Source organism: Cryobacterium ruanii, assembly GCF_004404055.1.
Taxonomy (GTDB): domain Bacteria; phylum Actinomycetota; class Actinomycetes; order Actinomycetales; family Microbacteriaceae; genus Cryobacterium; species Cryobacterium ruanii.
In genome coordinates this window covers 224060-281730 of the sequence record NZ_SOHK01000012.1, presented here as the reverse complement: position 1 = coordinate 281730, position 57671 = coordinate 224060, and the positions used below count along the sequence as shown (strand labels likewise).

Genomic DNA, 57671 nt, shown 5'->3' with positions numbered 1-57671 from the left:
ACAACTCGTAACAGTCTCACTTTACTTTGTGTTGAAGAACGCTTTTTTATTGTATAAGGCCGACTAAGTTGGGCTGTCGGGCCGGGAGCCTGGAATGAACTGCTGCTGTGGGAGCCTGGTTCGGGTATTGGCGTTGTGCCCCGGGAATTTGAGTATGCGATTTAGAGCGTGGCAGGCTTGCCTTCAAGACAAACGCGCCCCACGTCGGCAGAGACGTGAAGCCTGTCTGATAGCTGTGTTTCGGGTGCGGCACGCCCCTACGTGTCACGGTTGGGTGAGGCCAGTACCTCAGAGCAAGTCCGCCGTTTGGCGCAGGGCGAGAATCAGGAATCCTCACCATGTCCAGTCCGTCTTTGACCGCAGTGCGGGACGATAGTCGTATGAGTAGTCCCGGACCCCGAGCTGGTGGCCCAACCTCGAGAAGGTCATTCACCCCAGCGCAGAAGCTTGCCTACCTCCCCGCGTACGACACGGCCATCAAGAACAACGAGGGCGGCGCGTATCTGCGCACCGAAGGGTCGCACTCCTCACAGATCACCGAGTGGCGAAAACTGCGTGACGCGGGTGTCCTCGCGGGGAAGAAACCCGGGAAGAAGATTGGCCGGTTGACGCCGGAGCAAGCGGAAATCGCCCGGTGGCGCCGCCAGCTGCGCAAGACCGAGCAGCGGTTGGAAACGACGGGGGTGGCGTTGGAGATCATGTCAAAAATGCACGAGCTACTCGAAAGTCTTTCGAAGAGCTCGCGGGACGAAACACCGCACACGAAGCCGTAATGACCGCCTACCGCGAACTGGCCAGCCGAGGGATCTCGACTCGCCTCGCGGCCGACCTGGTCGGGATCCCTCGGGCGACCGACACTCGGAAACGGCGCGTTCCCGTCGCCCGGCCGGCGCTGATTCCGGCAAACAAGATCGGCGGCGTGGGCCGCCGCGAGATCCTTGACGTCGTCAATTCGAAGCCGTACGTGGACTTGCCGCCGATTCAGATCTACGCCCAGCTGCTCGCTGCGGACACGTTCTTGTGCTCCATTTCAACGATGTATCGGGTGTTGAACGAGAATCAGCAGGTCAAGGACCGCCGCCTGGCACGTCATCCGGCCCGGGCGATCCCGGAGCTGACGGTGACGGGACCAGGTCAGGTGTATTCGTGGGACCTTTAATGCCGACGTCGGCATTAAATGTCACCGCAGAACCGGGTGCCGGGGGTTGTCGAGGTGAAGTCGCGCACCCCGTCTATGTCGAGCATGTGGTTCTGGATGTGCTCGGTGCGAGCGTCCGGGTCCACGGTCGTGGTCTTCTTCCACGCCCGCATCCGCACGGCCCGCAGGCCCCGGCCGGTGAGGATGGACCCGACCGTTCCCGTGGCGATACTGACGCCTTCCTGGCCGAGGATCGTGGTGATCTGGTCCCGGCCGGCCATGCCTTTCTCGCGGGTAAACACCCGCACCACGTGCGCGTCCAGCACAGTGTGGCGCACCTGCGTTGCTGTCGGAATAGCCGGCCGCAGCGAGCGGTAGAACGAGGCCCGGGCGACCTTCAACTTGCGGCACATCCAGTCGATGGGAAAGGAGGCCTTCTCCGCCAAGAGAAACACGAAATAGTCGTTTATCGATGCTTCGCGGCGAAGAAGGCGCTGACTTTTCCCAGGAATTCAATCTCCCTTTTCAACTCAGCATTCTCCGATTGCAAAGCCTTGAATCTAGCCCACTCGACCGGGCCATGCTCGGCAGCGCCAGCCTCCGGGTGTTCCTCCTTCCAGAGGCGAACCCAATTCCCCAGCGCCCCCTCGACAACACCGATCTCGGGTGCCACTTGAGCGACCGGCCGACCCGATGAAATCACCAGCTCCACGGCCTCGGCCCGGAACTCAGCACTGAACTTACGACGATTAGTCATGAAACAGATTCTCCTTACCTCTGTCTCAATTCACTATACGGACGCATCACGCTGGGACAGAGCCGATTGATGAACGGAGTTGGAGTCTCCACGGTAGCGGTCACTACGGATGACAAACTTCTGGTCGTGTTGCAGTCCCCCAACACACACACGGGTGCTGGCATGTGGGCAGCGTCCGGATCGGGCGCCCTTGAGCCGAAGGACCTCCCCCGGTACGAGGAGCCGTTCCTGCGCGACATGATCATCGCCGGAGCTGTCCGTAGAGCTTCGCGAAGAAACCAAACTACCGGCATCCGCCATTGGCAACAGCAGGGTTCTTAGATACGGTCGATGGCTCGACCGCGGAGGCAAACCTGAATTCAGTTGTGTGACGGCCCTCACGGTCTCATCAGACCAAGTAGAGCTTGGATCGCGCATGCATCGCATGGGATCAGACGAACGACTCTGGACCGCTGAAATACAGCTTCTCGGCCTAAACGTTGCCCTCTCCGTCGCAACCGAGCCCACGGTCGAGGAAGTACCGCTCTGGCTATCCAGCCACCTCGACAGTGACCCCGACGTGCTCCGTGGAAGAACCTCCGTATCGCTCGGACTTGCACTGGACGCTCTCGTGCGGGCACTCATACAGAACCCCCGCTTGCTCAATGAGCTTCGGTTGGCACAGCCCGTGCATTAAGTCGATATGGCACTCTAGTCGGCGTTGGCGGGGAGTGTCTCGGAAACACCGTTACCGAAACACTCTTAGACCTAACCGTGGGTGGGACGAAGGCGGTGACTTCGACGTTGCCGGCCATCGGGGTTCGGCGGCGGTGCGCTCGGGGTTGGCGCGCCGCCGCTGGTCGGGGCCGTGCGTTGGTCTGTCGGGGTGGCTACGGCATCCTCTTGGGTCGAAGTTTTAACCCGGTCAGGGGGCGAGCGGGGGACAACGTGCAGGTGCGGTGGGCCATCACGCTGCCGTCGTGGTTCGAGCTTCACCTCGGGCAGTGGGGGCACCAGGGTGAGTGGTGCGACCTTGGGCTGCGCGGGGCCCATGCCACGCCGCACCGGCGGGAGACCGGCCAGAACACGCGCCTTATTGGCCTTCTGGCTCTTGGTGCGAATGAGCCACACCAACTCGTTGCAGGCCGGATTGGCGCAGTCGAAGCGCAGAATGTTGCCGATGCGCGTCATGGCGCGGGGCTGCAGGCAGCGGTAGCACTGGGGCTGGCCCATGATGATGAGCAGCTCGGGGTCGATGATTTCCTCGAAGGTGGGATGAAACCGTTTGGCGCAGAAGTCGTTGGCGCAGGCCCACTCGAAGACGTAGCCGTGGGTGATCTCCTCGAGGGGCAGCTCGCACTCGTCGCAGACGGGCGGGTCGCCCTCGTGGCGGTTGGGGTGACCGCCGTGATGCGTGTTTGCCATGGAGGTGAGCGTAGCGCTGCAACGAGGTTTTGGGTATGGGTTGCGCTCGGGGTGCTGGCCGCTCCCACGATTTGAGATGTGGTGAAGCATACAAAAATCAAGCCGGGTTGAGCCTGGCGAAATTGCGACCAGCGAGGCGGGGCATCATCCGCTTGGGGGGTGGGGCTACTGGCCGGAGATGGTGAGGGTGGCGCTTGGGCGCGTGGCTTCGATGAGCTGGGCGTTTTGGCCGTCGACGGATTCGGCCCAGGCCAGGGCGGCTGCAGGGGTGCGTCCATGGCGTACGTGCCGGTCGACCAGACGGCGCAGGCGCTCCTGTTCGCTGGTTTCGCAGAACCAGCTCTCGGCGAGGAGGCTCGCGATCTGCACCCACGGTTCAAAGTCGGCGAGCAGGTAGTTTCCCTCGACGATGACCACGCGCGCGGCCGGCAGCACGGCGATCTCGGCAGCGATGCCCTCGCCGACGTTGCGATTGAAGCTCGGCGCATAGACGGTGTGGTCGTACTCGGTGCGGAGGCGGCGGAGGAGGGCAACGAATCCCCACCCGTCGAAGGTATCGATGGCCCCCTTGCGGTCGTGCCGGCCGAGGCGGTCGAGGGTGGCGTTGGCGAGGTGGTAGCCGTCCATGGGGAGGTGCACGGCTATAGCGGTGCTGCCCAGCAGTTCGTTGACCTTCGCCGCGACGTTGATGGCGAGGGTGGTCTTGCCGGCGCCGGGGCTGCCGGCTATTCCGACCAGAATGCGGCCGTGCTCTGGCAGCAGCGCGATGACCCGACGCGCGAGGCCGGTCAGGTCAGCGCATGCCGCGGGCTCGGCCGGGAGCACCGCGGCATGCGCCTGCGTGGTTGGGGCGCCAGCGAAGGGGGAATGCGGCGAAGCGCTCGAGTTGCTGTTCGGCATGAGTCGACTCTAGAGCGGACGCGAAGTAGGTGTGGGCGGCGGCTGGGCTGGAGCGGTGCCAGCACCGGTGAAGACGGTACCGAGCGGCGTTCGACTGACGAAATAGGCGAGTGCCCACGACACCACCAGAACGACGAGGAACACCAGGACCTCGGGTAGGTCGACCGGGAATTTGCTCAGCAACAAGATGAATGCACTGTGGGTCAGCACAACCGCGAGCCCGATAGTGGCCGCTCTCGTAACGACCTTGGCAACACGTGGCGTGACGGATGCAAACACCCATTGAACCAGGAGGACGAGACCGGCAGAAATGGCGCTGGCAATCACAACGCTGACCACGGGTGTGCCGAAGTCACCCTGCTTCAGGTCCAGTGGCTGCGATACGCCGGTCACGATGAGGGCTGCTGAGCCCGCCAGGAGTGCAACTGACACCCCGACCCTCGACTTGAGCCTCGGGGCGATGCGTCGAAAGAAAATGCCAGCCAGGATGAAAATCATGCCGGGGACGGCAACGCCCAGCGAAAAAGGTACAGCGGTCACCAGATGGGGGGCGAGGTAGGCGACAGCCAACCCGGCGACAGCCACGGCCCAGGGTATCCAGCCCGGAAAGCGTTGAAGCGCCCGAAGGAACACACAGGCGGCGAAGAGCGCGGTGACGAACCAGAAGGCGAAAAACGGTGCGCCCATGTAGGAACCGCCGAGCAACACGTTGACGAATTGTAGAGTCTGCCCATTCGCCCACAGGAATGCACCGTACACGGCACCGATGCAGACGAGCCACGCGGCGTACGGCACGAGCAGTGCGCGTACCCTCTTGGCAAATTCGACGCCGAGCGAGCGTTCATTGGCCCAGAAATAACCACTCAGAAAAAAGAACACGGGAACGTGCCAGGTATACAGGCCCATGCGGGCGATGTCATTGCTACGGTCCGACCAGACATGTCCAGCCACGATGGCCACAATCCCGAAAACGCGCAAGCCATCGATTTGGGCCGAGCGCAGTCTTGTGTTGTCCACGTGGCGAAGCCTACGACTCCGTGCCTTCAGCACACCTGAGAAACAAAAGCCCCCACCCCTTTTTTTTGCGGGCCGTCTGCCCCGAGAGCAGGAGGGCAGCGCAGGTTTGCGTGGCCCCTCGAGGGGCAACTCGCACTCGTCTCAGATGGGCGGGTCACCCTCGCGGCGGCTGGTGCGTTGCTCAGGCTCGTTGCAGCGTCGATCAGCGGGGCGTGCCAGCGAGCAAGCGCTGCCGCGTCAGGTCGAGCCCGAGGGCGACGACGCGCACCGAAAGACCCGAGGGCTCTTCAGCGAGCGCCCGCATCTCGAGCGCCTGCTGCAGCACCGACGCACTTCCAACGGGAAGCGCGCGCCAGATGTCAGCCACGGTCTGGCACAACGAGATCGAGCCGGTGGCACTGGTCACCGACCATCCTGCGGCGAGCGCCGAGATGCGGGGTGCACCGGGCAGGCCTGCATAGACGGCGGACACCGTTTGCGCCACCAGAATGCGATTTCTGAGGGTGTGTTCGTTGCCCATCACCGGGTCGGGGTAGACCGTCGCGCCGCATGCTCCGCACATGTTTGATTCCTGACTGACCTGACGGCCCGAGTTACTGCATGACGTCGCCGGAGTTGGGCCCGAGGGTCTGCCCCACGTAGAGATTTCCTCCCGGCTCGCTCGCAAGCAGCAGCGCCGTGGGGGCGACTTCTGCCGCCACGCCGAATCGCCCGAGCGGCAATTCGGCGCGCTTGGCAAGCTTCCATTCCTCGGAGATACCCTGCACAAGCGGGGTCTCGATCGGGCCGGGAGCGATGCTGTTGACGAGCACGTTGTCGCTGGCAACTTCAAGCGCCAGCGATTTGGTGAAGGCCACGACCCCGGCCTTCGCCGCCGAGTAGTGGCTCAGGCCGGTGCCACCCTTGATGGCGAGCTGGGAGGCGATGTTGATGATGCGGCCCCATTTCTGTTGGCGCATCTCCCCCACCACCTCCCGACAGCACAGGAACACCCCGGTGAGGTCAACCGAGACGGTCTCGTTCCACATGGCGAGTGTCATGTCTTGCACTGGTGACTCGGTGAGCAGGCCCGCACTGTTCACCAGGATGTCAATGCTGCCAAGTCGTTGGCGAGCCGTCGCGAAGGCTGCACGCACGCTCTCTTCCTGGGATACATCGACGCTGACCGCGTCGGCGCCCGCACGATCGAGTACGACCACGCGGTCACCGTTGGCGACAAATGCTTCGGCAATCGCCCGCCCGATTCCACTATTGCCGCCGGTAACGACGACTCCTCGGCCGGTGGACGTGCGATGCCGTTCGATCATTTCTGTTCCATATCTAGGCGCGCATTTTCACGGTGAGTCCGCCGTCAACGATGAGCGACTGCCCGGTGACGTACCCGGCCTGCGATGAAGTAAGAAACGCGATGACGCTGGCCACTTCGGCCGGCGTGCCCACACGTCCCCAGGGAATGTCCTTGCCTGCTCGGGCGAGGCCATCCGGTCCCAGCGAATTCACCGGGTCGAGTGACTGCGGAGTTTCGATGAGGCCGGGAATGACCGCATTGACCCGAATGCCCTGTGGCCCCAGCTCAACAGCCACACTGCGAATCAGTCCGAGCACGCCGGCTTTCGCGGCAGCATAGTGAGCATGGCCCTCCCACCCGTAAACCGCCCCGGCGATCGAGGAGACCGCAACCATGGCGCCACCCTCGGTCATGCGTTCGGCACCGGCACGCAACGTGCGCAGCACACCGGTGAGGTCGACATCGAGCATGTCGGTCCACCGGGCATCTGTCATGTCGGCGAGCGATGAATGACGCAAAATGCCCGCATTGGCGACGGCGTAGTCGAGGCCGCCGTACTCGTCGACCGCCCGTTGGGCGAAAGCGTCAACGGATGCCGTGCTGCGCACGTCGACCTCATGCACGACGGCTTCGCCCCCGGCATCTCGCACCAGCCGCAGTGTTTCTTGCGGGTCATGCGGGTCGCCCGGGAAGGTGCCGATGATACTGCGCACCCCCTCGCCGGCATAGTGCACGGCGAGGGCCCGGCCGATACCGCTAGCGGCACCGGTGATGATCGCGACGCGAGGTTCAGGCACGCTGGGCTTTCAACTCGATTTCCGGTGCGACATCGAGGGGAGCTTCTGCCATGGGCTTGGCGGCGAACATGAGCAAACCCGAGATGAGGGTGCCGAGGGCGCCAACCCAGAGCGCGGCGGTTCCCGTGTTGGCTCCGGCAGCGACGGCGGTGAACAGCGCGCCGCCGATAACGATTCCGGGCTGGCTCATCGCGCCGATGAACGCCGTGCCGGTGGCGCGGCAGCTCACCGGGTAGCACTCCGCCATGAAGTACTGAATAGCCGCGTACGGACCAACGAGAAAGAAGAGGCCGGCGCCGAAGCTTGCGACGATGGTCACGGGGCTGTTGGCGAGGGGGCTCAACATGATGGTGAAGGCGACCGATGCGAGAATCCAACCGCTGATGATGGTGCGCTTGCGGCCGATCTTGTCGCCGAGCCACCCGTGGAACACGTAGCCGAAGTAGGCCAGGGCGTTGATGACAATGAGCATCCAGAAGGCATCGGAGAGTTCGACGCCCTTGGCGTTCTTGAGCACCGAGCTTCCCAGAATGCTGAAGATCATGATGCCAAAGAAGTTGAAGATCCAGGCGAGCGAGAACACGATCGTGTTGCGGCGCAGCTTCGGCTCCCAGATGAGCTTGAGCGGTGCGGTCGAGGAGTGCTCGACGCCGTACGACCCGGCAAGCAGGTGGGCCTCTTCGGTGCGCCCGGCCTTATCGAGTCGGGTGAGTTCACTGTGCAGCTCGAACTGGGGAGTTTCTTTGAGCTTGCGTGCAATGGCCCACACGATGAGGGCGGCGGGGATGGTGGCCATCAGATACAGGGCGCGCCAGCCGAAGGTCGGGAGAAAAGCCAGGGCGAGCGCGCTGGCGAGCAGAAAGCCGAGCGGCCAACCGCCCTGAATGAAGGAGTAGCTCAGGCCCGGACGCTTGCGCTTCTTCTCGTCTTCGGTGACCTGGTAGACCTCGTTCATATACGTCGCGTTGACGGCCTGCTCGGAGAACCCGAGACCGCCAAAGGATCGCACGATCACGAGCAAGCCGCTGCTGAGGAAGGCCATTCCGGTGGGGATGATGGCGGTGAGGCCGGAGACGATGGCCGTGCCACCGACGGTGACCATCATGCCCTTGCGTCGTCCGAGGCGGTCGATGACCGGACCGACGCCGAAGCACACGATCGCGGTACCAACGGCGATCCAGGTGTTAATCGCGTACGCTTCCGGCGCGGTCCACCCGAAGGATTCCTGCATGGCGGGAAGAAGCGTGCCGAACAGTCCGTAGTCGAAGACGGCAACGGTCCAGGCCAACAGCGCCAAAATCGTGGCGGTGCGGGTCTGCTTCACGGTGAAGGCGGGAAAACGACGTTTCTCGTTGACGGTCGCCGCCGTGAGATCGAGGGTGGGGGATTTCAGTTTCATGCGGAGGGAACCTTTCGGGGAGAACGGGCGAGGAAGGAATCTGCAATCTGGTCGAAGGTGTTCCAGCTGACGCCTTCGTGGGAGTTGAAATGCTCGATGAGGCGCTCGAGCATGAGGAGAACTTGCGGTCGCCCGGAGACATCGGGGTGGATCGTCATCGTGAAGACGGCCTGATCCATTTCGCGGTAGACCCAGTCGAACTGGTCCTTCCACATCTGTTCGATATCGCGCGGGTTCACGAAACCGTGCGAGTTCGGGGCGGCCTTGATGAACATCATCGGCGGCAGGTCATCGAGGTACCAGTTGGCGGGGATCTCTACCAGGTCGGTCTCGGTGCCGCGCACGAGCGGCTCCATCCAGGTCTGGGCGTTCTGGGCGTAGTCGATCTTTTTCCAGCTGTCACCGACACGCACGTAGTACGGCTCGAAGTCATTGTGCATGAGCGAGTGGTCGTACTTGATGCCGCGCTCGAGCAGAATTTCGTTCGTCACCGATGAGAATTCCCACCATGGGGCGACATACCCGGTGGGGCGCCGACCCGAGACGTTTTCGATCAGTTCGATGGATCGGTCCAGGATCGTGGTTTCCTGCTCGCGGGTCATCGCGATCGGGTTCTCGTGGGAGTAGCCGTGCACGCCCATCTCGTGCCCGGCGGCAACGATCATGCGGGTGAGTTCGGGAAAGGTCTCGATGGAGTGCCCGGGAACGAACCAGGTGGCGGGCAAGTCGTACTTGTCGAACAGTCGAATAAGTCGCGGCCCACCGACCTCGCCGCTGAACATGCCGCGGGAGATGTCGCACGGGGAATCTTCGCCGCCGTAGGAACCGAGCATGCCGGCGACAGCGTCGACATCAACTCCAAATGCAATCTGTATATCTTTTTTCATATCTGTGCCTTTCGTTGCACTAACAAATTTGGGCGGGCTCGGCGATGGCTGCCCCGTGCAGGGCGAAGGCGTCGGCGATCTCATCGTGGTTGAAATTGAGCTGCAGCAGCAGGCTGAGCAGAATCAGCGATTGCGAGGGACGCAGCAGGCCAGTGGGGATAGCGCCGGCCGCGACGAGGTCTCGTCCTCCGCCGGCGCCGTAGATCGGGATGACCGGGCCGGCGCTCACCCGGGTGCTCGTCACCACGACGGTGCCGGCTGCGGTGGCCGCGACGACGGCGGCGCACAGGGCGGGGTTGGCGTTGCCGCTTCCCGTCGCTTGCAGAACGATTCCGCTGGCCCCGGCAGAGACGGATGCCCGCAGAAAGAGTCCGTCCGCCCCCGGGTAGGCAGACACCACGTCGACGCGCCTGGCCTGGCTGGGCGGGAGGGGTGGCAGGGGGAGCGGGGGCATCCGCTGGTCATGACGGGTGATAACGACGTCACCGGTGGCGGTTAGAAAACCGGCCGCGCCAAAGTCGGGGTTGGTGAAGGCACGGAGCGCGAAGGTCTCTGCTTTGCGCACACCGCGCGCGGAGAATATCTCGCCGGCGAAAACGATCAGCACGCCGAGGCCTGCTGCCGCGGGTGATCCAGCGACCGCGATGGCATCGGCGAGGTTGCCAGGGCCGTCAGGGTCGGCGGCGTCGGCGGATTTTTGCGCCCCGGTGAAGACCACCGGGCTCACGTGGTCGTGGGTGAGGTCGGCCAGGTAGGCGGTCTCTTCCATCGTGTCGGTGCCGTGCGTGACAACGACCCCCCGCACCGATGGATCGGCCAAGGCAATCTTGATCTGCGCGCAGATCGCGATCATGTCGACGAGAGTGAGCAGGTACGACCCCTCACAGGCCACGTCGACGACCCGAACGGGGTAGGCCGGGGCTGTGGCCAGACCACCGAGAATCTGCGCACCGGCGTCGGCGGCAACCGCGGCGCCGCCTTCCGCGGAGCGGGCGCGCGACGAGATTGTTCCACCGGTCGCCAGCAACACCACGTGGGTGCCGGCACGATCTGTCATTATTTTCTCCGAAAGTCGGTACCCAAACGATTGGGTTTCTTGATGCAAGAGTAGATACCCAATGTTTCGGCCGACTGCACGCGTCATTGCGGGTACTTAACGTTCACTACCCAATCGTTTGGGTAGTGAGGTGTTCAAACTATAGAATGAGATCAATAGGCTCGTCAAGCTTCGTATCCGGCTTTCTCGGATAACTGAAACTGGAGACAGCGACATGACAGACATCAGACCGGGATCCGTCACCCTCAAAGACCTGGCCGCCGAACTCGGCCTGCACCCGTCGACCGTGTCGCGCATCCTGCACGGAAAGACCGATACGGCACGCGGCGCCGCCGCGCCGGCTACGGCCCGACGCGTACGGGAGCTGGCCAAGAAGGTGGGTTACTCCCCCGATCCCCACGCCACGAGCCTGCGCACGCGGCGTACTCACCTTCTCGGCGTCATCGTCCCGCGGCTCTCCGACCTCGTGCTCGCCGTGATGTACGAGGGAATCGACGAGGCCGCCGACGACGCCAACTATTCCACATTCGTCATGAACTCCCGCGACGATACATTGATACAGCGGCGCAAGATGGAAATCATGCTGTCTCGGCGGGTCGACGGCCTCATCATCGGTGACGCGCACCTCGACGGCAACATTCTCGACGAACTCACCGAACGCCAGGTGCCGTTCGTGCTGATGAACCGCGCCATTGCCGGTTTCGCATCAGCCACCTGCGATGACACCCTGGGCGGAGCCCTGGTGGCGCAGCACCTGTGGGACCAGGGCCACCGGGATGTGGCCATCATCGCTGGTGAACCCTACGCCAGTACTGCAGTCGATCGCACGCACGGCTTCGTCTCCCGGTTTCGCACGCTCGGCGGAACGATCCCCGAGAGCGCTATCGTGTGGTCGCGCTTCGACACGACGGGCGGGCACACCGCAGCGGATAGCATTCTGCGCGACACAGATCGTCGCCCCAGTGCGATCTTCGCGGTCAACGACTTCGCGGCCATCGGCGCCATGGGCGCGGCAAATTCTCACGGATTGCACGTGGGCCGCGACCTGGCAATTGTCGGATTCAATGACACGTCACTGGCCGCGCAACTGCCCATCGCGCTGTCGTCGGTGCGATCGCCGATGCTCGACATTGGCCGGGTCGCCGTGAAGTTGCTCCTCGGCGTGCTGAACGGAGACGCCGTGGAGTCGGTTCGACTCGCTCCTGTGTTGTGTGTGCGCGACAGCAGCGATTTCAGGTGCGCGACGGGGTAGAAGACAAACGGTGAGGGTGGCCAGGCAGATGTAGCCGGGCGGGGCCGGGTCAGGGGGGCGGGTCAGGGGGCGTTGGGGGGCCAGGTGCCGTCGCATCCGCTTTGCTCGCAGGCGAACTGCCAGCCGTCACCGTCGTGGACCACCTGCATGGGCATGAGGCAGCGGCGGCAATTGGGCGTGCGCGCCCCGGCCGGAACGGTGGCGGCCAGCTCTGACTCGGAGTAGGGCGGGCCGAAGTAGAGCTGCGTGCACGCGAGGTTCTCGCAGCCGTAGTCGTAACCCGTGCCATGCCAGGTGACCTGCATGGGCTCGCCGCATTCGGCGCAGAGATGCGGCTCGTGCACGTCTCTGTGCTGAAAAACCCACGAGAGGTTGTCGTCCATGGGCTGAGACTAGTCCCGCGGGCGTTTTCGCGTCGGGGATTCGCGATTCTGTGGAGAAGTCGCGGGCGCGCGCTCGCCGGTGCCGCACTTGTCTGCGGACAGCCCGCCCCTCTAGAGCCAGGTCTGGCCGGCGTCGGTGGAGCGCAGGGTGAGGTCGCCGATCCAGAGCCAGACCGTGTCGTCGTCGGCGACGGAGACCGCAATGTTTCCGGCCAGGGCGGCGGGCGCCTCGTCGGTGACATAGCATCCGGTAGCGCTCGCGATCGGGGCCCCGGCCGGGTCTGCGGGGTCGACACTGACGTCGATGACGCCCAGGCCGAGGCAGGTGGCTGGTGCCGGGGTGGCGGTCGGCTGGGTGGTGACGGGCGCGGGCCCGGCAGCGAGGGCGAGGTAACCGCCGGGAGTCGCCGTGAGGGTGAGCGCCCCGGGAACGGTCAGCGGTGCTGACCAGGAGGCGGCGGCATCCGCCGTGGTGAAGATGCGGGCGTCAGCGCAGAGTACGGCGGCGGCGTCGGCTGACGCGCCGGGCGCGAGGGCGACGACCGCGTCGCACGGGGCGGTCTGCACGCCGTCGGGGCCGTGCAGTTCGGCGCGGTCGGCCGGGTCGACGTACCACGCGGTGTCGAGTTCATCGTCGGCGGAGGCGTAGTTGTCGCCGCCGACGAAGGTGCGCACGACCTGGGCTGAGCAGTCAGCCTGGGCGAATCCGAGCATCTGGGCGACCGCACCGTTGGTCGGGTCGATGCTCTGCAGGGCGGTGACCTCGGTGGGCGTGTTGGCGTCGGTCGTGGTCCAGGTGGCGCCGGCGTCGGTGCTCACCTCGGGCTCGGCGAGCGGGTCGGGGCAGGTTCCGGTGATGGCTCGCCAGGCGACGGTCGACGACACCGCCGAGAGGATGCGCGTGGCCGGCACCGGGCTGACCGCAACGGCCGCCGAGGCGGTCGGGCTCGGCGTGGAAGTCGGGGACGCCGTGGGAGTCGGCGACGTCGTGGGGGCGAGCGTCGCGCGTGGCGAGGCGACGGGGAGCACGGTCTGCGCCTGCGTAGCGGTGAGGGCGGTGGCGACCAGGTAGATGTCAACGAGCAGGAACAGGCCGACGGCGACGTAGATCCAGGCGCGGCGGCGCGAGGAGTCGCGCGGGGCTGATCGGCTAAAACGACGCATATCAGTGCCCACGCAGGGCAGGGGCCAGGGCCGCCGCAATCGTTGTGACCGAGTCGTCGATGATGGCGGCCACGCGGGTGTACACGGCCGCCGACTGCCGGTAGGGGTCATCGATATCGTCGAGGGTGGGAGGAGTCGGCGAGGGATGCAGACCGCGGGTCGCCGCGATCGAAGCGACGAAGGCCGAGAAAGCGGATGCCGACGGCTCGGTTTCTGTGGCAGAAACCAGGCGGGCAAACTGGTTGAGCGTGAAGGTGTACCGGGTGGCCTTTGGCAGCAGGGTGACCACCTCACGGCGATGGTCCCGCGTGGCCGTGAGAATGAGATCGGCGTCGGCGACGAGTTGCTCGGTGAGCTGGCGGGCCGAATGGTCGGTTGAGAGCGCTCCGTGCTTGAGTGCGAGCGCGGCCGCCTCGTCGGTCATCGGGCTCGCGACCATGGCGCGCGTGCCGGCGCTGTGCACCTCAGCCTGCAGGCCGAGCGCCGCGAAACGCGCGCGCAGCAGCTGCTCGGCGAGGGGCGACCGGCAGATATTGCCGGTGCAGACCAGGAGGATACGAACAGCGCTCATGCTTGGGCTCTCGATCGGCGGGAGTACGGCGGGGCGACCATCTCGGGTTCCGCTGTGACGTCGCCGTAGGTGTGACCATAGCCGTATTGTCCGTAGTGGCCATAGCCGTAGGCATCCGGTCCCTTGGTCTGCAGCATGGTCAAAACCAGCCCGCTAATGGGCGCACCGACGCTCTGTAGTGCGGCGATGGCGCCCTTGAGCTGGTTCTTCTGCGTGCGGCCGGCGGCGATGATGACGATGGCGCCGCCGACGCTCTTGGCGAGGATTGCGGCATCCGTTACGGGCAGCAGGGGCGGCGAGTCGAAGATGACGACGTCGAAGGTGCGGTTGAACTCCTGGAGGAGGGTGGCCATACCGGCCGAGCCGAGCAGTTCGCTCGGGTTGGGCGGAATATGGCCGGCGGGCAGCACGAACAGTTGACCGTTGCCCCACGGCTGAATCACGTCGGCGAGTTCGGCGCGACCGATCAGAACGTCGGTGAGGCCGACGGCGCCCTCGATGTTCATGTATTCGGCGATCTTGGGGCGACGCAGGTCGGCGTCGACGAGCAGAACGCGAGCGCCCGCGTCAGCCAGGGCGATGGCCAAGTTGGCGCTCGTGGTGCTCTTGCCCTCGCTACCGATGGAGGACGTGACGACGAAGGAGCGATCGGCGCGACCAAGATCGAGGTATTGCAGATTGGTGCGCAGGGTGCGAAAGGATTCCGCTCGAGGGCTGCGCGGATCCGCGTGCACGATGAGTGGGCGCTCGGTGGCTTTCGGGTCGAACACGATGCCGCCGATGACCGGCATGTCGGTGACCTGCTCGACGTCGCGCTGGCTGCGAATGCGGGTGTCGAGCGTTTCGCGCAGCACGGCCAGGCCGACGCCGAGGGCGAGCCCCACCAGTGCGCCGAGCGCGATGTTGAGGGGAACGTTCGGGCTCACCGGAGTGATCGGCACACTGGCCACTCGCACACGGGTGAGCTTGACCGGCGCAGCGGCGCTCGGGTCGTCGGGCTGTTCAATCTCTTGAACGCCCTCGGTGAGGCTCTGCGACACCGCATTGGCGATGTCGGCCGCGCGCACCGGGTCGGGGTCGGTGACCGTGATGTCGATGATCGAGGTGTCGAGCTGGGCCGAAACGGAAATGGCCCGTTCGAGCTCGGCCGATGTCAGGTCGAGTTTCAGGCTCTCAATGACCGGCAGCAGCACGAGCGGCGTCGTCGCGAGGCCGGAATAGGTCTTCACCCGTGCCACCGTGAAGCTGTTGCCCTGCACCAGATCGGACGTGGTGCCACTCGACTGCGTCGAGACGAAGACCTGGGACATGGCGCTGTACCTGGGCGTCTGCAGGATCGAGAAAGCAGATGCTGCGGCCACGGCCACCAGCGTCAGCGCGACGATGAGAAGCCAGCTCTTGCGCAGGATGCGAATATAGTCGCGGAGTTCCAAGTGGCGACCTTTCGTTGCGGTACATAAATGCCCCCCGTAGCTTCGCACAGATCGGCGATCACGGTGCCGGGCTTCTGCCCCGTAAGCAGGGGCCCGGGCACTAAATCAGGCGTGCTGCTGGCGGGCCAGTCGGCGGCGGATGAGCACGAGTGCGAGCCCGAGCAGCAGCATCGCCACGATAATGATGGGCAGCAGAACCGGCACCGCGAAGCCGGCGGACGGCAGGCTCGCGGAGCCGTCGGCGGCGACGACCGTGATGGTGGCCGTTCCCACGCTCTGCGAGCTGAGGCCGGTCGCGGTCAGGGTGTACGAGCCGGTGGCGTCGGCCGGCAAAATCACGGTGAGGTCGAGCGCGCCGACGCGGGTGGCCGAGCGCACGACGTCGACGGTCGCTGCGCGCACCAGGCCGAACGTCACAGCTCCCTCGCCGGTAACGGCCACGGAGACGCGCTCCAGGTTCTCGAAGGCACCGTCGCCGAATGCCACGCTGACCTCGCCGCCGGCCTGCTGGTCACCGCTGACCGAGATGAGGTCGGCGGCGACATAGCCGGCGGCCTGCGCCGCGACCGGTACCGCCAGCACGGCAACGACAGCGATCGTGAGGGTGGCGAGATGTTTTTTGAGCAAGGTGTGGATCCCCCGAGGTTGTGCTGGCCGGTTCGCCGCGGCGAGCCCTAACAACCGAAGTCTAGTTGGGTGACCTCGTGCAGTGTGATGAGCGGGGTGCTGCGCACCTCGAGGTCACCGCTGAACGGCTCGTCGCCGAGCCAGCTGAAACGCAGCACGGTGCTCTCCCCCGGCGCGAGTTCGATGCCGATCGTGCTGACCGGGTAGGTCGCATCGGTGGCCGGGTGGTACGCAACGGTGGCGCCGTCGCGGGTCACGCCGAGATTCTGCAGTTCGGGCGTGCCGTAGGCGCTAACCATGGTCTTGATGTTGCCGCGCGGCACCCCGAAGGCGCCGCCGCCGGTGACGTAGGCGGGCAGACTGGTGGCGGCATCCGCTGGCGCCGTGTTGGTGAGGGTGACCTCGACCGAGTACTGCGGGCGCAGGTCCTGGCGGCAGGTCTGCTGGCCGATGGCGGTGTGTGCGTCGAGGTAGAGATCCATCTTGGCGCCGGTGCCGTCGTTGAAATACAGCCCGAAGCGGTTGGTGGAGCTGTCGCTGACTGGGCGCGTTCCGGCGAGCGTGGTGTCGGACAGCAGGGCCTGCTCGGCCTCGTCGGCGTTGTAGACCAGCACCCGGTGTTCGGTTGCGGCCCGGGCGAGCGCGGCGATGAGCTTGGTCGGGTCGGCGCGGCCGCTCTTGACGGCGTCGAAGACCGCGCCGGCGGCGGCGGCGAAGAAGGCATCCTGCTGGGCCGGCACCTCGTATCGTGCGTAGACGTCGCTCAGCAGCAGCTGCACGGCGTTGTCGGCGGTGAGTTCGTCGCCGGTGGCGAGGGTGATGGGGCCCGTGGCGTCGAGCAAGTAGCTCAGCGCCACCGGATCGACCGACAGCACGCCGGCGGCCTCGACGCCGAATTCGAGGCGCCACATTTCGCGGGCGAGGGCGCCGCTCTGCGCGAAGTCGGGCGTCATGGTGACGTTTTGAATGAATTGACCGGTGATGTCGCTGTAGATGCCGCGGATCTCATCGCCGAGCGGCAGCACGGGCGCCGGATACTCGGGAAACGAACTGGAACTGGCCTGCTGGGTGAGCTCGATGCTGCCGGCGTCGGTGTGCAGCAGGGCGAGGGCACCGGGAATGCCGCCCGCGGAGCGCAGTTCGGCCGGGTTTTGAAACAGCAGGATGTAGTCGCGCGGTGCATCAGCGCCGAGCATGGCCGGCAGCAGGGTGACCGCGCGGTTCATGCCATCGAGGGTGACCGCGGTCTCGACGGTAACGGCCCGCAGCTGCGTGACGGCGTTGCGCACGACCTCGAGCACGTCGCCGGTGTCGATAGCGCTGACGTTCGCGGCCGCCCGAGCCAGCGCGGCGTCGGCCGCGGCCACCTGCGGTTGCGCGTCGACGAGGGGCTGCAGGGCGATCTTTCCGTCAACCGGTTTGAAATCGGTCAGGTTGAGGTTGCCCGCGAGGTCGGCGAGCGGTGTCACCGCGTTCTCGGCGACGTCGGCGACCACCGCGGCAAGTTCGCGCACCGCCTGCAGGTTCGGCCCGAGAAACGGTAGCAGTTCGAAGGTGCGCCAGATGGGGTCGCTCGTGCGCGACCGCGCGGTCTCGGCGAATTCGGCGAGTTGTGCGGCGGTCTGGGCCGCGGCCGCGCCGTCTCCGGCGACCACCTGGTTTCGAATGCTCGCGGCGAGCGGCACCGCGGCCTGCAGGGCGTCCTTGGCCTGCAGCCCGCGAATGCCCACCCAGGCAGTGGCGGCGATCACGACGACGAGCGCCCCGAGCACGACCAGGCCCACGATGGTACGCGAACGCTTCGGAGGCGCGGCGTGCGAGCGCGTAGTGGACATTGCCCTATTCAAGCAGAGCGCAGCGGCAGGTTAGTTCTTGACGCGCGAGCCGCGGGTTCGTTCTGGAACGACCGAGGGCACGACGGCCGGAACGGTGGTGTCGCCGTATCCGTAGCCATACCCGTAATGACCATAGCCGTAGGCGTCTGGTCCCTTGGTCGGCAGCATCGTGAGCACCATGCCAGAAACCGGTGCGCCCACGTTGTCGAGCGCGGCGATGGCACCCTTGAGCTGGTTCTTCTGGGTGCGACCGGCAGCGACCACGATGAGCGCCCCGCCCACGTTCTTGGCGAGGATGGCAGCATCCGTGACCGGAAGCAGCGGCGGCGAGTCGAAGAGCACCACGTCGAACGCCCGGTTGAACTCGGTGATGAGCTGGGTCATTCGGGTGGAGCCGAGCAACTCGCTCGGGTTCGGCGGCACATGGCCAGCCGGCAGCACGAAGAGCTGGCCCTTGCCCCACGGCTGAATGACGTCGGCCAGATCGGCTCGTCCGATGAGCACATCGGTGAGCCCGACGGCACCCTCGACGTCCATGTAATCGGCTAACTTCGGGCGGCGCAGGTCGGCGTCGACGAGCAGAACGCGCGAGCCGGCATCCGCTAGCGCAATGGCGAGGTTGGCGCCGGTTGTGCTCTTGCCCTCGCTCTCGATCGACGAGGTGATGACGAAGGAACGGTCGGTGCGACCGACATCGAGATACTGCAGGTTGGTGCGCAGCGTGCGAAAGGACTCAGCGCGCGGGCTGCGCGGGTCAACGTGCACGATGAGCGGGCGGTCCTTGGCCTTGGGATCGAAGACGATGCCGCCGAGAATGGGCAGGTCGGTGATCTGTTCGACATCGTGGGTGTTGCGAATGCGGGTTTCGAGCGTTTCGCGCAGCACCGCGAGGCCCACGCCGAGGGCCAGGCCCACGAGCGCCCCGAGGGCGATGTTGAGCGGCACGTTGGGGCTGACCGGAATGGTCGGCACCGTGGCCTGCTGGGCGCGGGTGAGTTTGACCGGCGAGGTCGCGTCGGTCGTGTCAGGGGTCTCGATGTCTTCGACGACGAGCGCGAGGCTGGCCGAGACGGCGTTCGCCGTGTCGGCCGCGCGCACCGGGTCGGTATCGGTGACCGTGATATCGATGATCGAGGTGTCCAGCTGGGCGGAGGCTTCGACCTTCTTCTCCAACTCATCGGCCGTGATGCCGAGCTCGAGGCTGGCCACGACGGGCAGCAGCACGATGGGGGTCGTGACGAGCGCGGAATAGGTCTTGACCCGCGCGACCGAAAAGCTGTTGCCCTGAGCCAGGTCGGCCGTTGACCCGCTGGACTGGGTGAAGATGACGACCGTGGACGTGGCACTGTACTGGGGCGTCTGCACGATCGAGTAAACGGATGCCGCCCCCACCATTACGAGCGTCAACAAGACGATGAGCACCCAGCTCTTGCGCAGAATTCGAATATAGTCGCGTAGTTCCATACGACAGCGTTCCCCTCAGGTGTTCTGCGGGAATATTAGCCGGCATGCAGTGCGTGTTGCACCGCACAATCATGCGGCTACCCTCGTCTGAGGATATCGAACTTTAGCCCCGCACTCCGACCGCTTACCGACGACGGGTAGTTTGGGCATATGGGTATCACTGCCGTGTCGACGGGTCGAATGAAGGCCCGACCACTTTTCGGGTCGGCGCTCGCGCCCGCCGCAGTCGGCCTCGTACTTGCGATCGTGCTCATCGTCATCGTGGGGTCGACCGCATTCGCTGACAGCCGGTTGGCCCTGCTGCTGGGCTACCTGTGCGTGTGGGTGCCCCTGCTCGGCGCCGTCGTGGCGGCGGTCGGGCGTCGGGGCGCGGCACGGTGGGTGCGGTACCTGCGGTTGTCGGTGCGGCCAATCGACCTGATCTGGGGTCTCGGGGTGGGGCTCCTGGCTCGCACCGTGGCAAGTCTCATCGAGATCTGGGGATATGGCAGCGTGGGCTCGGCCGGCGTGCGCTTCGGCGAGACGGTCTACGACGCCTGGTGGCTGTTTGGAACGCTACTCGCGCCCGTGCTGCTCGCACCCGTCATCGAGGAGGTCTTCTTTCGAGGGCTCGTGCTGCGGGCCATCTACAGCGAAGTGTCTGGTGCTCGCGCACCTTCGATCGGTAAATTTCACGACAGACCGGGCTCGACGCCACTTCAGCCCGACATGTCGCGAATGTACCGGTCTCACGTACCGCACGGCCGAACGGGCGGGCACCTGGCGGCCATGATCGCCGTCGGTGTGAGCGGGCTGACCTTTGCGCTCATGCACCTCGTGAGCATCGACCTGGGCAGCGCGGCCACCGTTGCGGTGGTCTGGAGTTCGACCCTGAGCTTCGGGTTAGCCGTAGCCTGGCTGTCGCTGGCCACCGGCCGAATCGGCGGAGCGATCATTGCGCACGTGACGTTTAACGCCCTCGCCATCGTGCCGGCGCTGCTGTAGCCGTCCGGGCCTGAACCGGCCACCCCCGCACTGGGGTTGCCACACAGCTAGCCGGGCTAGGGGTTGACCTGATCGGTTCAGTAGTATCGGCACGACCAGCACTTAACCGCTCACATAACGAACGAGAAACACCCAAGAAATCCTGCGATACAGCCCAACCGCTCGTCGCAGCATCTTGCAAATGATGAGGTCAGAATATGGGCAAGCTAACCTACGATTCCTACCTGACGGCCGATTTCGATGACCGCGTTCTGGCCCATATCCAGCTCGTGATCGGCGCCAAGCTGCGCCGCGGCGAATCGTTCTACTTCTCCTGGCGTGACGACTCGCTCACCGGTGGGGGTCGCAGCACGGTCTGGATTCACCCCGGCATCGCGCTGGCCTACAAGTATTTCGGCAGCAAGGTGCCGGCGCTGAACCGGGACTGGGTCGAAGCCCTGTTGGTCTCCGCGAACTCGGCCACCGGGCTGCAGGTGGTGGCCGAACCACCGCAGACGGCTCTGTAAGCAGCGCGCGGCTGGTCGGCGCAGGGCTGGTCGGCGCAGGGCGGTGCCAGCGCGCGGCGGTGCCAGCGCGCTGGCGGTGTTGGAGCCGGGCGGCGCAGCCTCCGTCCTTCAACGTGGCGGCACAACAAAACGCCCCGACACCAGAGCCTGTCGGGGCGTTTTGGTAAGCGGCCGAAGCTGCTCGGTGAAGCTGGTTACGCGTTGGCCCGCTGGCGGCGAACCGAGATGCGCACGAGCACGAGGGCGACACCGAGCACGAGGATGCCAGCGGCACCCCAGATGACGAGGACCGGGACGTTGTAGCCGGTGGACGGGAGGCCCGTGCTGGTTCCGGCGTCGGCAGCGACGATGTCGAGGTTTGCCGTGTAGGACTTGGTCGCGGACTTGGCCAGGACGGTGTAGTCGCCGGTTGCGTTGCTCGGAATAGCGACATTGACCGACGAGGAACCGTCAACCGCAGCCTGCTTGGTGAGAGACGAAGTGACAGCGGTCTTGATGACGGTCAGTACGGCGGCGTGCGATCCCGACACCGTGTAAGTGACGCTCTCCCCGCTAGCGAAGGCGCTCGCTGCGAAGCCGACGACGGCAGTTCCACCGGCGACGGGAGCGGAGACGATGCTCACCTTGGCGTCTGAGACGTAGTCGACGGCGTTGGCGGCCGGTGCGAGGGCGAAAACGGCGATGACGGCAATTGCGGCCGTGGCTAGGCTTTTCTTGAACATGGTGAGGTTCCCCCTGGGTGTTGATGGTTTGCGGCGCCGATTTCAACGCTTCCCGGCACATCTTCATGAAATACCTCGGTACCCTCTACGGTAGCGGCGATCTGGTGCAATACATAGACGGATTTGCATTCGACCCCAGTAATTCATTTTTAACCCTCCCGAAGTGGGGGTGATTTGTTGCAACGACTCGTCTACGCCTCCCGCACTGTTCCGTCACGGGCGATCAGCAGCAGGCGGCTCTCGGTGGCGTCGTTCACGACGGTCTCCACCATGATCGTGGCGAACTCGGGGCGCCCGGGCGGCAGCACCCGCACCGTGAGTCGGCCGTGGGTGAGACGATCAAGCTCGTCGCCGACGATCGCCGCCGTACGCACAACGGATGCCGGCTGTTGGTCGCCGCTGTCGTCGAGCAGCACCACCTGCACCCCGCGCGATCGTGCCGCCCAGGTGGCTCCGATGAGGGGTTCGACAAACAGGCAGCGCGCCCGGATGGCATCGCGCAGGCTTGCCTCGACCAGCAAGAGTTCGTCGCGCTGAAATTCGGTCATGGCGTCTGGGCGGGTGAGGCGTTCCAGTGAGGGCCGCGCCATGGCGTTCAGCCGGGCAACCTGTGCCTGTCGTTCAGAGGCGGTCGCACCGGTTTGGGCCAGGAAAGCTTGCCGCCGTGACCGATCGCGATACAGGTCGTCGAGGTTGCGCGATGAATGCCGCAGGCCCACGGAGAACAGGGTTCCGGCCAGGAGGGTGCCGGCGTGGCGGCTCACCAGCAGCAGGCCGTCACCGATGGTAAGGCCGACCTGCAGGGCCCAGAAGACGGAGACCACCGCCATCAGGGCGTAGCCGGCCCAGGCCCAGGCGGTGCGTCCGCGGGCCACCAGAACGATGAGTAGCAGCGTGATAGCGCCCAGGTGCCAGTGGGCGAAGGGGCCGACGTTCCCGCCCGGAATGTGAAAGTACATGAGCGTCGCGGCGACCGCAGCGAGCAGGAGCACACTCACCGTGCGGGTGAGCGGCATCGGGTCGGCGGCGTCGCCGGTGACCAGAATCGCTGCGGTCGACAGCACGAGGAAGGCAAAGATGCCCAGCGGCATCAGCGTGACGCGATCGGAGTTGGCGGCCGCGAGCACCGCGTGCACGACGATGAAGAGCACGACCATGCCTCGGGCCGTGTGCACCGACAAGCCGAGGGACGCGGAGAACGACAGCGGGCGCGACGCAGCCCCGGGAATCTCGGCGAGTGTGGTCCCTGCTGCCGGGGCCGGCTCGGTGGCGATAGCCGGCCGAACCCAGAACAGGTCGACCGAGGTTCCGTGCCCGGGCCGGCTCGTGATGACGGCGCTGCCGCCGGGCACGCGTTCCATGCGGCCGACTATGCTCTCGGCTATTCCCAGCCGGTGGTCGGCCACCGTTGCGGGGTCGAAGCCCACGCCGTCGTCGGTGACGGCGAGGTGGATCGTGCCTTCGTCGGTGCTGAGCGAGACGCGACGGTGCACCGCGTGCGGGTGGCCGGCCCCGGCTGCGGCGACCGAGTTGCGCAGTGCTTCACCGGCGGCGCCGAGCAGCGCGAGCATGACCGGGGCCGGGATCGATCGGAGGTCGTTCTGCAGGATCGTGACGTGCACGTGTGCTGCCAGCTGTTCGCACTGTCGACGCAACCGGTCGGCGAAGTCGGCCCCGCTCACTGCGGACGGCCGACTGTGCGTGCCGAGGGCATCGAGCTGGTCGAGCGTTGACCGCGCCTGGCGCGCGATGACGATGGGTGAGGCACGGTTCAAGCCCGCCATGAGCAGGGTGGAGAGCACGCTGTCGTGCACGAGGGCGTTGATGGTGCGGCGTTCAGCACGTCGGGCGGCGCGGGCGGCCTGTTCGGATTCGGCGGCCCGCCGAATGTGCTCCTCGCGGTCGACCCGGGCGGCGCTGCGCCGGATGGTCAGGGTCAGCGCCACCAGAACACTCGAGAGCAACAGCGTGTAGAGGGCGTCCTGCACGCCGACGAGCACGGGCTGAGGTTCGGCCGAGGTCGCGGCGCGGATGATCCCGCTCGCGATGGACGCGAGGACGGCATAGGTGCGCGCGGTCCACGGACTCGCAAAGATGGCGATGGTGACCGTCGGGATTGCCGAGAGCATGAGCACCCAGGGTACGTCGTCGCCTTTCGGCAGCGGCTCAAACCTCATGATCAACCACCAGCCGAGGATGCACGGAAACGTGAAGGCTTCCGAGATGGCGATGCGTCGCAGCACGCGCAGCGGCACCACGTGCGAGAGAAACCCGAGGGTCGACGGCAGCCCCACGATAAAAATCCAGCCACCGGCAGAGGCGAGCGGCAGGTCGGGTTCAACCTGTCGCAGGAAAGCGTCGAGGGACAGCGCACCGAAGAGCAGGGCCGTGGCGCCGACCCCGAGGTAGAGCATGCGGGCGAGGCGCTCGGTGGCCGAGACGTCGTCGCGGTTGCTGGCCGCGCGGCGGGGCGGCACTAGGAGTGGCCGGGGCTGGGCAGGATGCCGTCTTCCAGGGCGCGCTTGTACAGGTCGATCTTGGTGTTGGCGGGTCGGCCGACGCGCTCGTATTTGGAACGCACGCGGCGAATGTAGTCGATCACGGTGGCCTCGGAGAGCGCGGTGCGGGAGGCGACGAGGGGTGCTTTCGCGCCCGCCGCGTAGAGCGAGAGCACCTCGCGTTCCCGCGGGCTGAGCCCGGCGTCGGCGAGGTCGGGGTCACCGTCAAGGGCGGCCGCCCAGTCGGTGGAGGCGATGGTTTCGCCGCGCGCAGCCCGCGTGATGGCGTCAAGCAGCACGGCGGTGGGTTCGGATTTGCGTACGACACCGAGCACGCCGGCGTGGGCGGCGGCGCGCATGAGTTGCGCATCGTCTCCCCCGGTGAAAGCGAGCACGGCCGCACCGCGGGCGCGGAGACGGTCGACGTTGCTCGTAACGGTGGAGCCATCGGAGAGCCGCAGGTCGAGGATGACAAGGTCGATGCGGGTGCCGTGCGGTGTGGCCTCGAGCAGTTCGGTGACCGTGGCGACCGTGGCGGCGACGTCGATTTCGGGGATGGTGGAGAACAGTTCAGCGAAGCCGCGAGCGACGATCTCGTGATCGTCGATGAGAGCCACTCGATAGCGGTACATGGGTTTTACCCTAATGTGCTAGCTCGGATTCGCCGTTGCCCCGTTCTGGGTTGGAGCGCGCGTTGGCCCCTGTACGAGCGCCCTCAGAAATGGTGGCTTTATCATTCCGCTCGATCTTTTTATGGTGGAGGAGGGGAACGCCAGCAGGGGAACGCCGGGGCGCCCGACGCGAACACGAGCGCCCCGCCCGAAGCGGTCTAACGGGGTGCCGGGCGGCTGCGGTTGTTGAGCACGCCGTGGCTCTCCTCGAGGTAGCAGCTGCCGCAGAGCGATTCGTAGGTGACCTGTTCGCCGTCGATGGCCACCTGGTCGCCGTCGAAAACGTAGACGCCGTCGATTTGGCGCCCGTTGAACACGGCCTTACGCCCGCAGCGGCAGATCGTCTTGAGTTCTTCCAGGCTGTGGGCCACCTCGAGCAGGCGGCGGCTGCCGGGAAAGGCGACGGTTTGAAAGTCCGTGCGAATGCCGTAGGCCAACACGGGCACGTTCTCGAGAATCGCGATGCGCAGCAGGTCGTCGACCTGGGTTTCGGTCAGAAACTGGGCTTCGTCGAGCAACAGGGCGCTGACATCACGGCCGAACTGCTGCAGCACCTGCGTGCGGTGCTGCTGAAACAGGGCGTAGGCATCCGTTTCGGGGGTGAGCAGAAAATCAACGGCCCTGGTGACGCCGAGGCGGGAAAGAACGCCGCGGTCGCCCTTGGTATCGACCGACGGTTTGGCGAGCAGCACGTGGTGCCCGCGTTCCTCATAGTTATAGGCCGCCTGCAGCATGGACGTGCTCTTGCCGCTGTTCATGGCGCCGTAGCGAAAGTACAGTTTGGCCATTATCGGGTGCCTTTGGTCTGGAAGCGTTCAGCCTCAAATTCTAGCGTGAGCAGCGGATGCCGACTCGCCACGCGCACCCGGGTGAACACCGCCCGCAGCACGCTGAGATAGGGGCGCAGGGCGCGGCGCCGCTGGAACGGCGGCAGGGAGATGCCGGCCTGGATGGTGATGGTGTCGATGGTTTTGGAGCTTGACGTGTGCGTTCTCGATCCTGTCGCGGCGTACACCTGGGCCTGCGCGCGGGCCTGGGCCCTGGCCTGGGCGGCGGCCTGCTGCTCCTCAGCGGTGACGATGGCGAGGGTCGTGGTGTCGGTGGCCGGGGTGGGTCGGGCGCTGCGGTGACCGAAGGCCTGGGTGATCTGGTCGGTGTCGGCGGGGGCGGCGCCGGATCCGTCGATCTGCACGACGAGGCTCGTGGGGTCGAAGCCCGTGAGCCGGCAGAGGGCCACGATCATTGCGCCGACGGCCGCGCGCTGGTCGGAGTCGAAGCCGGTGGCGCGACGCTCGGGGTCGGCGACGACACAGAGCGGGGTGAGGCCGCGCGCAGTGAGATTGATGCGTTCGCGGTCGATGAGGTCATCAAGCCAGGTGTGGTCGACCTCGGCGACGAGCACCCGGCGCACCTGGAAGGCGAGGGAGCGCGCGCGTTTGATGTCCGCGGCGGTGAGGGATTGCCGCTCGAGCACGTCGGCCAGGAACGGCAGCACATCGGCACCGAGGTTTCGTAGGCGCTGTTCGACGACCTCACTGGCGAGGAGGCCGCGATCCTCCTCGGTGCGCGCGCGGATGGCGCGGCGGGCATCCGTTTGCCAGCGGTGAATGGAATTGACGACCTGTCGAGAATACGCGGCGGCGCCGAGGGTGGGGGCGAGCACCTGGGTCATGGCGATGATCGCGAACAGCGCGGGCGGGGTCTGAATGCTGAGGTACGGCGACTGAACGAGGGCGGTGATGCCGACTGCCAGCGCTGAGGCGCTGCCGAGCACGAGGATCTCTTTGAACGGCCGGAACGGCGCGAGGGCGAGAAGCAGCAGGCCGAGGCCGATCGGGGCGAAATCGTCCTGGATCATGCCGTTGAACTGCCAGGTGCTCGCCGCGGCGAGCAGGTGCGCCGCAAGGCCGAGCGCCACGATCACGACGGCCCGGGCGCGGGTGAAGGGCGCCAGGTCGGGCCGCGCCGACCAGACCAGCACGGCGGCGGCGATGATGAGCACGGCGACGGCGGCCGCAGCGAACTCTCTGGTCTGGATCTCGTGCGTGCGGCTGATTGTCGCGACCACGGCATAGGTCACGACGATGACGGCGACAACCGGGGCGAGGGGCCAGGCAGCGAGGCCCCCGATCGGGTCGAGGCGCTGCTGCGAAGCGGATGCCGGCGCGCGCGGCCGGCGCGGGGTGGGCGTGGCGCGGGTCATGCGTTCTTCTGCGCGGCGGGGACGGTGAGGCGCACGCTGGTTCCGGCGCCGGGGCGGCTCCAGATCAGTACGGATCCGCCGAGCTGTTCAATGCGGCGCCGCACGGACTGCCGCAGACCGAGGCGGTCGGAGGCGGATTCGGATTCGGTGAAGCCGCGGCCAGCATCCGTTATGAGGAGTGAGATTGTGGTCAGGTCTTGCTCGATGGCGACCTCGGCCGAGGCGATTCCGGAGTGCAGGATGACGTTGACGAGGCACTGCTGCACGGCGAGACCGACGTCGCGATCGCTGCCGGCGTCGAGGCGGGCGAGGGCATCGCGGTCGCCGGTGACCTCGATTTTCAGCCCGCGCTCGCTGCACCGTTCGATGGCAGTGTGCACGGCGCTGGAGAGCCACGCCTGGCTGGGGGGCTGTTCGGTTTGCGCTTGGGCCGTTTCGGTTTGCGCTTTTTCGGCCAGGGTAGGTTGTGGGCCGGTGTTGCTGCGGGCGTCGATATCGGTGAGCCAGTTGGTGTCGTGCAGGGTGCTGAGGGTGTCTCGGAGGCTCGTCTGGAGGCCCGGCGAGAGAGCGCCGGGTTCGGCGAGGGAGAGCGCGACCAGCTGGGCAACGGTGGTGTCGTTGAGCAGGGCGATGGCGCGGGTGTCGAGGGCGTCGCGGAGCTGCCGGTTGGCGCCGTCCTGCACGGCGCGGTGGATGGCGGGTTGGGCGGCGTTGCTCGCGCGGCGGTCGATTCCGGCGAGCACTATGACTCCAACGAGAACGACGTAGGTCGAGAGGGTGAACAGATCGGGGCGGTAGGGCACTTCGGTGCCGAGGATGGCGAGAAAGGCGGCGGATTCGGCCAGGAGAAAGGCGGCGGTGCTCCAGAGCACGCCGGCGAGGGCGGTTGATCCGGCGCCACCAACCATGACGAGAGCCATCTTGGGCAGGGCGACGAGGAACATATTCGATGCAGGGAATACGTCGGGAACGCCGAGCACGGTCACGGTGAAGATGTAAACGCTGAGGGTTCCGACGAGGAGATAGGCGACGGCGAACCCGATTCGGCGGTGCCGGGTGAAGAGTACGAGCAGGGCGCCCATGGCGACCACGACCACCACGGTGATCCAGAGTTCGGGGCTGCTCAGGCTGAGGATGGAGACCGACACGGCTCCCGCCATAAGACAGGTCAGCGCAAACCAGTGCGCGGCCCGCGCGAGGGCGCGCGCGAGCGTCAGCTGGACCAGATGGCCGGGTAACCCTAGAGACATTTTTCCCCCTGGCTAAGTATGGCACCGGGGTGGGGTGGCGGCGGCGGGGGCGGTTGCGGGTGGTTGGTGCATGGTTGCGGGCGGGGCATCCGCTAGCCGGGCCCACCTATGGCCCCGGGCTCAGTTCATAAAATGGGCCCGTTGACGGGGCCCGGGCCGCGCCTGAAACGGAGTCAGAACAGGGTCGGCGCCAAGTCGAGCGGAAGCTCGGCCGAAATCAGCGACCGGGGCGCCTCCGCGCTTCGGGCCCGCCTTGTGGCCGCGGGCCCATTTTCTAAACTGTGCCCGGGAACGGGGCCCGGGCCTCGTAAGCCCGCGGCCGGGAGGGGGGCGCGGGCGGCGGGCGCGGGCATCCGCTCGGGGGACGACGGGAGAGCACTCGAGCGGATGCCGCCGGTCGCGGGGTCGACGACTCCACGCTCGAGGCCGTGCGCGCGAATGAGCGGTTTGATGCGCGCGGCGAGCCAGGTGCGGTACTCCTTGGGCGCGTATTGGCCGCGCGCGTAGAGCTCCTGGTAGCGGCCCACGAGTTCGGGATGCTCACGGGCCAGCCAGCGCAGGTACCACTCCTTCACGGCGGGCTTGAGGTTGAGTCCGCTGTAGAGCACGCTCGTGGCGCCGGCCGCCTTGGCTTGCCGCAGGGCTTCGTCGAGGTGGGCGCGGGTGTCGGTGAGAAAAGGCAGGATGGGCATGAGAAACACGCCGCAGTCCAGCCCCCGTTCGCGTACGGCGGTGACCGTGGCGAGGCGCGCCTTGGTGGTGGGGGTGCCGGGCTCAACCGACTGCTGCATCTCGTCGTCATAGATCGCTATGGACATGGCCAGGTCCACCGGAACGTGCGCGCTCGCCTCGACGAGCAGGTCGAGATCGCGGCGCAGCAGGGTTCCCTTGGTGAGAATCGAGATGGGCGTGCCGCTGTCGGCGAGGGCCGCGATGATGCCGGGCATGAGCCGGTAACGCCCCTCGGCACGCTGGTACGGGTCGGTGTTGGTGCCCAGCGCCACCGGATGCCGGCCCCACATGGGTTTCGCCAGTTCTTTTCTCAGGACCTCGGCCACATTGACTTTGACGATGATCTCGCTGTCGAAGTCTTTGCCGGCGTCGAGATCGAGATATTGGTGCGTGGGTCGCGCGAAGCAATAGGTGCAGGCGTGCGAGCAGCCGCGATAGGGGTTGATCGTGTAGCCGAACGGCAACGCACTCTGCCCTGGTACGTGGTTGAGGGCAGACTTGCAGAGGATCTCGTGAAACGTGATCCCGGCGAACTCGGGCGTCTGCACGCTGCGCACAAGGTTGTTCAAGCGGGCGAGGCCCGGCAGGGCGCCAACCTGCTCGGTCTGTAGTTCTTGCCCGCTCCACCGCATACTCTAAGTCGAACACAGGTACGACTGAAACGCAAGCGCCACGAGAAAAACCCGCAGCACAGCGGATGCCGCGGCCGCGCGCGAACGATTCGCGGTACTGTGCCGGCATGCGAGCACAAACTACCCAGGCATGACCCGGCTGCGACGCAGCGACCCGAACCGGCCGGGCTACACCCGGCGGCGCTCCGGCAGAGGATTCAACTACCGCGATCCGGCCGGGCACACGGTCGCCGAGAAGGCGCTGCGCGAGCGGTTCGCGGCCCTGGCGATTCCACCGGCATGGAACGACGTGTGGATCTCGCCACACGCCAACGGACATATCCAGGCGATCGGCATCGACGCCGCCGGGCGCCGCCAGTACATCTACCATCCGGCCTGGCGTGAACAGAAGGACCGCCTCAAGTTCGAACGCGCGCTGCAGCTCGCCGAGTCGCTGCCGCGGGTGCGCGGCCAGGTCACCCGCGAGCTGCGCGGTGACGGCCCGCCCCGCACCCGGGCGCTCGCTGCGGCGTTTCGCATGCTCGACCTCGCGTCTTTGCGCATCGGCAGCGAGCGCTACGCCGACACCTACGGAAGCCACGGGCTCTCTACCCTGCTTTGCTCGCACGTCAGGGTGCGCGGCGACGTCGTGCGGCTCGATTTTCCGGCTAAGAGCGGGCAACAGTTTCAGGGCGTCATAGCGGATGCCGACCTCGCCGCCTACCTGCGCGCCCGCCTGCGCGAGCGCCCGGCCGCACCGCTGCTGTCGTGGGTGCTCGATGATATCGAGGGCATCGTGTCGGCCACCGAGATCAACGATTTCATTCGAGAACGTACCGGCGGCGAGTTCACTGCCAAGGATTTTCGCACGCTTCGAGGCACGGCCGCTGCCGCGCAAAGCCTGGCTCGGAGCCTGGCGGCGAGCGTCTTGGAGGCCGCGGCCCCGGCAAGCAGAGCTGTCGCGTCTGGCAGAGCTGACTCGGGTGGCCAGGCTAACTCGGGTGGCAGGGCTGGCTCATCGGGTGGAGCTGCCTCGGCTGCACCGGCGGCATCCGCTACCCGACGGCCGCGCGCGGCGACGCGCAGCCGTCGCGCCGACGACCGCGCTATTGCCGAAGCGATGCGGCAGGCCGCTGATGCCCTCGGCAACACACCAGCGATCGCCCGCACGAGCTATGTTGATCCCCGCGTTATCGATTTGTTTCGAGCGGGGGAAACCATCGACCCAACAAGCCGGGTGTCGGTCGAAACAGCGTTGCGCGCACTTCTGCTCGGCGCCGGGGAATGAATCGGAGGAGGCGTCCGGCCCGGCACTGCCCGGGTTGCTGCCCGAACGATTTTCAGTGAATGTCCCGCGTTCGCGGTATAACTTGAATGCCGCCCGCCGGGGCGCCGTTATGGCCGTTGAGAAAGGTAAGCCCGTGACCCACGATTCTGATCCCGTTGAAGAGCCGCCGCTCAATATTCCGGAGCCGCCGAGCACACCGAGCAATCCCGACCAGATCGTGGGGCCGGACGGCCCCGACGGCCCGGCGGCGGAACAGGCCGGGTCTGCCGGGGAAGCAGATGATGCTGCCAAGGAACAGCCCGAACCGACCGTTCCGAGCGCGAGCGCGAGCACCGGCCCGGACGGCCCTGCCCCGACCACCGACGGATCGACGGCCGGAGAAGCCGCCACAGCCACCCCGGTCGAGCCGGACAGCGACGTTGAAACAAACAGCGCGACCAAGCCGGACACCGACGCCGAAGACGACCAGGACAACGCCGACAATGAGCCGAACCTCGACGACGTCGACCCGGCCGGCAAACCCTCAAGCCCCTACCTGGTCGGTCACGAAGTAGACGAAGAAGATCCCACCCTCGTTGAACCCACCGCCTGACCGCGCAACCCGCATCGGCACTCCCGTATCCCGCTAACCGCACCCACACCCCGTATCCCCTAAGGAGTCCCCATGAAAGGCAAGCTACTGTTCCTCCTCGGCACCGCGACCGGATTCGTGCTCGGGTCCAAGGCTGGCCGCCAAGCCTACGACCGCCTCAGCGCGAAAGCCCACGAAATGTGGGGCGACCCCGCCACGCAGAAAGTCATCTCCCAAGCGGAGACCATCGCGCGTGACGCGGCATCCGTGGCGCAGACCAAAGTGAGCGACTTGCTGGATCGCACGGAGGAATCCGTCAAAAAAGAAGAACGCAAGACCAGCCCGTCAGCGGAGGACGGGAGTCACGAAATCTAGAACACTCCGTGACGCCGACACCCTGGCTGGTGGGCCCGGCCGGGGTGTCGAGTGGGGTGCCAGCAGCCGCACGGTTTCGGTGTCATGACGCTCCGACTCGGGCGGCGGGTGAGTGGCGGGGCGTCTGCTAGTCCGCGACGCGAGAGACGGCGGGCTTCATTGGCCGCAAAGCCGGGCGTGGGGCCGGGGCACCTGCTGCTAGAAAGCTGGCCTGTGCCCGGTCGAACGAGGAGTAGAACCATCTCGTCGTGAGCTCACCGAGCTTCGTCACCTCGTAGGCGTCCCCGCTCTGCTGGATCACTCCGAGCAGGGCGGCCGGGTCACCGTCCAGAATTTGCGGATCTCGCACCAACCACTCGGTCGGGGTGAGCTGGAGGATGCCGAGCTGCGATACGCGCAGGTTCTCCGCATCCGAAACGCCATTGTTCGAATTCACTTGCCGCCTCCGGGCCGCTTTGGGCCTTAAGTAGACATCCGCTGACTGCATCAATCAAGGGGTTGACAGGGCACTCCGACTGAACTCTCACGGAATTCCAAGGCGCCGGCCGCCCAGCAGAAGCCGAGCAGGCGCCGGACGGCTAGTTGCTGAGGTGCAGAACCTTGGCGGTAGCGGCGAGCGACGCGGCAGCAGCGGCGGGGTCGTCAGAAAGCATGGTGCCGTAGCTCGGGATCATTTGTCGGATGCGCGGCTTCCAGCCCTCAATGCGGTCGGGAAAGCAGCGGGCCAGAAGGTCCACCATGATCGGCGCGGCCGTCGACGCTCCCGGCGAGGCGCCGAGCAGGCCGGCTATCGAGCCGTCGGACGAGGTGATGACCTCGGTGCCGAACTGCAGCACTCCCCCGAGTTTGGCGTCTTTCTTCATAACCTGCACACGCTGCCCGGCCGAGATGAGCTCCCAGTCATCGGAGACCGCGGCGGGGATGAACTCACGCAGAGCCTTGAGCTTGGCATTGCGCGAGGCGAACACCTCACCGATCAGGTATTTCATGAGGTCGAAGTTGTGGCGGGCGACGGCGAGCATCGGGCCGAGGTTGTGCGTGCGAATGGAGAATGGCAGGTCGAACCAAGTGCTGGTCTTCAGGAACTTCGGGCTGAACCCGGCGTACGGGCCGAACAGCAGCGACATTTCGCCGTCGACCACGCGGGTATCGAGGTGCGGCACCGACATGGGTGGGGCACCCTTGGCAGCCTTGCCGTAAACCTTGGCCTGGTGCTGGGCCACGAGCTTCGGGTTGGTGGTGCGCAGAAACTGTCCGCTGATCGGGAAGCCGCCGAACCCTTTGATCTCGGGGATTCCGCTCTGTTGCAACAGCGCGAGGGCGCCGCCGCCGGCACCGACGAAGACGAAACGGGCGTTGATGGTGCTGCGGGTCTGCCCGACCTGACGCAGCAGTTTAAGGTTCCACGTGCCGTCCGCTTTGTGCTTGAGGCCGACGACCTGCTCGTTCATATGCATCGTGACACCCTGCTGTTCGAGGTTCTCGAACAAAAAGCGCGTAAGGGCGCCGAAGTCGACGTCGGTGCCACTCACGATGCGGGTGGCGGCGATCTTCTGGCCGGCCGGACGCTTGCGGGTGAGCAGCGGGGTCCAGGTGCCGATCTTCGAGGCGTCATCGCTGAATTCCATACCGGCGAACAGCGGCTGGGTGACGAGCACGGCGTGCCGCTTGCGCAGGTACTCCACGTTGGCCTTGCCGTGAACGAAGGTCATGTGCGGGGTGGAATTGATAAACTTATTTGGCTCCGGCAGGGCGCCGGTCTGCACGAGGTGCGCCCACAGCTGACGGCTGATCTGGAACTGCTCATTGATGACGACGGCCTTGTCGGCGGTGACCGAACCGTCGGGTGCCTGCGGCATGTAGTTGAGTTCGCATAGCCCCGCGTGGCCGGTGCCGGCGTTGTTCCACGGGTTCGAGCTCTCCTGGGCCAACTCGCCGAGACGCTCGTAGACATCGATGCGCCAGTCGGGCTGCAGCTTCTTCAAGAGCGTGCCGAGGGTGGCACTCATGATGCCGCCACCAATGAGGACTACGTCAACGGTTTGCTGAGAATTCACAACTTCGAGTGTATCGCTGCGAGTGGATACGCCCGACCGCCCCTGCCCGCAGGCCGCCAATTGGTGGTACACCCGAATAGGGGGATAATGGGTAAATGCATCCTGACAACGCGGAACAGCGCGTCGCCGTCATAATTGAAGATGACGCCGACATTCGCAACTTGCTCGAAGTCGTGCTCAGCCAAGCCGGATTCGAAGCGATCGCCACGAGCAATGGTCTTGACGGCATTGCGGCGGTACGCGCCTACGATCCCATCGTCACGACGCTCGATGTGAGCATGCCCGGTATGGACGGCTTCGAAACGGCCAAACGCATCCGAGCCTTCAGCTCCACCTACCTCGTCCTGCTCACCGCCCGGGACGACGAAATCGACACCCTGCAGGGCCTTGAAGCGGGCGCCGATGACTACCTGACCAAACCGTTTCGCCCGCGGGAACTGCGCGCCCGCATCGAAGCGATGCTGCGGCGCCCCCGCCACTCCGTGACAGCGAATGCCGCTGCCACGCCCGCCGTCGAAGCCCCCATCGCCCGCCCCGCGTACTCCGCCCCGGTCAGCGCGACGACGCCCGCCGCCGAAGCCGCGCCCGTGGCCACCACGCCGGTTAGCGCAGCGCCATCACTTGTTTTTCGACAGACACCCGTCGCATCCGCTCCGGTATTCGTGCCGGCCACCGACGCCGCGAACGGTCTGACCGACTCCGCACCGGTGAACGGCTGGTTTGAGCACAACGGCCTGCGGCTGAACCCGGCAGAACGGCTCGCGCAACTCGCCGGCGCGCAGCTCGAACTGACCCGCACCGAATTTGACCTGATCGCCGCGCTGCTCGAATCCGAGCGGCGGGTGCGCAGCAAGAACGATCTGGCCCTGCTGCTGCGCGGTGAAGCCTACGCGAGCGCCTACCCGGTGAATGAAGCGGACCGGCGCGCAGTGGAAGTTCACATGGGAAACTTGCGCCGCAAACTCGGCGACAGTAGTACAACCCCACGCTGGCTGGAAACCGTGCGCGGCGTGGGCTACCGCCTCGCCGCATCCAACGACCAGGCCTAAACTACGCTGGCGCGACATGCAGCGACAGCGCCCGGCAGGTGTCAGCATCGAGTTCACTGCGCAGCCGCTTCAGCGGCGCCGGGTCGACTAGCAAGCTCATGCCGGGCATCCGCTGGTCATGATGGCGTCGGGCGTCTGTAGGATCACCTACCAACTCTGACAGATGACGTCCCCTTCCTGGCCCCGTTTGGGTCTGCTTTGCCTCAAGATCCGATCAAGATCCGGTCGCCGCGAGCTGCACAGCGATGTCGTTGCCGCCGCGCACCTTGACCGTGTCGATGGCCGTGTTCACCGCGCCGCTCAGCGCGGCGAGGCCATGCCCATGGTCGAAGGTGTCGGCGATCCCGAAACTCGCGGTCAGGCGAATCAGGGAGGCCCCCTTCAATGGCTCGTCCACGAGGGTGGTCTGGATGCGTTCCACGAGGGCACGGGCCTCGGCAGCCGAGGCCGCCCCGGCGAGCACCAGGAACCGGCCACTGGCTCGATGACCGATTAATGACAGTGCCGGAGCGCTGAGGCGAAGCTTCTTGGCAAACCGGGCGATCGCCTCGTCGCCGGCCACCCGGCCGAACGCGGTATTGATCTCCGGCAGGTTGTCGATGTCAGCGCCGATCAAAACGAGTCCGACGCGAGCATTTTTGGCCCGGTCCAGGTGGTCGGTCGCCGCCTGCAGAAACGCGGCGGCCGACAGCACGCCCGCTGCCGAGTGGATGCCGTCGGTCAGGTCACCGACGGCGCGGCCCGAAGCCTGCTCGGCGTGCAGGGTCGCGGTGGCGATCGTCATAAGCACGACGAGACACAGGCTGAGGGCCGCAGCGTTGGCCGTGTTGAAATAAGTGAGAAACAACGCCCCGGTGACACCGTCGACGGTGAAGACGATGGCCCGAGCCGTGGCCACCACGGCCACCAACCACAGGGCGACGGCCAGGGTACGACCGCTCAGGTTACGACGCAATCGGCCGCGCACCGCTTCGAGCGCCCCGAGGGCCGCCAACACGGCTACGCCGATCCACAATTCGGCGGCGCCCGCCCACCGGCCGGCCGGTTCTCCGTGCAGCAGCGTCGCGGCGAGCACGAGAACGCTGATCAGTGCGATCACCTTGAAGCCGCGGCTGCGGCGGTTGTACCGACGCAGCCCGGACCACAGCGACCCGACCGCGACGGTCAGGGCCAGGTTGGCCACGATACTGGCCCACCAGATCATCTGCCCCGTCGCAGAGGCACCGTGCCCGATGGTGACCATCATGGCGGCGATGAACGCCATGCTCCAGATGCGGCCGACGGAATCGTTGCGACTGAACGCGGTGTTCAAAATGAATGACACCCCGCACAGTGCGACGACCACTCCGTTGAGCACTAACAGTGTCATTGTGTCCAGATGCATGCGCCTACCCCTTGTGGCCGTTCATGATGTGCGGAAGAGTCGCAGTCGCGGTGGCGCCCTTGCCGGGAGCCGATTCGAGCGTCAGATCGCCGCCGTGCCGGCGGCAGATGTCACGGCTGATGCTCAGGCCGAGGCCGGTGCCGTGAATGCTCGATCCGCGCACCGAATCAGCGCGATAGTACCGATCGAACAGGTTCAGCTGCTCACCGGAGGTCATTCCCCGACCGGTGTCGGTCACCTTCAACTGCACCTGGGCGAGCGAATCGACCACACTCACCTCGATGCGCCCGCCCGCAATGTTGTATTTGATGGCGTTGGAGAACAGGTTGTCGATCACCTGGCGCAGGCGGAAGGCATCCGCTCGTAGTGGTACCGGGGGAAGTGCCGGCAGCACAAAGGTGATGTCACGCTCGGCCGCGACCGGCCGGAGGGATTCGACGGCCTCGGTGACGATGACCGACAGGTCGCACGGTGCCAGCGTAATCGCGAGCTCGTGCTTGGTGTCGGCCGCCGTGGTGAGCAGATCGGCGACCAGGGCCAGCAACCGGTCGGAGTTCTTCGACGCGACCTCGAGCATGCTCCGGGTCGACTGGTCGAGGGTGTCGTCATCGAGGGCCAGCTCGAGGTAGCCCATGATCGACGTGAGCGGGGTGCGCAATTCATGCGAAACGGATGCGACGAGATCGTCACGCGCCTTGATCGCGCGCAGTTCGGCGGTGACGTCGCGCGCCACCATGACTCCACCGTCATAGTTGTCGTTCTCGTCGAAGATAGGCCGGGCGGAGATGAGCACGGCGGCCTGCTGTTTGCCCTGTTCCCCCACCCAGATGGTAGTGCGGTCGACGGTTTCGCCGCGCATCGCCCGCCGGAACGGCCGATCCTCTTCGGCATACGGCGTGACCTGGTCTTCGTGGTAGACGACGATGGAGGAGAACTGGCCGTCTTTCACGCCGAAGCGGGAGAGCATCTCCCGCTGGGCACGGTTCATGAAGCTCGGCTTAGCCTCACGGTCGAAGCCGACGACACCGAAGTCCACCGTGTTGAAAATCTCGTCGAGGGTACGTTCCTCGCGGCGGGAACGGCGCAGGGCACCCTCGAACAAGACGGACTGCTGGGTGAGCAGCACCCGCTGCGCCGCAGCACGCTTCGTGGTCGTGTAGGTCGTGGCGGCGACGAAGGCCAGCACGATGGGGATGATCGCCAACCGCGGAATCTCCCCTTCAGCCACAGGACCGGTGCGCACGAAGACGGCCGTCCAGAGCAGCACTGAGGCGAAGATCAGGCCGCCGATCGCGCCCCGGCCGCCGAAGTGCATTGACAACCAGATGATGGGAAAGACGAGCAGAAACGTCGTACCGAGTAGTGGCTCGCCCTCCCGGGCGATCACCAAACCGATCAGGTCGACGATCGGCAGGACGATGATCCATTTCTTGTCGAGGTGCCGCCAGGGCACCCCGGCCGCAACCGCCGTGGCAAGAAAAATTATGAGGATGCCGGCAAGAAACAGCTGGTTGGTGAAGAGGTGCGAGTCGAGCCAACCCGACACGGCCACCAGCAGCAGGGTCGACGAGCCGACTAGCAGCTGGGACTGAAAAACGGATCGTTCGATGAGATAACGGCGTGCGCGGTCTGGTCGCGGGCGGCGCTGCATCATGAGAACGTCACCGCGGCCGTTGGGGCGGGCAGTACTGCTCTCGCCCCGAATTCGTCAAGCCGGTCGACGGTCTCCGTGAATCCCTGCGGCACGCCGAAGTGAAACCCCTGGGCGCTGCGAATGCCGAGGCGGGCCAGCTGCCCGGCCATCTCTTCGTTCTCGACGCCCTCGACGATCATCGAGTACTCGAGATTGTCGCCGAAATTCTGCAGCGCGGTGAGCACCTCGCGTTGGCGAATGTCGCCGAGGTCGTCGACGAGGCTGCGGTCGATCTTGAGGATGTCCATGGGCACCCGAACGAGCGAATCGACCGAGGAATCCTCGGAGCCGTAGTCATCGAGGGCGATGAGGATACCGAGGTCACGCAGGCGGTTGGCCTGTACCCGAATCTGAACCGAGACCTGCACAGCTGACCGCTCGTTTAATTCGAGACAGAGGGAGATCTCGGAATATTGCAGGTTGAGTTCTTCGAAGAATCCGCCCAGTCGTTCTTGGGAAATTTGCTCAGCATCCACGTTGATGGCCATACAGACGATGGCTGGTTCGACCAGCCGGAATTCGGCCGCAGCGAGCATCGCCTTCGTCGCGATCTGCCGAGTGAGCAGGTCGAAACGCCCGATGCTCTTGGCCTTCTGCACGAGATCGGGCGGCGCGATGGCTCCGAATTTGGGGTCGACGTAGCGCAGCAGGGCTTCAAAGGCCCAGATCTTGCCGGTGACCAGGCTGACGATCGGCTGAAAGGCCAGATCGAGTTCGTTGTCGTCGATGACTCGCGCCACGGTCGCGTTGAACTGCGACGAACGGTGCCCCGTTACGTGGATGCTGTTGGCCGCGTCGGGGGTGCTACGACGGCGTGCCTTCTTGACGGCAAGCATGCTCTGGTCGGCGTCGAGAACCAGCTCCGCAACATCTGTTTCGACCATGGCCGAGAAGGCGAGGCCGATGCTGAGTCGAGGAGTGATGGTGAGTTCACCGATAGACACGGGCAGGGTCGCGGCGGCCAAAATGATTTCGGCCAAATCGGCGGCCTCCGCTATCGCCGTCAACCGGGTGAGGACGATCACGAATTCGTCACCGCCGACGCGGGCGACCACGTCGTGGGGGCGCACTGCCTGGCGCATGCGCTGACCGACGACCTGCAGCACCACATCGCCGACCTGGTGCCCGTGCGTGTCGTTGAGTCGTTTGAACTCATCGAGGTCGATGAACAACACGGCGATCGCCTCGGCATCGCTGCGGTTGCCGTTGATGGTGTCGAGCGCTTCCTGGAAGGCACCGTAGTTGGGCAGGCCGGTGAGTGGATCGGTGTTGGCCTTAATCGTGAGTCCGGCCACATTCTGCCGGGCTTGCACGGCCAGCTCGGCGGTGGTGGCGAGGGCTTGCAGTGCTCGCTGGTCGAGAGAGGAGAACGCGCCGTCCATCGGGTCGCGGCGGGCCACGAGAAACCGCAGCTCTCCGGGAGTGAACGTGACGGGCACCCCGATGGCGCCTGGCTCGGCGGGACCGGCCTGCACGGCGATGGACTGAACGCCGACGGCGCTGGCGGCCGCGTTGCAGAGCGATTCCGCGAGGCTCTCCACGCTTCGAGTGGTGCTCAGAATGCTGCTGCCGTCCACGAGGCCGATCAGGCGACGCCGACTGTCCCACATGGAGCGTAAGACGATAACGACCAGCGCCACCGTGAAACTGCCAAGCAGCGTGCCGATGGAGGTTTCCAGAGGGGTACGGCCGTCGCCGGGCGTGGGCAGACCGATCAGCGCCCACTGCGCGGAGAACATGGTCAATACCGCGACACTGGCCAGCAATGCGCCGACGCGCACGGGCGAGAGGAGAGGGCGTCCGCCCCGCTCGGCGGGGGCGTCGATCAGGCGCAGGCGCAGCACTTCGAGCGCCAGCACGAAGACCACATACCCGATGGATGACGCAGCGACGGCTGGCAGCATTGCCACACCGGTGCGGGTCAGCAGCAAGTCGATCAGGAAGTAGACCGTGCAGCCGGCACCCGCGAGGCCCGCGCTGTAGACCGAGACGCTGATGCGGCGGGACTCTACCAACAGGGCCACCAGGATTCCGAACATGACGACGCCGACGATGGCCTCGCTCGGAAGAATCGGAGCCAACGCCGGAACGGCCAGGACCGACACGCTGATAGTCGGCGTGCGATGCGGTACGCTGCCCACTCGAACCCAGGCCATTTCGAGCGCGGCCACACACAGAGCCCCGACAAGCGCGGGGGCGATCCTGGTGCCCGGGTCAGCGAGAACGAGGGCGACTGCCCCGGAAATGATCACGAGGCCCACGGCCGCGAACACGCCGAAGGAGACGCGCTGCAGCACGCCCGACACCCCACTTCGGCTCACGCGGTCAAAGCCTACGCGAATTGCACCGGAATGAGGCTCTGCGGGCAAGTTTTTGGTGACGGGGTTTGTGCTCGTGGCCCCGAGTTTAGGGCCTCCTGAAATTTGGACGGGGCCCGGGCCACGTGCGCCCTGGGGGGTGGCGCGTGACCTGGGCCCAGGACCCAGGACTCGGTTCAGGCTACGACCAGGTCGGTGGCGACGAGTTCGGCGATCTGCACGGCGTTCAGTGCGGCACCCTTGCGCAGGTTGTCGTTACTGATGAAGAGGGCGAGACCGCGGCCATCCGCTACGCCTTCGTCCTGCCGGATGCGACCGACGAAACTGGCATCCCGACCGGCCGCTTGCAACGGTGTCGGAATGTCGGTCAGCTCGACGCCGGGCGCGGTTTTCAATAATTCTTCGGCGCGGGCGACGCTGATCGGCTGGGCGAACTCGACGTTGATCGAGAGGGAGTGGCCGGTGAACACGGGCACGCGCACGCAGGTTCCACTGACCAGCAGCTCGGGCAGACCGAGGATCTTACGGCTCTCGTTGCGCAGCTTCTTCTCTTCGTCGGTTTCGAACTGGCCGTCGTCGACGATGGAACCGGCCAGCGGAATCACGTCGAACGCGATCGGTCGGGCGTAGATGGTGGGTTCCGGCAGCGTCACGGCGCTGCCGTCGTGCACGAGCTGGAACAGGTTCGCGTCTTGCGCGGCGATGCGCACCTGGCTGGCCAGCTCGAACGCACCGGCTAGGCCGCTGCCGGAAACGGCCTGGTAGGTGCTGACGATGAGCCGTTTGAGACCGGCCTCGTCGTGCAGAACCTTGAGCACGGGCATCGCGGCCATGGTAGTGCAGTTCGGGTTCGCGATGATGCCCTTGACGGCCTGCTTGATGGCTTCGGGGTTGACCTCGCTGACGACGAGGGGAACGTCCGGGTCCATGCGCCAGCCACTCGAGTTGTCGACGACGAGTACGCCGGCCGCAGCGAAGCGCGGGGCCTGGGCCTTGGACAGGGTGGCACCGGCCGAGAAGATGGCCACGTCGAGCCCGGTCGGGTCGGCGACCGAGGCGTCTTCGACCGTGATCTGCTCGCCCTTGAAGGTCAGCGTGGTGCCGGCTGAGCGGGCCGAGGCGAAGAAGCGAATGCTCTTGACCGGAAAGTCGCGCTCCTCGAGCAGACGACGCACGACGGCGCCGACCTGTCCGGTGGCTCCGACGACGCCGATGTTGATGCCGGCCGTGCTTGCTGAGGTGGTCACGTGTGTTTCCTAACGTCTTCTGGGGCTGCCCCTGGTGTCTATTTCAGGGAAATCGGGCGATGTTGCCGATATTTCGGCCGTAGAGCGGATGCTGGCGTTGGATTTTCTGAATTCACCACCGGAGTCGAGGCGGGGTGGGTTAGCGGCCGGAGCCGCCGTGCACGACGGCTTCGATCTCACCGTCGAGCCCGAACGCCGTGTGCACCACACGAAGGGCTTCGTCAATGGTGTCGGCGCGGGTGACGACCGAGATGCGGATCTCGCTCGTGGAGATCATTTCGATGTTGATTCCGGCCTCGTAGAGCGCCTCGAACAGTTTCGCCGAGACGCCGGTGTTGGTGCGCATACCGCCGCCGACCAGGGCGAGCTTGGCGATCTGGTCGTCATACTGCAGGCCGGCGAATCCGATGCGGTCGCGCTCGTTGGTCAGGGCCGTGAGCACCTGCTGGCCCTCGGACTTGGGCAGGGTAAAGGAGATGTCGGTGAGGCCGGTCGCGGCGGCCGACACGTTCTGCACGATCATGTCGACGTTGGCATTCGTCTTCGCGACGATCTTGAAAATGAGTGCGGCCTTGCCGGGAATGTCGGGGACGCCAACGACGGTGACCTTCGCCTCACTCAGGTCAGCGGCGATTCCGGCGATGATTGGTTCTTCCACAGTTTCTCCATTTTCTCGCGCGGTCGCGGCGTTGTACACGATGGTGCCCGTGTTGTTGTTGAACGAGGAGCGCACATGCAGCGTCACGCCGTGGCGACGGGCATATTCCACAGCACGAATATATAGGACCTTGGCCCCCGCAGCGGCGAGTTCGAGCATCTCTTCGCTCGTGACACGCTCGAGTTTGCGGGCGCGGGGAACGACGCGCGGATCCGCGGTGAAGATGCCATCGACATCCGTGTAGATTTCGCAGATGTCGGCGCCGAGGGCGGCGGCGAGGGCCACGGCGGTGGTGTCGGAGCCGCCGCGACCGAGGGTGGTGATGTCCTTGGTGTCGCGGTTGAAACCCTGGAAGCCGGCGACGATCGCGACGGCGCCTTCGTCGAGGGCCGAGCGGATGCGCCCCGGCGTGACGTCGACGATGCGCGCGGAGCCGTGGCGGGCATCCGTGATCATGCCTGCCTGGCTGCCGGTGAACGATCGGGCGTCGTAGCCGAGGCTCTTGATGGCCATCGCAAGCAACGCCATTGAGATGCGTTCGCCGGCGGTGAGCAGCATGTCCAGCTCGCGGGGGGCGGGCAGCGGGGTCACCTGGTGGGCGAGGTCGAGCAGTTCGTCGGTGCTGTCGCCCATCGCGGAGACGGCCACGACGACCTCGTTGCCGGCCTTGCGGGTATCGACGATGCGCTTGGCAACCCGCTTGATACTTTCGGCATCGGCGACGGATGACCCGCCGAACTTCTGCACGATCAAGCTCATGTGACTCCTGAGATGGGGGTGTGCGGTCCTGGGGTGCGCGCCGCGTCCAAGTTCCCATCCTAAATGCTGTGCTCGGGGGTGGGCGCCATGTGACGCCGCGTTGTCCGACTGGCGCCTGACCGAACCCGTGAGCGGGCGCAAGAGGGGGGGTGGAGGAGGAGCTAGTGGGTGACCTCGCGGCGACCCTCGAAAGCACGGCCGAGGGTGACCTCGTCGGCATATTCGAGGTCGCCGCCAACGGGCAGCCCGGAGGCGAGGCGGGTGACCTTGATCTCAAGCGTGGTGAGCAGGCGGGACAGGTAGGTGGCGGTCGCCTCCCCCTCGAGGTTCGGGTCGGTCGCGATGATGACCTCCTGCACGGTGTTGTCGGCGAGGCGCTGCATCAGCTGTCGGATGCGCAGGTCGTCGGGGCCGACGCCGTCGATGGGGCTGATGGCACCGCCGAGCACGTGGTAGAGGCCCTTGAACTCGCGGGTGCGTTCGATCGCCACGACGTCCTTGGCCTCTTCGACCACACAGATCGAGGTGGGATTTCGGCGCGGATCGCGGCAGATCAGGCACGTCGGCTGCTCAGACACGTTGCCGCAGATGTCGCAGAACCGCACCTTGTCGCGCACCTCGAGCAGCACATTGGCGAGCCGGGTCACGTCGAATTTTTCGGTCTGCAGAATGTGGAATGCGATGCGCTGCGCCGACTTCGGGCCGATGCCGGGAAGCTGGCCGAGTTCGTCGATCAGTTCCTGAACGATGCCTTCATACATGGTCTAGTAGTCGTTTCTTGTTCGGGGCGCCGCGGTGTACGGCTGTTCTTCGATGAAGGTGGCGCCGAGGATCTCACGCACGACGGCCTCGCCGTAGCGCTGCTTCTCGGCGAAGGATGGCGGCCGCGACGGACCTTTCGTGCTGCCGCGCTGGCCGGAAGCGTTCGGATGTTGGCGCTGGGTCGACGCGTTCGGATGCTGGCGCTGGGTCGGCGCGTTCGGTTGGGCTGAGTTCGGTTGGGCTGAGTTCGGCTGGCCTGAGTTCGGCTGGGCGGCGGTCGACTGACCCGCACCCCGTGGCTGTCGGCCGGGTATTGTTCCCGCCGGCACAGCGGATTCCTCTGCGTGCGCAGCGTAGTCCGGCACGCGTTCGTCGGCGGGTGCGTCCATCTCGGGCGGCACGTCGTCGTCGAAGGGCGGTGGTACGTCGTCGAACGGAGGCTCATCGTCGTTCCCTGGCGCGTTGGGTGGCGTGGACGCTGGGGCGGTCGAAGGCGCGGCGGTTGAAAGCGCGGCGGTCGAAAGCAATGACCTCGAGGGGGACAGCACCGACGACGACTCGACCGTTGGCGACGGAACCGAAACCTCGGCAGCGTTCGATTGCGGTGCTGCGGGAACGGCGGGCGTCGGGAAATCCGCCGTGTCTTCGGCTAGGACGGGAACGGCCGGACCGTTCGGTGAGCCGGGAATGGCCACGGTGGCCCATCCGCTGGTCGACGCAGCCACGGGTGAGGCGCCGCCGGCGCCACCAACCGACCCTGATTCGCGCGCGACTGCGGCCTGATTCGTCGCCGTGGGTGCAACGACCGTCGGCGCGGGTGCGCTCGGTACGGTCGCTCCTGTCGGCGCGGTCGCCGCGGGCGGAACAGGCGGAACAGGCGGAACAAGTGAGACTACTGCGGGGGCCGCTGGCCCAGGCTCCGCAACGACGGTCGTCGAGTCGGTCGAGGATGCACTGGCCGAGGAGACCTCGCGGCCAGCTTCGACCCGCGCGATGAACTTGACCCGGAGGCCGAGCACGGCGACGATCGCGGTGCGCAAAAAATCGCTCGTTCCCATTCCGGGCACTTTTTGCTGCTTGAAGCTCTCGACGTCGGCCTGGCTCGGGAACGAAAGCGCGAGCACATCGCCGTTGAGGCCGAGCACGTGCGCGGTGTAGACGACGAGCCACGCCGTTGTCTTCTCGGTCTTGACGGCTTCGAGAATCTCCGGCCAGGCGTCTTTCAGCTGCTGCAGGGAGACCGGGGCTCCGGGCACCACGGCCGGGCGAGCGGCCGACGTGGACGTAGCGGAGCCTGCGGACGATGGCTGGCCCGCGGACCCAGCCTGCGTTGCCGGGATGGCGGGCTCGACCAATAAAGAGGGTGAAGGCGCGGAGGTCGCTGGCGCTGCAGAACGCGCGGCGGGCGCACCCGCAGAACTCGCGGAGCCCGTGGAACCCGCAAAATCAGCAAAGCCCGCGGAAGCATCAGCAACAGGCACCGCCGAAACGCCGTCGACCCCGATGCGGCGCTCGAGGCGTTCGACCCGGGCGAGGGCGCCGCGCGTCGTGTCGTCGGTCGCGGGTATCAGGGCGCGTGCGATCATGAGCTCGAGGTGCAGGCGCGGCGAGGTGGCCCCGCTCATCTCGGTGAGCGCGGCATTCAGAATGTCGGCGGTGCGTGAGAGTTCGGCCGGACCGAACGCGGCGGCCTGCACGTTCATGCGCTCGAGTTCGTCTTGCGGAACACCGCGGAGCACGGCCGCGGCCCCCGCCACGCTCGTGGCCGCGACGATGATGAGGTCGCGCAGGCGCTCGAGCAGGTCTTCGACGAAGCGGCGCGGGTCTTGCCCGGTCTGAATGACCCGGTCTACCGCATCGAATGCGGCGGCGGAATCGCGGGCACCGATGGCGTCGACGGCCTCATCGAGCAGGGACGCGCTCGTGTAGCCGAGCAGCGCGACGGCGCGCTCGTACTCGACGGACTGGCCGTCAGACCCAGCCATGAGCTGGTCGAGCAGTGACAGGGTGTCGCGCGGCGAGCCGCCACCGGCACGCACGACGAGCGGCAGCACGCCGGGGGCCACGACCATCTTCTCGGTGTCGCACATTTGCTGCACGTATTCGAGCATCGGCCCCGGCGGCACCAGCCGGAACGGATAGTGATGGGTACGCGAGCGGATGGTGCCGATCACCTTCTCGGGTTCGGTGGTCGCGAAGATGAACTTCACGTGTTCCGGGGGCTCTTCGACGATCTTCAGCAGCGCGTTGAAGCCCTGCGGCGTGACCATGTGCGCCTCGTCAAGGATGAAGATCTTGTAGCGGTCGCGGGCCGGGGCGAAGATGGCGCGCTCGCGAATGTCACGGGCGTCGTCGACACCGTTGTGGCTGGCCGCGTCGATCTCGACGACGTCGAGGGAACCGCCGCCGTCACGGGCCAGTTCGACACAACTCGGGCAAACGCCGCACGGGGTGTCGGTTGGCCCCTCGGCACAGTTGAGGCAGCGGGCCAGGATGCGCGCCGAAGTGGTCTTGCCGCAGCCGCGCGGTCCGCTGAACAGATAGGCGTGATTCACCCGGTTGGTGCGAAGCGCCGTCATCAGCGGATCGGTCACTTGGGACTGGCCGATCATCTCGGCAAAGGTCTCTGGCCGATAGCGGCGATACAGGGCGGTAACCACGTTCTCAATGGTACTTGCCCGCACCGACACTCGCCCGCGCTCGCTCCGCTGAACTGTTCTGTGCCTGCGCGTAAATCCGGTCGATCCACGACAGGCCGTTGAACGAGCTAGAGCACGGTCGCCAGGGTCTGGCGGGCGATTTCCAGCTCCTCGTTGGTCGGAATCACCAGTACGGTGACCGCGGAGTCGTCGGCGCTGATGACGCGCGCGCCACGTTCGGCGGCAGCGTTGCGCTCGGGATCGATGCGGATACCCAGCGCCTCAAGCCCGGCGAGGGACCGCTCGCGCACGAGCGGCGCGTTCTCGCCGACACCGGCCGTGAACGCAATCACGTCGACCCGGCCGAGCTGCGCGTAGTACGCCCCGATATAGCCCTTGATTCGATGCACATACACGTCGATGGCCAGCTGTGAGGGCCCGTCACTGGCAATGGCGGCCTCCATGACATCGCGCAAGTCGCCGCGTCCGGTGAGGCCGAGCAGCCCGCTACCGCGGTTGAGCAGGGTGTCGAGGTCATCGAAGTCGAGTCCGGCCTTGCGGTGCAGGTGAAAAAGCACGCCGGGGTCGATGTCACCGGAGCGGGTGCCCATGACGAGCCCCTCCAGCGGCGTCATGCCCATGCTGGTCTCGACCGAACGGCCGCCGGCGACCGCGCAAACCGAGCCTCCGTTGCCGAGGTGCAGCACGATCTGGTTGAGCTCCGTCACCGGGCGCGCGAGAAAGTTGGCCGCCTCACGGGCCACGAAACCGTGGCTGGTGCCGTGAAACCCGTAGCGACGGATGCGAAACCGCTCGGCCAGGTCGGCATTGATCGCGTAGGTGAAGGCCTCGGGCGGCAGCGTCTGGTGGAACGCCGTGTCGAAAATGGCCACGTGAGGAACGTCGGCGAAGGCCTCGACCGCCGCGACGATGCCCTGCAGCGCGCCCGGATTGTGCAGCGGCGCGAGCCCCGACAGTTCGTCGATGTCGCGCTCGACCTGCGGAGTGACCACGGTCGGCTGGTGAAAACGCGCCCCGCCGTGCACGACGCGGTGCCCGACGGCGACGGGCTCGTGTACGGCGAGCGACGGCCCGTGGGTCGCGAAGGCTTCGAGCATCACGGCGAATCCGGCCGTATGGTCGGCGATGGGTAGCTCACGCTTCCATTTCTGGTCAGCGGATGCCGGAACGTGCGTCTCAAACACCGCCTCCGCCGCCGACGTGGTCGCCACAACCCCGGCGATGGAGTGCACGGAATTGCCGATGACCTCGCCGATGCGCTCCACCAGCCCGCTCGCCAGGGTCGTCTCGGTGTCCATCTCGATGAGCTGGTATTTGAACGAGCTCGAGCCGGAATTGACGACCAGAACAGCGGTCATCGGGTGGCGCCGGCCGGGGTCGCGTCGAGAGCCGGGACCGCGGCATCCGTCAGCCCGGCGGCCTGGATAGCGGTGATCGCGACGGTGTTCACGATGTCCTGCACGAGGGCGCCGCGCGAGAGGTCGTTGATCGCCTTGCGCAGGCCCTGCAGCACAGGGCCGATCGCAACGGCGCCGGCGCTGCGCTGCACCGCCTTGTAGGTGTTGTTGCCGGTGTTCAGGTCGGGAAAGATGAAGACGGTGGCGCGGCCAGCCACCCTGGAACCGGGCATCTTCGTGGCGGCGACCGCGGCATCCGCTGCTGCGTCGTACTGGATGGGGCCTTCGACCAGCAGGTCGGGACGCCGTTCGCGCACCAGGGCGGTGGCAGTGCGCACCTTTTCGACGTCGGCACCCTCGCCGGATGACCCGGTGGAGTACGACAGCATGGCGATGCGCGGCTCGATGCCGAACTGCACGGCCGTCGCTGCGGCCGAGATGGCGATGTCGGCGAGCTGCTCGCTGGTCGGCACCGGGATGACGGCGCAGTCGCCGTAGACGAGCACGCGATCGGCGAGGGCCATGAGGAACACGCTCGACACCACGCCGACGCCGACCTGCGTCTTGATGATCTCGAAGCTCGGTCGGATGGTGTGCGCTGTGGTGTGGGTGGCGCCGGAGACCATGCCGTCGGCGAGCCCGAGCTGCACCATCATGGTGCCGAAGTAGCTCACGTCGGTGACGGTCTCGTTGGCCTGCTCGAGCGTGATGCCCTTGTGCGAGCGCAGCTGCATGTACTCCTGGGCGAATTTGAGGCGCAGCAGGTCGTCGTAGGGGCTCACAACGTGGGCTTTGGAGATGTCGAGGCCGAGGCCGATGGCGCGCGAACGCACCTCGAACTCCTCACCGAGAATGGTCAGCTCGACCACATCGCGGGCCAGCAGGGTGGCGGCGGCACGCAGAACGCGGTCGTCCTCACCCTCGGGCAGCACGATGTGCTTGCGGTTCTGCCTGGCCCGTTCGAGCAGCGCGTACTCGAACATGAGCGGCGTGACGACCGTGGCCCGACTCACATCGAGCCGGTCGAGCAAAGCGGATGCATCCACGTGCGTTTCGAACAGAGCCAGCGCGGTGTCATGCTTGCGCTGCGAGTCGGCGGCGAGTCGCCCCCGGGTGCGGGTGATGCGCATGGTCGTGTCGTACGAGCCAAGCGACGTCCTGATGATCGGCAGCGACGGCGCGAGACCCTCCATCAGCCGCTGGATCGCGTCGGGCAACTCGAAACCACCGTTGAGCACGATGCCGGCGATCGACGGGAACGTCGCTGAGGCGTTGGCGAGCAGCACGGCCAGCAGCACGTCTTCGCGGTCGCCGGGCACGACGACGACGGCGCCCTCGATGAGGCGCGGTAGCACGTTGACCATCGACATGGCGGCCACGACGACGCCGAGGGCCTCGCGTGCCAGCAGTGCAGGGTCGCCCTTGATCAGGGTGCCCTCGGTCGCCTCCATGATGCTCTGCATGCTCGGAGCGACGAGGTAAGGGTCTTCGGGAATGGCCCAGATCGGCACGCCGAACGCCCCGCCCGAGCGCGCCGGCTGCGCGTTGGTCGTGGCCCGCACCGAAGCGATGATCTCCGGCAGCACGTTCTCGTCGGCGCGGTTGACGATGATCGCCAAGATGGATGCGTGTTCGTCGCGCAGTTCCGCCAGCGCGACGTCGGTCTGCTGGCCGATGTCCGCAGCCGAACGGGCGTCGCTCTGGCCGAGGCGCTCCCCCTCGCCCGGGCCGACCCGTCCGCCGAGCACAAGCAGCACCGGGGCACCGAGGTTCGCAGCGATGCGGGCGTTGAAGGCGAGCTCGGTGGGGCTGCCGACGTCGGTGTAGTCGCTGCCGATGACGACGACCGTGTCGCACATGGCCTCGATCGCCTTGTAACGCGCAACGATGCGGGCCAGGGCGGCGTCCGGGTCGGTGTTGACGTCGTCGTAGCTGACACCGATGCTCTGCTCGTAGGTCTGCCCGTCCGTGGCCCCGGGGCCGGCATTGGCCTGCAGGTGGCGCAGCAGGAGATCGACGACATAGTCGGGTTCCGTCGCGGTGCGGGCGACCGGGCGGAACACGCCCACCCGCTCCACCAGGTGGGTGAGCGTGTCGAGCACGCCGAGCGCGATCGAGGATTTGCCGGTGTTACCTTCGGCGCTGGTGATATAGATGCTTCGAGCCACGATGTCCATTCAAACGCATTCGGGTTGGGAGAGTGTCGGGCGGGCCTCAGGCGCTAGACATTGTCGCTGCCGGTCTCGGCGGGGGCGGCATCCGTTTGAGACGACCAGGACCAGTCGGTCACTTCGGGCAGGTCTTCCCCGTGGTCGCGGGTGTACTGGCGTGCGGTGAGTCGGGCGTCCTGCATCCGCTGCCGGAGCAGGCCGGCACGGGCGGCGAGGCCGGGAGTGCGGTCGATGACGTCCATGACGAGGTGATACCGGTCGAGGTCGTTGAGCATGACCATGTCGAACGGCGTCGTCGTGGTGCCGATCTCTTTGTAGCCGCGGGCGTGCAGGTTCTCGTGGCCGTGGCGCTTGTAGGTGAGCCGATGGATCAGCCACGGATAGCCGTGATACGCGAAAATGATGGGCTTGTCGGGCGTGAAGACGGCGTCGAAGGCGCTGTCGCTCAGGCCGTGCGGGTGGTCGTCCGCGGACTGCAGGCGCATCAGGTCGACAACGTTCACGACGCGCACCTTGAGATCCGGCAGGCTTTCGCGCAGAATCTCGGCGGCAGCGAGCACCTCGAGGGTCGGCACGTCACCCGCAGCAGCGAGCACGACATCGGGCGCGAGGCCAGGCACCTCGGTGCCGGCCCAGTCGAAGATGCCCAGGCCCCGGGTGCAGTGCGCGACGGCCTGTTCCATGGTGAGCAGGTTCGGCGCCGACTGCTTGCCGGCCACGACGACGTTGACATAGTTGACGCTGCGCAGGCAGTGGTCGTAGGTGCTCAGCAGGGTGTTGGCGTCGAACGGCAGGTAGACCCGCACGACATCGGCGCTCTTGTTGACGACGTGGTCGATGAAACCGGGGTCCTGGTGGCTGAACCCGTTGTGGTCCTGCCGCCAGACGTGCGAGCTCAGCAGGTAGTTCAGGCTCGCGATCGGCGCCCGCCACGGGATCTCGGCGGTCACCTTGAGCCACTTGGCGTGCTGGTTGAACATCGAGTCGACGATGTGGATGAACGCTTCGTAGCAGTTGAACAGCCCGTGCCGCCCGGTGAGCAGGTAGCCCTCGAGCCAGCCCTGGCACTGGTGCTCGCTCAGCATCTCCATGACCCTGCCGGCCCGGGCGAGGTTGGTGTCGCCGGGCCTGATCTCGGCGTTCCACTGCTTGTCGGTCACCTCGTAGACCGGCGGGGCCAGCCGGTTGGAGGCGGTTTCATCCGGTCCGAAGATGCGAAAATTATCCGGGTTCAAGCGGATAACTTCGGCCAGGTAGCCGCCCAGCACTCGCGTGGCCTCGTTGACGGTTGCGCCCGGTTCGGGTACGTCTACGGCGAAATCGCGAAAATCAGGCAGGTGCAGGTCGCGGCGCAGGAGTCCGCCGTTGGCGATGGGGTTGGCACTCATGCGCAGGTTTCCCCGCGGGGCGAGGTTCGTGATCTGTTGCACGGGAGCACCCGCCGCGTCGAACAGGTCTGCGGGGCGGTAGGACAGCATCCACTCTTCGAGCAGGGCCGTGTGCGCCGGGGTGTCGCGGGCGTTCGCGAGCGGAACCTGATGGGCGCGCCAGGTGTTCTCGACCTGCACGCCGTCGATACGGGCGGGGCAGGTCCAGCCCTTAGGGGTACGGAGGATGATCATCGGCCAGCGCGGGCGGGCGAAGTCTTCGTTGTTTTTGTCGGCTTGGGCGGCCTTGAGTTTGATGTCGGCGATCTGGTTGAGCACCGCGTCGAGGGTCTCGGCCATGCGCGCGTGCACGAGCAGGGGGTCTTCGCCGTCGAACCCGCCGGAGACGATATAGGGAGTGTGACCGTAGCCGCGCATGAGATCGAGCAGCTCGTCTTCTGGGATGCGCGCGAGCACGGTGGGGTTGGCGATCTTGTACCCGTTGAGGTGCAGAATGGGCAGCACGACGCCGTCCTGCAGGGGGTCGATGAACTTATTCGAGTGCCAGCTGGTGGCGAGCGGGCCGGTTTCGGCCTCGCCGTCGCCGACCACCGCGGCCACGAGCAGGTTCGGGTTGTCGAACGCGGCCCCGTAGGCGTGACTGAGGGCATAACCGAGCTCGCCGCCCTCGTGGATGGATCCGGGCAGCTCGGGCGAGGCATGGCTGGGGATGCCGCCGGGAAAGGAGAACTGGCGGAACAGTTTCTGCACGCCGTCGGCGTTCTGCTCGATATCGGCGTAGACCTCGGTGTAGGTGCCGTCGAGGTAGGCGTTGGCGACCATGCCCGGACCGCCATGGCCGGGGCCGGTGATGTAGATGGTGTTCTGGCTGCGTTCCTGAATGGCTCGGTTGAGGTGCGCGTAGAGAAAGTTGAGGCCGGGCGTGGTGCCCCAGTGGCCGAGCAGGCGCGGCTTGACGTGGTCGCGGGTGAGGGGTTTTTTCAACAGAACGTTGTCCAGCAGGTAGATCTGGCCGACGGCGAGGTAGTTCGCGGCCCGCCACCAAGCATCGATGCTGTTCAGGGCCGCTGCACTGAGAGGTTCAGGCGCACGCAAAGGCCAGGTTATGGTGCCGGAATCGTCGATCATCGGTCCTCCGCGTCGTCGCTCGGCGACACAGCCGAGCTGCATCCATCCTATTGAGCCTCGGCGTCCATCCCAGTGCCAAAGGTCCCGACTCCCGCGTGTTCGGCTAAAGGGCGGCCAACGAATTCAGGACCTTTCCCGCGAGAGCGGGGATGCAAAAGACTCCTCACGCACCTCGGCAGACGAGCGCAGCCGCGGTTACCCCTGCGCGGCGTGGGTATGCAAAAGACTCCTCGCGCACCTCGGCAGACGAGCGCAGCCGCGGTTACCCTTGCGCGGCGTGGGTATGCAAAAGACTCCTCGCGCACCCGCCAGAGCTCGGTTACCCTTGCTACGTTTCCGTCCTGGGGGAATTGGCCAAGGTGGCGCCACACGAGGAGCCGACCCTCAGTTTAGGGTACGGCGCGGGGCGGCACCAACCGGGGCGGGCCGGGGAGGTGGCCGCAGCATCCGCTGGAAACAGGTAAGATTCTCGGGTGCCGTTGCTTCACCGTGACGGCGGCCAGGAGAATTCGCCTAGTGGCCTATGGCGCACGCTTGGAAAGCGTGTTGGGTGAAAGCCCTCGGGGGTTCGAATCCCCCATTCTCCGCCAACACGATCCACACCAGCACGCCGGGTGAAAGCACAACGCCAACTCGCGGAACTCAAATCCCCCACCCCCCGCCAACACGATCCACACCAGCACGCCGGGTGAAAGCACAACGCCAACTCGCGGAACTCAAATCCCCCACCCCCCGCCAACACGATTCAGACCAGCGTGTTCCCTGCTGCGGTCAGGCGCCGGCGCGATCGGCAAGACCGCGCACGAAAGCGGCCTGGCCGGCGTGCTGCAGGTCGTCGGAGAGCATACTCGCCAGTCGCGCGCCGACGGTGACCGCGGGCGTCCAGGACTCGTCGATGACCCGGTCGAGATCTGCGTCGGTCAGGGTGGCCAGGTAGGCGGCGGTCGCGGCGTGCACGGCATCGTAGTAGCCGCCGAGCAGCTCCGCGTCGGCTTGCACGGCCGCCACATCGGCGGAACTGTGCCCGTAGCCGGTGGCCGTCGGCCCGAACGGCAAGTCGAAACGGTCGGCCCAACCCTGGTTCGCGTACACCTGTTCGGCGCTGGCGAGATCGGCGAGGTGGTCGTCCTGCACGCGGGACAGATGCCAGGTGAGCCAGGCGATCGTGTTGGCGTCGGCATCCGCTCGAAAAGTGAGGGTAGCGACGCTGGCGTCTTTCAAGGCCCGGTGCACGGTGCCCTGAATGCGGGAGAACTCTTCGATGAGCAGTTCGGACGGGGTCATGGGTCTCCTTCGTTGATCTTTCACCGTACCCCGCCCGGGAAAGCCCTGCCCGTGGGAACCTGGTCGCCGGGCGAGTGGGCATACCAAACTGCCGACATCTGCGACTTGGGAGCCCGTTTCAGCCCGCGGCGCTCGAAATTCCGCAACTCTCCACGGTTGTGGTCGGGCCCGCCAGTGGGGCGGCGTCAGCGGCGGTACGCGCTCACCTCGGTGGCTTTGACCGACAGCCAGACGGTCGAGCCCAGCTGCAGGCCGAGGTCGGCGACCGCCGCGGGGGTGAGCTCAGCGATGATCTCGGGCTCGCCGCTCGTGCGCAGGCGCACTCCGCCGCTGCCCGGCTCGATGCCGGTCACCCGGGCCGACCAGACGTTTCGCGGGCTCGCATGGCGGGGTTGTTCCGTTTGCACGACAACGGATGCCGGGCGAAAGACGGCCGCGGCGGGCGCGGGACTGTTCGCGGAGCCCACGGCCTGGGTTGCGGAGAGCCCGGTCATATTCGCGAGGTGCGCGGGGGCCGGGGGCACGGGAGTGAGGTCACGGGCATCCGCTGGGCGCACCCAAAAAGTGCGACCGTCGGGGGCGACGATCGCACCGTTCTGCACGGTTCCAACCACGAGATTGACGCCGGCGAGTGCCGCGACGAACGGGTTGCGGGGGGCCGCGAGCACCGCCGCGGTCGTGCCCTCGTCGATGAGCGAGCCGTCGTGCAGCACGGCGACGCGATGCGCGAGCACGACCGCATCGACGATGTCGTGCGTGACGATGATCGCGCTCGTGCCGGTTTCGGCAAGCTGTTCGCGGATGAGCTGGCGCATGAACGGCGCCGTTTCGGCGTCGAGGGCGGCCATCGGTTCGTCGAGCAGCAGCACGCGAGGGCCGGCCGCGAGGGCTCGGGCGAGGGCGACGCGCTGCTGTTGTCCGCCGGAGAGGGCGCCGGGCAAGCTGCCGCCGAAACCGCTCAGGCCAACGCGGTCGAGCCAGCGGTCGGCCTCGGCGCGGGCCTCGGCGGCGTTCAGCCTCGGTGCGCCGACACGCAAAGCGAAAGCCACGTTGGCGCGGGCGCTCAAGTGTGGAAAGAGCAGGGGTTCCTGCCCGAGCAGACCGATCGCGCGTTTTTCGGGTGGCACGAATCGGCCTGGCGCGGTGAGCACGGCACCGTCGATGGTGACGGTGCCCGTATCGGGCACGGTGAGCCCGGCGAGCAGGTCGAGCACTGTTGACTTGCCCGAGCCGTTCGGACCCAGGAGGGCGAGCACCTCACCGGGCGCGAGCACGAACCGCACGTCGAGGGAGAACGAGCCGCGGGTCAGCTGCAGGTTCGCCTCGAGGAGGGCGTTGGCGGCGGATTTCCAGGGGGCGAGGGTCATGAAAATTTTACCCAGCGCAGGCAGTGGGCATCCGCTCGTGGCGCCGTCACGAGAGTACGCTCGCCCGGCGGGTTCCGACCAGCACGAGGATGATCACGGCGACCGCGATGAGCAGCAGAGACAGGGCGACGGCCTGGTCGGTCGTCACGCCCGACCCGTTGAAGGCGGTGTAGATGGCAAGGGGCATGGTGCGGGTGACTCCGGCCTGGTTGCCGGCGAAGAGAGCCGTCGCGCCGAATTCACCGAGGGCGCGGGCGAAGCTCAGCACGGTGCCGGCGAGCAGGCCGGGACCGACCAGCGGCAGCGTGATGCGCAAAAAGACGGTGCCGCGACCGGCGCCGAGGGTTGCGGCGACCCGTTCGTAGCGGATGCCCGCGGTGCGCAGCGCACCCTCGACGGCGATCACGAGGAACGGCAGGGCCACAAAAGTTTGCGCGATGACGACCGCGGCCGTCGTGAAGGGGATGCGCAGCCCGGCAAGTTCGAGGGTGTCGCCGAGTACGCCGCCGCGTCCGAGCAGGGAGAGCAGCGCGATGCCGCCGACGAGTGGCGGCAGCACGAGCGGCACGGTCACGAGCGCGCGCAGCAGGCCGGCCCCGCGCGGCCGTGACCGGGCGATGACGACGGCAAGCGGCACTCCGAGCAGCAGGCAGAACACGGTCGAGACGGATGCCGTCGCGAGCGACAGCCCTAGCGGCTGCAGCGCCTCGGGCGAAAGAAGCAGGGCGGGCAGGGCGAGCCAGTCGACCCTGAGCAGGAGTCCGGCGAGCGGCAGCACGAGCAAAGCGAGGCCGATGCTCGCGGGCAGGTAGAGCAGGCGCGGAATCATGCGCGGTCGCTCCTGACCGCTGTGCACGCGAGCGCGCCCCGGGTCCAGGTCGTTTCGGCCCGGACCCGGAACGCGGGCCCAGGTTCTGACCTGATCCCAAGTCCACCAGGTGGGTCCGGAGTCGCCCGAAGGCCCGGACCCGGTCGGCCGACAACCCTCAAGGTGCGAGAAAACCGTGGGCTGCGAGCACAGCCTGACCCGCAGGCGACAGCACGAGGTCGACGAAGGCCTGGGCGGCCGCGGCGTGCGCGCTGCCCACGACAGCGATCGGATAGTGCCCGACGACCGCGCCAGCTCCGGCCGGGGTCACGCCCTGAACGCGGTCGGGGTTGGCGGCGACGTCCGTCGCGTAGACGAGACCGGCATCCGCTTCGCCGCCCGCAACCTTGGTGACGACGGCCGTCACATTCTGTTCCTCGCTCGCGGGAACGAGGGTGACGCCCGCGTTGGCGAGCAGGGTAGCGGATGCCGCCCCGCACGGCACCTGCGCCGCGCACAGCACGGTGATCACGCCGGGGCGGGCGAGATCTTCGAGGTTCGAGATCTTCAGCGGGTTGCCGGGGGCGACCGCGATGCGCAGGGTGTTCCCGGCGAACAGGGTGGCCGGGCCGGTGAGCCCGTCGTCACTGAGCGGCTGCATATTCTTCTGGTCGGCGCTCGCGAACACGTCGGCCGGGGCGCCTGCGGCGATCTGGGTGGCGAGGGTGGAGGATCCGTCGTAGGTGATCTGCACGTCGACGGCCGGATGCTCCTCTTCGAGCAGAGTAGCGAGCTCATCGAAGGCCGGGTTGAGGGACGCGGCGGCATAGACGCTCAGGGTCTGGGGCTCGAGCCCCACGTTCGGTTCACCGTTGTCTGACGCATTCGACGGTGCGCAGCCCGTGATGGCCAGGGCGAGCACGGCCAATACGGCCAAGGCCTGCGGGAGGCGGGTCATGGCATCCGTCCCGGAGTTTCGACGATCACGTTGGTGGCCTTGATCACGGCGACGCTGAGCGAGCCGACCTCGAGGCCGAGTTCGCGCACGGCCTCGCTCGACATGAGCGAGACGACGCGGTGCGGGCCGCACTGCAGTTCGACCTGGGCCATGACCGTATCCATGGTGATGGCGGTGACGATTCCGACGAAGCGGTTGCGGGCACTGCGGCCCACACTCGACGGGTCGGTCGGGGTGCTCGCCTGGTCGACGGCGAAGGCGGCGAGCGCCGCTCCATTGACCACGAGCCGACCGGATGCGTCGGCGTCGGCCACGAGACGGCCACCGTCGACCCAGCGTCGCACGGTGTCGTCGCTAACGCCGAGCAGCTCGGCGGCCTCGCTAATCCGATATTGCGTCATAAGGGGCAGAATAGCACCGCATTTGCGGATCGCAGCTTTTGAGCGTGCTGCGGTCTGCGCGGTCGCCCGCGACGATTTCAGGAAATCAGAGTCAAGAGGTCAAAATGGGCTGTTGTGCACCGGCTGGCCGAAGAATTGCTGCAGTAGCCACCAAGTTGCCGTGAGCCATCCGGCCTTACTCCTGCAAATTGCTCGGTCGGGCCAACGGGTTCCCTGCAAATGCGGCCATAGCGGCGACAATTTGCAGGAGTTATGCCGCCGGGACTGGCCTGCCCGAGGGTTTCGGCGGTCAGCCCGCGCCGAACGGGTGGCCGGGGGGCCGCGCAGCGCCTAGCGTTGAGGCATGGCTATTCCTCCCCTTGTCGAGCCCGTCGACCAGCTCAGCGCATCCGAATCCG

At 66.3% G+C, this 57671-nt stretch carries 53 protein-coding genes, 1 tRNA gene and 1 other RNA gene (1 of these 55 cut by a window edge); 12 read left to right on the top strand and 43 right to left on the bottom strand.

Annotated features, from left to right (window positions below; genetic code table 11):
* Positions 1–380: 380 nt before the first annotated feature.
* Together E3T47_RS08545 and E3T47_RS08540 are read left to right on the top strand one after the other, a co-directional pair.
* Complete coding sequence (locus tag E3T47_RS08545; protein WP_134555643.1) at positions 381–773, top strand: hypothetical protein; 393 nt, start codon at positions 381–383, stop codon at positions 771–773.
* Positions 773–1159: a hypothetical protein gene (locus E3T47_RS08540; protein WP_134555642.1), complete on the top strand. Its 387-nt coding sequence runs from the start codon at positions 773–775 to the stop codon at positions 1157–1159. Before E3T47_RS08545 ends, E3T47_RS08540 begins: the two co-directional genes overlap by 1 nt.
* A 14-nt stretch (positions 1160–1173) precedes the next feature.
* On the opposite strand, the gene E3T47_RS16050 is transcribed toward E3T47_RS08540, so the two are convergent.
* Both E3T47_RS16050 and E3T47_RS08530 read right to left on the bottom strand, forming a co-directional pair.
* Positions 1174–1593, bottom strand: a complete 420-nt coding sequence (locus E3T47_RS16050) for a hypothetical protein (protein WP_174844652.1) — start codon at positions 1591–1593, stop codon at positions 1174–1176.
* A gap of 11 nt (positions 1594–1604) precedes the next feature.
* Positions 1605–1895, bottom strand: coding sequence for a transposase (locus E3T47_RS08530; protein WP_134555641.1), 291 nt, complete (start codon positions 1893–1895; stop codon positions 1605–1607).
* A 415-nt stretch (positions 1896–2310) separates the two neighbouring features.
* Between E3T47_RS08530 and E3T47_RS08525 the strand changes: the two genes are divergently transcribed.
* Entirely contained in the window at positions 2311–2571 is a 261-nt protein-coding gene (locus E3T47_RS08525) for a hypothetical protein (RefSeq protein WP_166805666.1), read from the top strand.
* 71 nt (positions 2572–2642) lie between these two features.
* On the opposite strand, the gene E3T47_RS08520 is transcribed toward E3T47_RS08525, so the two are convergent.
* The 9 genes from E3T47_RS08520 to E3T47_RS08480 form a co-directional block, all read right to left on the bottom strand.
* Positions 2643–3299: a hypothetical protein gene (locus tag E3T47_RS08520; RefSeq protein WP_134555639.1), complete on the bottom strand. Its 657-nt coding sequence runs from the start codon at positions 3297–3299 to the stop codon at positions 2643–2645.
* 165 nt (positions 3300–3464) lie between these two features.
* Positions 3465–4199 carry a nucleoside/nucleotide kinase family protein gene (locus E3T47_RS08515; RefSeq protein WP_134555638.1) on the bottom strand — a complete coding sequence of 245 codons (735 nt, stop codon included), beginning with the start codon at positions 4197–4199 and terminating at the stop codon, positions 3465–3467.
* Positions 4200–4208: 9 nt separating this feature from the next.
* Positions 4209–5216: an acyltransferase family protein gene (locus E3T47_RS08510; protein ID WP_166805665.1), complete on the bottom strand. Its 1008-nt coding sequence runs from the start codon at positions 5214–5216 to the stop codon at positions 4209–4211.
* Between the two features lie 202 nt (positions 5217–5418).
* Positions 5419–5778: a hypothetical protein gene (locus E3T47_RS08505; RefSeq protein WP_134555636.1), complete on the bottom strand. Its 360-nt coding sequence runs from the start codon at positions 5776–5778 to the stop codon at positions 5419–5421.
* A 31-nt stretch (positions 5779–5809) separates the two neighbouring features.
* Complete coding sequence (locus E3T47_RS08500; RefSeq protein WP_134555635.1) at positions 5810–6523, bottom strand: SDR family NAD(P)-dependent oxidoreductase; 714 nt, start codon at positions 6521–6523, stop codon at positions 5810–5812.
* 13 nt (positions 6524–6536) lie between these two features.
* Positions 6537–7301, bottom strand: coding sequence for an SDR family NAD(P)-dependent oxidoreductase (locus tag E3T47_RS08495; protein ID WP_134555634.1), 765 nt, complete (start codon positions 7299–7301; stop codon positions 6537–6539).
* Positions 7294–8700 (bottom strand): MFS transporter, encoded by a 1407-nt coding sequence (locus E3T47_RS08490; RefSeq protein ID WP_134555633.1) that lies wholly within the window; start codon positions 8698–8700, stop codon positions 7294–7296. Before E3T47_RS08490 ends, E3T47_RS08495 begins: the two co-directional genes overlap by 8 nt.
* A complete protein-coding gene (locus E3T47_RS08485) occupies positions 8697–9587 on the bottom strand; it encodes a polysaccharide deacetylase family protein (RefSeq protein ID WP_134555632.1) in 891 nt (296 codons plus the stop codon). The genes E3T47_RS08490 and E3T47_RS08485 overlap by 4 nt, the downstream gene beginning before the upstream one ends.
* A 19-nt stretch (positions 9588–9606) precedes the next feature.
* Positions 9607–10644, bottom strand: coding sequence for an asparaginase (locus E3T47_RS08480; RefSeq protein ID WP_166805664.1), 1038 nt, complete (start codon positions 10642–10644; stop codon positions 9607–9609).
* Between the two features lie 214 nt (positions 10645–10858).
* On the opposite strand from E3T47_RS08480, the gene E3T47_RS08475 reads away from it, so the two are divergent.
* Positions 10859–11896, top strand: a complete 1038-nt coding sequence (locus E3T47_RS08475) for a LacI family DNA-binding transcriptional regulator (RefSeq protein WP_134555631.1) — start codon at positions 10859–10861, stop codon at positions 11894–11896.
* Between the two features lie 62 nt (positions 11897–11958).
* On the opposite strand, the gene E3T47_RS08470 is transcribed toward E3T47_RS08475, so the two are convergent.
* From E3T47_RS08470 to E3T47_RS08435, 7 genes are all read right to left on the bottom strand, one after another.
* Positions 11959–12279 carry a hypothetical protein gene (locus E3T47_RS08470; RefSeq protein ID WP_134555630.1) on the bottom strand — a complete coding sequence of 107 codons (321 nt, stop codon included), beginning with the start codon at positions 12277–12279 and terminating at the stop codon, positions 11959–11961.
* 111 nt (positions 12280–12390) lie between these two features.
* Positions 12391–13443 carry an RAD23 family protein gene (locus E3T47_RS08465; RefSeq protein ID WP_166805663.1) on the bottom strand — a complete coding sequence of 351 codons (1053 nt, stop codon included), beginning with the start codon at positions 13441–13443 and terminating at the stop codon, positions 12391–12393.
* A gap of 1 nt (position 13444) precedes the next feature.
* Positions 13445–14014 carry an arsenate reductase/protein-tyrosine-phosphatase family protein gene (locus tag E3T47_RS08455; RefSeq protein ID WP_134555627.1) on the bottom strand — a complete coding sequence of 190 codons (570 nt, stop codon included), beginning with the start codon at positions 14012–14014 and terminating at the stop codon, positions 13445–13447.
* On the bottom strand, positions 14011–15447 hold the full coding sequence (locus E3T47_RS08450) for a tyrosine-protein kinase domain-containing protein (RefSeq protein WP_134555626.1): 1437 nt from the start codon (positions 15445–15447) through the stop codon (positions 14011–14013). The genes E3T47_RS08455 and E3T47_RS08450 overlap by 4 nt, the downstream gene beginning before the upstream one ends.
* A gap of 105 nt (positions 15448–15552) precedes the next feature.
* Positions 15553–16074, bottom strand: coding sequence for a hypothetical protein (locus E3T47_RS08445; protein ID WP_134555625.1), 522 nt, complete (start codon positions 16072–16074; stop codon positions 15553–15555).
* A gap of 47 nt (positions 16075–16121) precedes the next feature.
* Positions 16122–17909, bottom strand: coding sequence for a DUF4012 domain-containing protein (locus E3T47_RS08440; RefSeq protein ID WP_134555624.1), 1788 nt, complete (start codon positions 17907–17909; stop codon positions 16122–16124).
* A 30-nt stretch (positions 17910–17939) separates the two neighbouring features.
* Positions 17940–19373, bottom strand: coding sequence for a tyrosine-protein kinase domain-containing protein (locus E3T47_RS08435; protein ID WP_134555623.1), 1434 nt, complete (start codon positions 19371–19373; stop codon positions 17940–17942).
* A 150-nt stretch (positions 19374–19523) separates the two neighbouring features.
* Here E3T47_RS08435 and E3T47_RS08430 point away from each other — a divergent pair, with 150 nt between their 5' ends.
* Together E3T47_RS08430 and E3T47_RS08425 are read left to right on the top strand one after the other, a co-directional pair.
* Positions 19524–20357 (top strand): CPBP family intramembrane glutamic endopeptidase, encoded by an 834-nt coding sequence (locus E3T47_RS08430; RefSeq protein ID WP_134555622.1) that lies wholly within the window; start codon positions 19524–19526, stop codon positions 20355–20357.
* Between the two features lie 197 nt (positions 20358–20554).
* Positions 20555–20863 carry a DUF7882 family protein gene (locus E3T47_RS08425; protein WP_134555621.1) on the top strand — a complete coding sequence of 103 codons (309 nt, stop codon included), beginning with the start codon at positions 20555–20557 and terminating at the stop codon, positions 20861–20863.
* Positions 20864–21057: 194 nt separating this feature from the next.
* Here the strand turns inward: E3T47_RS08425 and E3T47_RS08420 are convergent, their stop codons facing one another.
* From E3T47_RS08420 to E3T47_RS08390, 7 genes are all read right to left on the bottom strand, one after another.
* On the bottom strand, positions 21058–21585 hold the full coding sequence (locus E3T47_RS08420; protein WP_134555620.1) for a sortase: 528 nt from the start codon (positions 21583–21585) through the stop codon (positions 21058–21060).
* Positions 21586–21776: 191 nt separating this feature from the next.
* Positions 21777–24062 carry a sensor histidine kinase gene (locus E3T47_RS08415; RefSeq protein WP_134555619.1) on the bottom strand — a complete coding sequence of 762 codons (2286 nt, stop codon included), beginning with the start codon at positions 24060–24062 and terminating at the stop codon, positions 21777–21779.
* On the bottom strand, positions 24062–24715 hold the full coding sequence (locus E3T47_RS08410) for a response regulator transcription factor (protein WP_134555618.1): 654 nt from the start codon (positions 24713–24715) through the stop codon (positions 24062–24064). The genes E3T47_RS08415 and E3T47_RS08410 overlap by 1 nt, the downstream gene beginning before the upstream one ends.
* A 197-nt stretch (positions 24716–24912) precedes the next feature.
* Positions 24913–25542 (bottom strand): thymidine kinase, encoded by a 630-nt coding sequence (locus tag E3T47_RS08405; protein ID WP_134555617.1) that lies wholly within the window; start codon positions 25540–25542, stop codon positions 24913–24915.
* Entirely contained in the window at positions 25542–26957 is a 1416-nt protein-coding gene (locus E3T47_RS08400) for a hypothetical protein (RefSeq protein WP_134555616.1), read from the bottom strand. The genes E3T47_RS08405 and E3T47_RS08400 overlap by 1 nt, the downstream gene beginning before the upstream one ends.
* On the bottom strand, positions 26954–28207 hold the full coding sequence (locus tag E3T47_RS08395; protein WP_134555615.1) for a sensor histidine kinase: 1254 nt from the start codon (positions 28205–28207) through the stop codon (positions 26954–26956). The genes E3T47_RS08400 and E3T47_RS08395 overlap by 4 nt, the downstream gene beginning before the upstream one ends.
* A 173-nt stretch (positions 28208–28380) precedes the next feature.
* Positions 28381–29571 (bottom strand): Rv2578c family radical SAM protein, encoded by a 1191-nt coding sequence (locus E3T47_RS08390; protein WP_134555614.1) that lies wholly within the window; start codon positions 29569–29571, stop codon positions 28381–28383.
* Positions 29572–29701: 130 nt separating this feature from the next.
* Between E3T47_RS08390 and E3T47_RS08385 the strand changes: the two genes are divergently transcribed.
* The 3 genes from E3T47_RS08385 (at position 29702) to E3T47_RS08375 (ending at position 31784) form a co-directional block, all read left to right on the top strand.
* On the top strand, positions 29702–30838 hold the full coding sequence (locus tag E3T47_RS08385) for a DNA topoisomerase IB (RefSeq protein WP_134555613.1): 1137 nt from the start codon (positions 29702–29704) through the stop codon (positions 30836–30838).
* 133 nt (positions 30839–30971) lie between these two features.
* On the top strand, positions 30972–31430 hold the full coding sequence (locus E3T47_RS08380; protein WP_134555612.1) for a hypothetical protein: 459 nt from the start codon (positions 30972–30974) through the stop codon (positions 31428–31430).
* Between the two features lie 72 nt (positions 31431–31502).
* Entirely contained in the window at positions 31503–31784 is a 282-nt protein-coding gene (locus E3T47_RS08375; protein WP_134555611.1) for a hypothetical protein, read from the top strand.
* 127 nt (positions 31785–31911) lie between these two features.
* Here the strand turns inward: E3T47_RS08375 and E3T47_RS08370 are convergent, their stop codons facing one another.
* Positions 31912–32220 (bottom strand): hypothetical protein, encoded by a 309-nt coding sequence (locus E3T47_RS08370; RefSeq protein WP_134555610.1) that lies wholly within the window; start codon positions 32218–32220, stop codon positions 31912–31914.
* A 142-nt stretch (positions 32221–32362) separates the two neighbouring features.
* A complete protein-coding gene (locus E3T47_RS08365) occupies positions 32363–33841 on the bottom strand; it encodes a malate:quinone oxidoreductase (protein WP_134555609.1) in 1479 nt (492 codons plus the stop codon).
* Positions 33842–33936: 95 nt separating this feature from the next.
* Between E3T47_RS08365 and E3T47_RS08360 the strand changes: the two genes are divergently transcribed.
* Positions 33937–34890 (top strand): response regulator transcription factor, encoded by a 954-nt coding sequence (locus E3T47_RS08360; protein ID WP_134555608.1) that lies wholly within the window; start codon positions 33937–33939, stop codon positions 34888–34890.
* A 214-nt stretch (positions 34891–35104) separates the two neighbouring features.
* Here the strand turns inward: E3T47_RS08360 and E3T47_RS08355 are convergent, their stop codons facing one another.
* The 11 genes from E3T47_RS08355 to ffs form a co-directional block, all read right to left on the bottom strand.
* Entirely contained in the window at positions 35105–36274 is a 1170-nt protein-coding gene (locus E3T47_RS08355) for a GGDEF domain-containing protein (RefSeq protein ID WP_134555607.1), read from the bottom strand.
* 4 nt (positions 36275–36278) lie between these two features.
* A complete protein-coding gene (locus E3T47_RS08350) occupies positions 36279–37928 on the bottom strand; it encodes a PAS domain-containing sensor histidine kinase (protein ID WP_134555606.1) in 1650 nt (549 codons plus the stop codon).
* A complete protein-coding gene (locus E3T47_RS08345; protein ID WP_134555605.1) occupies positions 37925–40288 on the bottom strand; it encodes a putative bifunctional diguanylate cyclase/phosphodiesterase in 2364 nt (787 codons plus the stop codon). The genes E3T47_RS08350 and E3T47_RS08345 overlap by 4 nt, the downstream gene beginning before the upstream one ends.
* Positions 40289–40461: 173 nt before the next feature.
* The gene (locus tag E3T47_RS08340) at positions 40462–41532 is read right to left on the bottom strand and encodes an aspartate-semialdehyde dehydrogenase (protein WP_134555604.1); all 1071 of its coding nucleotides are present in this window, start codon (positions 41530–41532) and stop codon (positions 40462–40464) included.
* Positions 41533–41671: 139 nt separating this feature from the next.
* On the bottom strand, positions 41672–42949 hold the full coding sequence (locus E3T47_RS08335) for an aspartate kinase (protein ID WP_134555603.1): 1278 nt from the start codon (positions 42947–42949) through the stop codon (positions 41672–41674).
* A gap of 161 nt (positions 42950–43110) precedes the next feature.
* Positions 43111–43710: a recombination mediator RecR gene (gene recR, locus E3T47_RS08330; RefSeq protein WP_092448250.1), complete on the bottom strand. Its 600-nt coding sequence runs from the start codon at positions 43708–43710 to the stop codon at positions 43111–43113.
* Between the two features lie 3 nt (positions 43711–43713).
* The gene (locus tag E3T47_RS08325) at positions 43714–46371 is read right to left on the bottom strand and encodes a DNA polymerase III subunit gamma and tau (RefSeq protein WP_134555602.1); all 2658 of its coding nucleotides are present in this window, start codon (positions 46369–46371) and stop codon (positions 43714–43716) included.
* Positions 46372–46478: 107 nt separating this feature from the next.
* A complete protein-coding gene (locus E3T47_RS08320; protein ID WP_134555601.1) occupies positions 46479–47729 on the bottom strand; it encodes an acetate/propionate family kinase in 1251 nt (416 codons plus the stop codon).
* The gene (gene pta / locus E3T47_RS08315) at positions 47726–49936 is read right to left on the bottom strand and encodes a phosphate acetyltransferase (protein WP_134555600.1); all 2211 of its coding nucleotides are present in this window, start codon (positions 49934–49936) and stop codon (positions 47726–47728) included. Before pta ends, E3T47_RS08320 begins: the two co-directional genes overlap by 4 nt.
* A gap of 53 nt (positions 49937–49989) precedes the next feature.
* Positions 49990–52455, bottom strand: a complete 2466-nt coding sequence (locus E3T47_RS08310; protein WP_134555599.1) for a phosphoketolase family protein — start codon at positions 52453–52455, stop codon at positions 49990–49992.
* Positions 52456–52740: 285 nt separating this feature from the next.
* Positions 52741–52837, bottom strand: an RNA gene (gene ffs, locus E3T47_RS08305) — signal recognition particle sRNA small type.
* Positions 52838–52957: 120 nt separating this feature from the next.
* Between ffs and E3T47_RS08300 the strand changes: the two genes are divergently transcribed.
* Positions 52958–53045: transfer RNA gene (locus E3T47_RS08300), tRNA-Ser, on the top strand.
* A 181-nt stretch (positions 53046–53226) separates the two neighbouring features.
* On the opposite strand, the gene E3T47_RS08295 is transcribed toward E3T47_RS08300, so the two are convergent.
* The 5 genes from E3T47_RS08295 to E3T47_RS08275 all read right to left on the bottom strand — a co-directional run bounded on the left by E3T47_RS08295 (position 53227) and on the right by E3T47_RS08275 (position 57273).
* The gene (locus E3T47_RS08295) at positions 53227–53739 is read right to left on the bottom strand and encodes a mycothiol transferase (RefSeq protein WP_134555598.1); all 513 of its coding nucleotides are present in this window, start codon (positions 53737–53739) and stop codon (positions 53227–53229) included.
* A 185-nt stretch (positions 53740–53924) separates the two neighbouring features.
* On the bottom strand, positions 53925–55106 hold the full coding sequence (locus tag E3T47_RS08290) for a sulfate/molybdate ABC transporter ATP-binding protein (protein WP_134555597.1): 1182 nt from the start codon (positions 55104–55106) through the stop codon (positions 53925–53927).
* 46 nt (positions 55107–55152) lie between these two features.
* Positions 55153–55935 carry an ABC transporter permease gene (locus E3T47_RS08285; protein ID WP_134555596.1) on the bottom strand — a complete coding sequence of 261 codons (783 nt, stop codon included), beginning with the start codon at positions 55933–55935 and terminating at the stop codon, positions 55153–55155.
* Between the two features lie 157 nt (positions 55936–56092).
* Entirely contained in the window at positions 56093–56872 is a 780-nt protein-coding gene (gene modA, locus E3T47_RS08280; RefSeq protein ID WP_134555595.1) for a molybdate ABC transporter substrate-binding protein, read from the bottom strand.
* Entirely contained in the window at positions 56869–57273 is a 405-nt protein-coding gene (locus E3T47_RS08275; protein ID WP_134555594.1) for a TOBE domain-containing protein, read from the bottom strand. The genes modA and E3T47_RS08275 overlap by 4 nt, the downstream gene beginning before the upstream one ends.
* Before the next feature lie 343 nt (positions 57274–57616).
* Between E3T47_RS08275 and E3T47_RS08270 the strand changes: the two genes are divergently transcribed.
* On the top strand, positions 57617–57671 hold the beginning of the coding sequence (locus E3T47_RS08270) for a ThiF family adenylyltransferase (protein WP_134555593.1). It continues 1238 nt past the right edge of the window; only the first 55 of its 1293 coding nucleotides appear in the window; it begins with the start codon at positions 57617–57619; the stop codon falls past the right edge of the window.

Coding starts and splice junctions, on each gene's coding strand:
- E3T47_RS08545 (WP_134555643.1), top strand. CDS start 381: ATGAGTAGTCCCGGACCCCGAGCTGGTGGCCCAACCTCGAGAAGGTCA.
- E3T47_RS08540 (WP_134555642.1), top strand. CDS start 773: ATGACCGCCTACCGCGAACTGGCCAGCCGAGGGATCTCGACTCGCCTC.
- E3T47_RS08530 (WP_134555641.1), bottom strand. CDS start 1,895: ATGACTAATCGTCGTAAGTTCAGTGCTGAGTTCCGGGCCGAGGCCGTG.
- E3T47_RS08525 (WP_166805666.1), top strand. CDS start 2,311: ATGCATCGCATGGGATCAGACGAACGACTCTGGACCGCTGAAATACAG.
- E3T47_RS08520 (WP_134555639.1), bottom strand. CDS start 3,299: ATGGCAAACACGCATCACGGCGGTCACCCCAACCGCCACGAGGGCGAC.
- E3T47_RS08515 (WP_134555638.1), bottom strand. CDS start 4,199: ATGCCGAACAGCAACTCGAGCGCTTCGCCGCATTCCCCCTTCGCTGGC.
- E3T47_RS08505 (WP_134555636.1), bottom strand. CDS start 5,778: ATGTGCGGAGCATGCGGCGCGACGGTCTACCCCGACCCGGTGATGGGC.
- E3T47_RS08500 (WP_134555635.1), bottom strand. CDS start 6,523: ATGATCGAACGGCATCGCACGTCCACCGGCCGAGGAGTCGTCGTTACC.
- E3T47_RS08490 (WP_134555633.1), bottom strand. CDS start 8,700: ATGAAACTGAAATCCCCCACCCTCGATCTCACGGCGGCGACCGTCAAC.
- E3T47_RS08485 (WP_134555632.1), bottom strand. CDS start 9,587: ATGAAAAAAGATATACAGATTGCATTTGGAGTTGATGTCGACGCTGTC.
- E3T47_RS08480 (WP_166805664.1), bottom strand. CDS start 10,644: ATGACAGATCGTGCCGGCACCCACGTGGTGTTGCTGGCGACCGGTGGA.
- E3T47_RS08475 (WP_134555631.1), top strand. CDS start 10,859: ATGACAGACATCAGACCGGGATCCGTCACCCTCAAAGACCTGGCCGCC.
- E3T47_RS08470 (WP_134555630.1), bottom strand. CDS start 12,279: ATGGACGACAACCTCTCGTGGGTTTTTCAGCACAGAGACGTGCACGAG.
- E3T47_RS08465 (WP_166805663.1), bottom strand. CDS start 13,443: ATGCGTCGTTTTAGCCGATCAGCCCCGCGCGACTCCTCGCGCCGCCGC.
- E3T47_RS08455 (WP_134555627.1), bottom strand. CDS start 14,014: ATGAGCGCTGTTCGTATCCTCCTGGTCTGCACCGGCAATATCTGCCGG.
- E3T47_RS08440 (WP_134555624.1), bottom strand. CDS start 17,909: ATGTCCACTACGCGCTCGCACGCCGCGCCTCCGAAGCGTTCGCGTACC.
- E3T47_RS08435 (WP_134555623.1), bottom strand. CDS start 19,373: ATGGAACTACGCGACTATATTCGAATTCTGCGCAAGAGCTGGGTGCTC.
- E3T47_RS08430 (WP_134555622.1), top strand. CDS start 19,524: ATGGGTATCACTGCCGTGTCGACGGGTCGAATGAAGGCCCGACCACTT.
- E3T47_RS08425 (WP_134555621.1), top strand. CDS start 20,555: ATGGGCAAGCTAACCTACGATTCCTACCTGACGGCCGATTTCGATGAC.
- E3T47_RS08420 (WP_134555620.1), bottom strand. CDS start 21,585: ATGTTCAAGAAAAGCCTAGCCACGGCCGCAATTGCCGTCATCGCCGTT.
- E3T47_RS08410 (WP_134555618.1), bottom strand. CDS start 24,715: ATGTACCGCTATCGAGTGGCTCTCATCGACGATCACGAGATCGTCGCT.
- E3T47_RS08405 (WP_134555617.1), bottom strand. CDS start 25,542: ATGGCCAAACTGTACTTTCGCTACGGCGCCATGAACAGCGGCAAGAGC.
- E3T47_RS08400 (WP_134555616.1), bottom strand. CDS start 26,957: ATGACCCGCGCCACGCCCACCCCGCGCCGGCCGCGCGCGCCGGCATCC.
- E3T47_RS08395 (WP_134555615.1), bottom strand. CDS start 28,207: ATGTCTCTAGGGTTACCCGGCCATCTGGTCCAGCTGACGCTCGCGCGC.
- E3T47_RS08390 (WP_134555614.1), bottom strand. CDS start 29,571: ATGCGGTGGAGCGGGCAAGAACTACAGACCGAGCAGGTTGGCGCCCTG.
- E3T47_RS08385 (WP_134555613.1), top strand. CDS start 29,702: ATGACCCGGCTGCGACGCAGCGACCCGAACCGGCCGGGCTACACCCGG.
- E3T47_RS08375 (WP_134555611.1), top strand. CDS start 31,503: ATGAAAGGCAAGCTACTGTTCCTCCTCGGCACCGCGACCGGATTCGTG.
- E3T47_RS08360 (WP_134555608.1), top strand. CDS start 33,937: ATGCATCCTGACAACGCGGAACAGCGCGTCGCCGTCATAATTGAAGAT.
- E3T47_RS08355 (WP_134555607.1), bottom strand. CDS start 36,274: ATGCATCTGGACACAATGACACTGTTAGTGCTCAACGGAGTGGTCGTC.
- E3T47_RS08350 (WP_134555606.1), bottom strand. CDS start 37,928: ATGATGCAGCGCCGCCCGCGACCAGACCGCGCACGCCGTTATCTCATC.
- E3T47_RS08335 (WP_134555603.1), bottom strand. CDS start 42,949: ATGAGCTTGATCGTGCAGAAGTTCGGCGGGTCATCCGTCGCCGATGCC.
- recR (WP_092448250.1), bottom strand. CDS start 43,710: ATGTATGAAGGCATCGTTCAGGAACTGATCGACGAACTCGGCCAGCTT.
- E3T47_RS08320 (WP_134555601.1), bottom strand. CDS start 47,729: ATGACCGCTGTTCTGGTCGTCAATTCCGGCTCGAGCTCGTTCAAATAC.
- E3T47_RS08310 (WP_134555599.1), bottom strand. CDS start 52,455: ATGATCGACGATTCCGGCACCATAACCTGGCCTTTGCGTGCGCCTGAA.
- E3T47_RS08295 (WP_134555598.1), bottom strand. CDS start 53,739: ATGACCCCGTCCGAACTGCTCATCGAAGAGTTCTCCCGCATTCAGGGC.
- E3T47_RS08290 (WP_134555597.1), bottom strand. CDS start 55,106: ATGACCCTCGCCCCCTGGAAATCCGCCGCCAACGCCCTCCTCGAGGCG.
- E3T47_RS08285 (WP_134555596.1), bottom strand. CDS start 55,935: ATGATTCCGCGCCTGCTCTACCTGCCCGCGAGCATCGGCCTCGCTTTG.
- modA (WP_134555595.1), bottom strand. CDS start 56,872: ATGACCCGCCTCCCGCAGGCCTTGGCCGTATTGGCCGTGCTCGCCCTG.
- E3T47_RS08275 (WP_134555594.1), bottom strand. CDS start 57,273: ATGACGCAATATCGGATTAGCGAGGCCGCCGAGCTGCTCGGCGTTAGC.